Source organism: Nonlabens dokdonensis (assembly GCF_002162835.1).
Classification (GTDB): domain Bacteria; phylum Bacteroidota; class Bacteroidia; order Flavobacteriales; family Flavobacteriaceae; genus Nonlabens; species Nonlabens dokdonensis_B.
Genome location: NZ_MAAX01000177.1, coordinates 1 through 55,102 on the forward strand (window position 1 = coordinate 1; position 55,102 = coordinate 55,102).

Sequence of the window (55,102 nt, forward strand, 5' to 3'; positions counted from 1 at the left end):
CGAGCAAGTAAATGCTTAAAATAAATTTTCCTGCAACCATAAGTTTTGAAACTTACCATCGCCGTCATAGCGATTTGCTTGAGATTTTATATTAAAAGTTCTATTTCTAGGATCATTTCCTACGCCGCTGTTATACATCCAGTTTCCGTAGTTAGAATGCACGTCATAATCTATAAGAATATGTTCAAAATAAGCGGCACCTATTCTCCAGTCTTGTTCCTTGTGCATAGACCAATAACTAGCTACATTTTGTCGACCTCGATTACTCATAAATCCTGTTGCTGCGAGCTCTTTCATGTTTGCGTTTACAAATCTCTCATGCGTTTCTCCTTGAATCCATTTGCTTAATTCTCTTTCACTAGATTTCCATTCATAATCTTTCTTTAAAATGCCGCCTAATTGAAATATATTGCTTTCATGTTTTAAAGAAACGTATTTGAAGAAATCTCTCCAGATCAACTCAAATATCAACCAATAGGTATCCTGATTTTTTTTAATCTCTTTTTCAAAGTGCTTTACTTCCCAATAAATTTCCCTTGCGCTAATAGCACCTATCGCTAGCCAAGCACTGAACTTGCTACTGTAATCTGTACCTACTAATCCATTTCTGGTTTTTTTATAGTATTGAAGCTTTTTAGTTTCCCAGAAATAGTGATCGAGTCGCTCCCATGCTGCAGTTGCGCCACCTTTCCAAGGAAATGCGCTACGATGATCTTTTTCAAATCTTTCAAGACCTAAATCGTTCAAAGTAGGTAGTTCTGTTTGCTCTACTTCTGGTAATTCTTGTTTATAATCATCAATATTAACTAAATCTCTAACCTCAGACTGCTTTTCACACTTCTTACGGAATTCAGTAAAAACTTTAGGTATTTGATTAAAGTTCTCAAAAGGAACATCATCAGGATGAAATAAAAACTGATCGTAAACTCTGTGTCCTTTTACCTGATCTTTTAAACCTGCTTCTTCTAAAGCCTCGCCTAGCTTTTCTTCTTGCTGTACTTCATCTCGTGTCCATTCTTTTTGCAAAAAAATATGTTGAACCCCAAGTTCCTTAATCAATTCTGGAAATTCTTGAGCTGGTGACTTATGAAAAACTAGTAATGGAATCCCATGATTTTGAAGTTGTTTCTTTAAATCTTCTAGCGCTTCAATTATAAATTGTGCTCTGTATTTTCCAGTTTTGGTGAATGGTAATTCAAAGTCTAAATCAAATCCAAAATCACTTTCTTGATAAAAAGCTGGATCAAAACAATAAACTCCTATGACATCGCCTTCCCTATCACAAGCAGCTTTTAGACTGTGGTTATCAGTTACTCTCAAATCATTTCTAAACCAGACTAGGTTACTCATACTCTATAAATTAAGTTTTTCTAAATGGCAGAATGAATTCTACCTCTTTTCAATTAAGCTGCTGCCTTATAGCGGTCTTTTTAAGTCGAACAAATTCGGCTTACTTATTATAACTGCATTTTTTACTACAGTACTTTACCGTTTCCCAATTCTTTTCCCATTTCTTGCGATATGTGAACTCTCGTTCACAAACTGGACATACCTTAGTAGGTAGATGGTGTTGATTGCGTGCTTTTTGTTTCATGATCATTTTCCAGTTTCCATGGAAATTTCTTCCAGCTCTTTATCAATTTGTGCATAGCTTAATCGTTTTTCCACTTTTGTAGTAGCATAGCCGTCCAGACCATTTATCGTTACCGTACCAGCTTTTGCTATGTCCACCCAACCGTCATTTGCGAGGTGATTTTCATGTAAAAAGATATCTGTAATTTTACAAATCACAAGAATACATCGGTTCTCTTTTAGATAATACTCATTCACATACTCTGCAGCGAGCTGCACCGGAGACGCCTTTACAAAAGGAGCAATAAACCCTTCTCTATCTATCTTTTCTATATCCAGTTGCTCAAACTCTGATATGGATGCATCATACTTAGCACTCGATTGATGCGCACGATCTACTAACGACTCAGGCAAATGATTCAATGTAATCTTACCTGTTTCTTTTAGGTTGTAATAAGTATGACCTACGCCATGTCCCAACGGTCTTTGCACAAAACTGAATAAAGCCGGATTGCTCCCTAGATGTGTCACACTACTAAAAATAGCCACGTTATCAACACCATCTTTAGACCTAGTGGCAAGAAGATTGGCACTTTTAAATCCAGTGATACTATTTACAAGATTACCTCGATAAAAACGGTCATAATCCTGTAATTCTTTAAGGCTGATATGTTTCATTTGTTTAACTTATTAGCTCAAATATAAAACAAACTACAAGTTTGGCATTCATTTTAAATGTTTAAACTTTATTAAATTGCCGTATGGATTTACAAAAGGCATTTGAGCTTAATAGGCAAACTTGGAACACAAAGACAGCTGTTCATTATGAAAGTGATTTCTATGATAAGCACGCTTTCGCGAAAGCGAAAAACTCATTAAACTCCTACGAGATCAACGCTCTAGGAGATGTTACAGGAAAGAAAATGTTGCATTTGCAATGCCACTTTGGTCAAGATTCTTTGAGTTGGTCAAATAAAGGAGCGCAAGTAACAGCTGTAGATATCTCTGATAAAGCCATTGAATTAGGGAAGAAACTAAGTGAAGAACTAGAATTGCCAGTGGATTTTGTATGCTGCAATGTTCTAGAAACCTCACAACATATAAACGATCAATTTGATATTGTTTTTACCAGTTATGGCACCATAGGCTGGCTACCGGATTTAAAACCTTGGGCACAGATGATTGCAGAGCGTTTACTACCTGGAGGTATTTTTTACATAGTAGAGTTTCATCCTATCATATGGATGTATGATTATAACGAAGAGCAACCATCTCTTAAGTATCATTATGCACAAAATGAAGCTATTTATGACGAGTATCAAGGTACTTATGCAAATCCAGATTCTAGTATGATTTCTAAAGAATACGGCTGGAATCATTCTTTGAGTGACGTGATACAATCTTTAGTTGATGCTGGATTAAACATAGAACTTTTTGCAGAACATGACGGCAGTCCTTACGATGTCTTCCCAGATATGGAATTGCGTGAAGATGGACTTTATTATTTAAAAGATCAATTGTTTCCTACTTTGTTTGAATTGAAGGTTAGGAAATGAACTGGAACTTGAAAACTAAAAAAGTAGCTTGGTAGGTGTTTAATGCAAAGTTTCAGATCCATTATGGTTGGGGAACGAAAACTTGATAATGATGGTTTAAATCAATATAATAATAGAAGTCTAGACAAATTAAAAAATCCCTTTTCATTAACTTGAAAAGGGATTTTTAAATCTCGTAGGGTTAGAGCTTATGACTCTACAACCTCAGCATCTGGTGCATTTTTCATAACACTTTTAATACCGTTATCACACGCAGCATCTGAGTTGTACATCTCGCTTTTACCTATAACTTGACCATTTGTAGCTGTTAGGTTAAAATACGGTTGATCTGACTTGCTCATTCCTTTTTTGAAACGTTTTTCATCTTGAGAGTTCTTGCGTACAGACTCGATTCCATTATCTCTAGCAGCTTTTGTAGTGTAACCTTCACTTGCTAGAATACTTTGCCCGTTAGATGCTTTTAATCTAAATCGGAACTCACCTGATTTATTAGTATAGATTTCAAATTTTCCCATAACTTATTTTAATTGAAGTCTAAAGATAAAACACTTTGATAACTCAATATTAGAATCTAGCGATTAATCCTGCATTAATCCCAAAAGGATGACCAGGACGAAGTCCGGCAGGTTGTCTAGAAACTGCGTACTCATTGTCAAGTACATTTATCATATTTAAGGTACCAGTTAAATTTTTATTGAAATGATATCTCCCTGAAAGATCTATGAGAAAGTTGCTGTCTACTCTTTCTGATGCAGCAATACTACCAGTTCCTGCTTGAGTTCTCATTTCTCCCACAAATCTTGCATTTGCGTTTATATCAAATTTAGCATGAGAAATTCCTGCTAGAAAGTTCCACTGGTTCTCTGCAATATATGGTATTTCATCACCTACAGCTACTTCTCCATAAATATCGCTATCAAAGGCGTTTTGAAATTCTGTTTGAGTGTGCGTATAGTTTAAAGTAAGTGGCACCGACCACTTTTGATTGTTTTGCAATAAATCATATGTAAAGCTTACTTCTATTCCTGCAACATTTACTTCACCAGCATTAAACATATCAGTTGTTCCACCGCCGCCACCAGCTGCAAGGTCACTACCTAATAAATTACTGTAATCGTTAAAGAATATGGTTGATTCTCCTCTTAATCCACCTATTAAAAATCGAGAACCTAATTCATAGTTAACACTTTCCTCAGCATCTACGTCTGGTGCGCTTCCTGGTGGTGAAAAGCCTTTGTGTACACCTCCAAAAACAGACCATAAATTACTAATACGGTAATTTGCTCCTACTCCAGGAATAAACACATTTACACTGTTTTCTCTAGAGCTTAAGTCCACTCCAGTACGACCAGGATCATTGCTACCATAATTATCTCTAGTAAGTGTAATGTCTTCATATCGCAATCCTGGAGTTAAAGTAAGTTTTCCAAAATTCATTTTATATAAGGCATGAAGCGCTAACGCCTGAGCATCAGACACACGATTTGCATCAGTTCCTCTTGTTGCTGGTGAAGTAAGAGCTAACTGCCCATTTTCTACACCGTAAAGATCTACCCATTGAAATCTATCTTCTTGATCTTCATGATAACGTACACCTAATTCAAGATCACTTAATACATCAGTACCAAATTTGAAGTTCACCTTTGATTGAATGCCACGAGAATAATAAACTCTGTTATTTGCCTTTACTCCAAAAACATCCTCTGCAGTATCCTGACCACTTTCTACAGCATTGTATTCGTCTGAAAATGTTACTGGATCTGTAAGAAGGTTGTTGATCCCTACATTACCATTACCAGTATTTACATAATCTAGTTTATACCAGTTTCTTTTAAAATTGTTAGAGTAAGCTGTAGTTTGAATTACAATGTTTTGAGCTGGTTTTATTAAATGGGTTAATTGTATTTGATCATGCTCTGTTGTAATATTATCTGCTGCGCTAGCAAGATATCTTCTGTAAGGATTTTCATTAAAATCATCGTCAGTTAAACCTAAATAAGTTTCATTATCAAGTCCTTCACTGTATTGCAGTTTTAAAGTAAGGGACTGCTGCACTTTTGCAGAGGCTTTAGAACGGTAAGTAAACTTTGCGCTATAATCATTGCGGTCAAAACCGGTATTACCACCGTTATCTAAACTTTTAAAACCATCACTGCTAAAATTCAAAAAGTCAACCATATAACCCCATTGCTCACCGCTGTCACCTACGCGCAACTCTGTTTGCCTAGAATTGTAATTACCTAAATTCACTCTTGCATATCCCTTCAATTCATTAGGTATAGAACTGGAAACAAAATTAATGGCACCACCAGTGGTAAAAGGTCCATACTGCACCTGACTGCTACCTTTAAGTACCTCTATAGCTTCCATACGTCCTACATTAGGAAAATAATAAGCTGCAGGAGCAGAGTATGGCGCTGGAGCGATAAGAACTCCATCCTCCATTAAGGTAATCTTTGAAGAACGCTCAGCTTGAGTACCACGCAAGGAAATGTTAGGTCGCAGTCCAAAACCGTCTTCTTCAGTAACATTTACACCTGGAATGGATAAGAGAGCACGATTTACGTCAGTATAATTAAACTTAGTTAAATCACGCTGTGACATGTAATAGGAGGATCCTGTTCTATTGCGAGCTTCAAACTTGCTACCTATTAAGGAATTAGGCTTTAAATGAATGACTTTTAGATTCTCAACAGAATCAGTTGCTTGTGAATTTTGTGCGGTTGCGATTTGAAAGATGCAACTTAATGCAAGACAACAAAATAACTTTCTCATTTATTTAGATTAAATATAAATAATTTCTAATTGCGGTTGCAAAAATAATATGCTTATTTAGATTAAATAAATATAAGTTAGCTTTTTAACAATTGTTATTTCTTATAACTATGCTTAAGGCTATAGGAAAATTGTATAGAATTATTCTAAATAAGATGTAAGGATAATAAAATGACTTATGATGTATTGTTATTTCGCTTTCGCGAAAGCGGAAAAATACAAACCTCCTTAATGAAGATGAGCCTCAAAAAGCTCTGTAAAATATTTTTTGATCTTTTCCTTGATTTCGTTAAGATCAACTTCTCTTTTGAGTTCGGCAGCCAGAGAGGTAACTGCTTTATCATCGATACCACATGGAATGATATGATCAAAATAGCCTAAATTAGTATTTACATTAAATGCAAATCCATGCATGGTCACCCAGCGACTCGCTCTCACGCCCATTGCGCAAATCTTGCGGGCAAATGGCGTGCCCACATCTAGCCATACACCAGTCTCACCATCGCTGCGTTCTCCTTTAAGGTCATAGTCAGCGAGTATTTTAATGAATACCTCTTCAAGAAAGCGCAGGTACTTATGGATATCTGTAAAGAAGTTTTCTAAATCTAGAATAGGATAACCAGTAATCTGGCCAGGACCGTGATAGGTGATATCGCCACCACGATTAATTTTATAAAAAGTCGCACCTATATTGTCAAGTAGCTTTTCATTTGCTAGAAGATTATCGATATCGCCACTTTTACCTAAAGTATATACATGGTCATGTTCCACAAACAGTAAGTGGTTTTGAGTTTCTAGACCTGCATCTTCTCTCCTATTTTTGATTTTGGTATCAATAATAGACTTAAACAGTTGTTCTTGATAATCCCAAGTCTCCTTATAATCTCTACGACCTAAATCCTGAAAATTGACGGTTTTATTCATATTACAAAGGTAGTTATTCTAAGATTTAGTATGATTACAACCATTAATAGATTACTAAGAATCTAATTTTATAATTTGTTCTGAGAGCAGCTCATTTAGTTCGTTTATCTTTTTGTAAAGTGTAATCAACTCGTATTGATAAGCATCGTAGAAGATCAACTCTAAATATGCGACTCGATTTCTGAAATCGTTACTTTCATTATGGTATTCAAGGCAATCATCATCACATTCTCCTTTAGATAAAAAAGCCGCAAACCATTTTGTATTTGATTTTAAGTATTCTAAATTTTCTGTAACTACACCTGTCCCTAATTCATCATAGGTCTCTTTTACTTCAAGAAAAGCGGTGTAATCAAGTGCTAACCTATCTGTAATTACACTTATACTATCTGCTACAGTAGGCAATTTATCAATTTGTAAAATAACCTTTTCATTAATATAAGGAAATGAAAGTCCATAAAGAACGTCTTTACACGACTCGCAGTTTTTTATGGGTTCGTCAGATTTTGTCTCGTAAAGAATTTTTATAATTAAACTGTCATTCTCTTTCCATGACTCAATAACGCGTTTGATTTCTTTTTTATCAGCTTCAATGGATGCACTTATACTGTTCAATGTTTTGAGTCGTTCACTATTTAGATCTTGCTCTCTATAATAATTATTAACCCATATAGCTATTAGAATCCCTATAGTAACAAGAAGTATTTCCCCTATAGCATAACCTATATATTTTTTAATGGAAGATGACGTAAGTGAATTAAATCTAGATTTTCTAAAAAATTTCATTTGAATACTGATTGATCAGTGAAATATACACCAATATAATTTTTTTGTCAGAAAACAATTAGAATCAGTAAAACTTAGGAATATAAAATTTGATACCCTATAAAACTTATCGTTCAGGATTATTAAGAATAATCAATGCTGCAATAACGCCAGGAATCCATCCTAGTAGAGTTAATAGAAATACTATAATGATAGAGCCACAGCCTTTGCCTATAACTGCAAGTGGTGGAAAAATGATGGCAAGAATGACACGCCAGATACTCATACTTAATTTTTAAATCGTTAAAATGAAAAGTCATACAAGGCTTCATTTAACAACTATAAACTTGAAATAACAGCACTTGAAATACACAAATAGGACGACTCAAAAACATATTTGTTACAGCGTTAAAACTTAGTCATCGTTTTAGACTTATATTTTGATTTTGACTTTGATTTTATTTTACCTTTGCAAGCTTAATTCAAACAAATATTATGCAACTTTCTGAACAAGAAATCGTACGCCGTGAGAAACTAGGCAAGCTGCGTGAAATGGGAATAGACCCTTATCCAGCAGCACTTTATCCAGTAGATATTACTTCTAAAAAGATTAAAGCCGATTTCAAAGAAGGTAAACAAGTGGTAATTGCCGGCCGTTTAATGCGTAAAAAAATTCAGGGAAAAGCTTCCTTTGGTGAAATTCAAGACGCTGAAGGTCGCATACAAGTATACTTTAATCGTGATGAAATTTGTCCTGGTGAGGATAAATCTATGTACAATGATGTATTTAAAAAGCTTCTGGACCTAGGCGATTTTATAGGCATTAAAGGAGAACTTTTTAAGACACAAGTAGGAGAAATCACAGTAAACATTAAGGAGTTTACTATTCTCAGTAAAGCATTGAGACCACTTCCACTTCCCAAAACTGATGCTGATGGGAACACCTACGACGAGTTTAATGATCCAGAGACTCGTTACAGACAGCGATATGCAGACCTCGCTGTTAATCCACATGTGAAGGAAGTTTTTGTAAAAAGAACTAAGCTTTTTAATGCGATGCGATCGTTTTTTAATGAGCGAGAATATTTTGAAGTAGAGACGCCTATCTTACAACCTATTCCTGGTGGAGCAGCTGCTCGACCATTTATGACACACCATAACTCGCTGGACATACCGCTTTATATGCGTATTGCAAATGAGTTGTACTTGAAGAGATTGATTGTAGGTGGTTTTGATGGCGTGTATGAGTTCAGTAAAAACTTCCGTAATGAAGGAATGGATCGCACACACAATCCAGAGTTTACCGCGATGGAAATCTATGTAGCCTACAAGGATTACAACTGGATGATGGACTTCACTGAGGAACTACTTGAGAATTGTGCAGTAGCGGTAAATGGAGCTACTACTAGTCAGTTTGGAGAGCACACAATTGAATGGAAAGCACCTTACCCTAGAGTAACCATGCGTCAATCTATCATTGATTTCACAGGGTTTGATATTGATGGAAAAAGTGAGGAAGAGTTATACGCTTTCGCGAAAGCGAAAGGAATAGACGTAGATGAAACAATGGGTAAAGGAAAGCTTATTGATGAGATCTTTGGAGAAAAATGTGAAGGCAACTACATCCAGCCTACGTTTATCACAGACTATCCTAAAGAAATGTCTCCTTTGTGTAAACAACACAGAGATAACCCAGAACTTACAGAGCGTTTTGAGCTTATGGTATGCGGTAAAGAAATTGCAAATGCCTACTCAGAATTAAACGATCCTATAGACCAGAGAGAGCGTTTTGAGGCGCAATTAAAACTAGCTGATAGAGGTGATGACGAGGCGATGTTTATAGATCAAGATTTCTTAAGAGCACTTGAATATGGAATGCCACCTACATCAGGTTTAGGAATAGGTATGGATCGATTAATAATGTATCTTACTAACAATCCGTCGATTCAAGAAGTTCTGTTTTTCCCACAAATGAAACCAGAAAACACGGTATCAGTAGAGCTTAATGATGAAGAGCAACTGGTTTATGACCTGCTTAAAAAAGCGGAGAAAATAGAGCTTAACACATTAAAAGAACAAGCTGGGCTAAGTAATAAAAAATGGGATAAATCTATTAAAGGTCTTACTGGTAAGAAAGTAGCAAAAGTCTCTAAAACTGAAGAAGGACTCTTTGTAGAAACACTATAACTAGAGACTTTAATTGAAATTAAAAATCAAAATTAAAACAATCATAAATGAAAAAATTAATGAGCGTATTAGCCTTAGTACTAATACTTACATCTTGTCAAGAATCACAAAAAATAGCATTTGTAGATAATGTCAAAGTATTTGATGAATATCAAAAGAAAATAGATCTTGAGGCAAATATAAAAACCCAGCAAGAAGCATTTAAAGTGAAGACTGATAGTCTTAATCAGGCTTATCAAATGGAGGCTGCACCATTACAAGCAAAATTTAGTAATCTATCTCCTCAACAACAACAAAGTAATTCTGAAATACTTGCCTTCAGTCAAAAATGGAATCGTGTAAATACTGAAGTAAAAGCGCAAGAACAAAAAATGCAAGAGCAATTTGAAAAAGACTTAAAAGAACTTGATGAAATGGTTGAAGAGTCTGTTGCTGATTATGCAAAGAAAAATAACATTTCTTTTGTTGTAGGTAAAAACGCATCAGGTAATTTAGTTTATGGTACTGAAACAGCTGACATTACTGAGACCATCATCAAAGAATTAAATGATGCCTACAGTTCTAAAGACGATTCTCAAACTAACTCTGAGGATTCAACTGAAGATACTACTAAATAAATAAGAGACTTTAATTTAAGTAGAAATTGCATCTTAAAACTATGGAAGCCAGATATAATATCTGGCTTTTTTTGTACCTCTAATTAAACTTATGCAAATATCTCAGGTCATAGATGTATAACATAAAAAAGAAAAAGATGAAAAAGTTAATGATTTTAGTAGCGATACTAACGGTAGGATTTGCAAATGCACAACGCGGAATGAGAGATTCCTCTCCAGAACAGATTGCATCTATCAAATCCAAAAAAATGACCTTGGCATTAGACCTAAACACGCAACAACAATCTCAAGTTGAGTCTATTTTATTAAAAGAGGCAAAAGAACGCGCTGCAAATAGGTTAACCAAGGAAGAAAGAGCAGAACTCACTAAAGAGCAAAAAGTAGCCAAAATGGAAAAAATGCTTGAAAAAAGAATTGAAACTAAACGTCAAATGAAATCAATTCTTAATGCTGATCAATATGCTAAGTTTGAAAAAATGATGGCAAAAGATGCTCAAAGAAAAATGAAAGATGCAAAGAAAAGAAGAGGTAAAAGAGACTAGTACGTAGGACACTCAACTACATGGTTAGATAGATTTTAAGGTTAAATTTAATTCTTACCATTCTGAAACTGGATTTTCAATAAAATCCAGTTTTTTTTGTTTTTAAAATTAATCGTAATAGTCTTATGCATGAAATGATAAAACCACTTGACTTTGCCATTACTTTTTAAATCATTACTTTTAAAAACTTTAATAAATTAAACAAAATGAAAAAATTACTTTTTATAGCTGCTCTTTTAACAGGAACATTTTCTTTTGCACAGCAAGAGATTACAAAGGCACAGCAAGAGTTAACCGCAAAAAAAACAGAAAAAGTTAATACGTTTAAAGCTGATCTTGACCGACAGGTTTCTTCTATTATTGCGATTACAAAGCTGGATAAAAAGAATCATTCAGAGTTAAGAGAAATTGTAGGTTTTAAGGAATCATCACTTCTTAAATTAGAAAGAGAAGGTGAAGCTGCGGTAGACTATAATGGTAGACGCAATGATATCTTAGAAGATTACAATAAAAAAATGGAGCAACTCCTAGGTAAAGAAAAATTTAGCTTACTACAAAGCAAAGCAAATCCTAGATAATAGAAGTTATAAAATTTTAAAAGCCATTTCTTATTAGAAATGGCTTTTTTATTTAGTTCAATGAAATATCTAGGATAATCAAAATAAGATGACGTTTTATTTAAAGATTGTTTTCGCCTTGAGCGAGAAAAAAACGCCTTACCAGTTTGCAACCACTTCTCTACTCGCTTCTATGGTTTTATCTAGATCTTCATAAGTTAATGCATCATTCAAGAAATAGGATTCAAATGCACTCGGTGGCAAGTAGATACCACGCTCTAAAAGTCCATGAAAGAATTTTTTAAACCACTCGTTGTTACCTGTTGCAGCACTAGAAAAGTCTACCACATCTTGGTCTGTAAAATGTACGGACATCATAGAACCATAACGGTTGATTTTATAATCGATTCCTTTGTCAGAAAGAACGCTGTCGATTCCTTTGTGTAGGTATTCCGTTTTCTCAGCTAGGCTATCATAAATATCAGGATGATTATTTAAATGAGTAAGCATAGCCATTCCAGCACTCATCGCCAGCGGATTACCACTTAAGGTTCCTGCTTGATAAACAGGCCCTAGTGGAGCAAGATGATTCATGATCTCTTGACGAGCTGCAAAGGCTCCTACTGGTAAACCACCACCTATAACTTTTCCATAAGTAACAATGTCTGCCTTTACACCTGTTGTTTCTTGTGCTCCACCACGAGCTAGCCTAAAGCCCGTCATTACCTCATCAAAAATAAATAAAGCACCATGCTCATCACACAAAGATCTTATTCCTTCTAGAAAACCATTTTCTGGAACTATACAACCCATATTTCCCGCAATAGGCTCAATGATGACACAAGCAATTTCTCCTTCATTTTTTTTGAAGATCTCCTCAACTTGATCAAGGTTATTGTACTGTGCAAGTAAGGTATCTTTTGCTGTTCCTTGAGTTACACCAGGACTGTTAGGACTACCGAAGGTTACAGCTCCACTACCAGCCTGAATCAAAAATGAATCACTATGACCGTGATAACAACCAGCAAACTTGATGATTTTATCTCTTCCTGTAAATCCACGTGCAAGACGCACAGCACTCATGCAAGCTTCTGTACCAGAATTCACCATACGTATTTGGTCTACGTTAGGCGCCATGGAAACGGCAAGTTTTGCTATTTCAGTTTCTAGCGCAGTAGGCATCCCATAAGACGTTCCTTTTTCGGTCGCTTTTACAACCGCTTCTACTACCGGTTCAAACGCATGACCTAAAATCATAGGTCCCCAAGAGGCGATATAATCTATGATCTGGTTGCCATCTTCTGTTTGCAGGTATGCGCCTTTTGCTCTTTCTACAAAAACAGGATCGCCGCCTACGGCATTAAAAGCTCTAACTGGAGAATTTACTCCACCAGGTATATATTTTTTTGCTTCTTGAAATAGCGCACTACTTCTTTGGTAACTAAATGCCATGAAAATTTTAATTATTTTACGATAAGTACTTGACCTATACTCAAATCGTTTGATTTTAAATTATTGAGTTTTTTTAATTGCTCAACAGTTGTATTGTATTTAATTGAAAGTCGGTATAAACTGTCTCCTTTTACAACTACGTGTTGTTTTACAAAACCTGAATTTTGGGTCTCTTTCACTTCTTCTATTACTCGAGGCTTCTCGTCTACATCCTTGCCTAAAGCTATGTTGTCATATCGATACAATTCATAACGCTCAATGAGACTAATTAATTTTTGCGGATATCTTCTATCAGTAGCATAGCCTGCCTTTCTCAAGCCTCTCGCCCAGCCTTTATAATCGTCAATGTCTAATTGAAATAAGCCAGCATAACGCTTACGATCCTTGAGAAATAAAGAGTGATCTCTATAAGAATAACTGGCATCATTATAAGTTCTAAAACATTCTTGATCTTCATCGTCATCATGATAAATACGTCCACCAGTCCACCCTTTGTGGCATTTAATCCCAAAATGATTATTTGCCTCTACAGCAAGTCTACCACTTCCAGAACCGCTTTCTAAAATACCTTGTGCAAGTGTAATACTTGCAGGGATTTTATAGAGTTTCATCTCTTCCATCGCAACCTCTTTAAAGTCGTCTATATAGTTCTGTACCTTATCTCCACTTCTAGGTTTGATGGTAGTGGTCACTTTATCATCATCTTTCTCTTCTGAAGTAGGTGTTTCATTTTTAGAAGGAGCAGTCGTAGTGGCTACAGGTTTAGTAGGTTTTCTAGTAACTACGCGTTTTTTAGAGCCACATGAAGCGAGTAACATTCCTAGTACTATAACAGTAAATATATATCTAAACGTAATTTTCATAACTTATCTTAAGACGTCCCTTTTTTTCTAGCATTTTATTATATCCAGCAATCGATTGTAAACCGCCGGTATGAATGGCTAAAATACGAGTTTTCCCTTTGATAACGCCAGTTTTCACCATATGTTCTATTCCATACATCATTTTACCTGTGTAGATGGGTTCTAAAGATATTCCGCTTTCGCGAAAGCGAGAATTCATATAACTTATTAATCCATCATCTGACTTTGCATAACCTCCAAAAGCATCTTCATTAACCACCTCAAAATCTTTTCTAATGGTATACTTCTCAATTTCAGCTTTCATAAAATCACCTTTTAAAGCGGAGAAAACCATAACTTTTTGATGCTCAGAAGCAGTATTTATTATTCCTGCGGCGGTGCCACCTGTTCCAGCTGCCACGCAAATAAGGTCATAGTTTATTTTATCAAACTCGGTGAGTATTTCTTCTGTTCCTTGTACCGCAAGAGCATTTGTTCCTCCTTCAGGTATGTTATAAAACGAATTAAATACAGCCTTCATTTTATTTAAAAAATCTTTAGACTCTTTCTGCCGATATGCTTCTCGAGAAACGAAATGAAATTGCATACCATTATCATGAGCTAATTTTAAAGTTGAATTACCAGACAACGTTTTTTCCAGATCTTGTCCTAATTCTTCTCCTCGTATGACTCCTATAGTTTGTAATCTTAAGATTTTTCCAGCTGCAGCTGTCGCAGCAATATGATTTGAAAAAGCACCTCCATAAGTGAGAATCGTGTCATGACCTTGCTTTTGAGCTTCGATCATGTTGTATTTAAGCTTGCGCAGCTTGTTGCCAGATACTTCTTTGTGGAGCACATCTTCTCTTTTAATATCAATAGTTACACCAAGGTCTTCAAATTTTTTGAAGGTTTGGTTAACAGCTTTTTGCGGTAAGAACAATTCATTCATACCGGTATTTTTTACTGTAAAACTTTAGAAAAGAAAATAGCTTTCTACTCTTTAAATACTCAGGATCGGTTTCCATTTCATAGGCTTCTCTTTCAAAAACGATATTTCTATAGGCAAGGTTATGATTTCTATGTTTTATGAGCTTTATAAAGTAATCTGCCGCATACCAAATATGAAAAACTATAATGAGCAACTCTTTTTGCTGTACAGCATGAATGTTTTCATGATTCATAAAAACTTGATCGCCCAACTTAGATTTGTGCCTAATCAGTAAAAAAGGCCACAGCGTCATGCCTGTATAGTTATTTAGATATTTAGTTTTTAATGGAATCATGATTGCAAAGTTATTGAATAACTTATATGCATTTCTTAAAATATGACAACATACTTTGATTAAAACATCTACTAGACCATTCTCTATTCTATGGATACTGTTGTATTTTTATAAAATGAAAAAGATTATTCCCGTAGAGGAAGGCGATTATTATGTAACGCCTCAAGGATACCGCTGTTTTACAGAGCAATACCACCTCAAAAGAGGTTATTGTTGTGAGAGCGGTTGCCGTCATTGTCCTTATGGTTATGATAAAAATACAAACAGCCAAAACTAGATGTTATGAGTGTAGATAGTTCTTTAGCACGCTTTCGCGAAAGCATACAAATAGGAATTCCTGATACATTGCCTCCAGCTCATCAATACGATCCAGCAATTAATCATGCTCCTAAGCGTAAAAAGATTCTCAGCCCTGAAGAGGAAAAGTTAGCTTTGCGTAATGCGCTGCGATACTTTGATGCCAAACATCATGAAGTTTTATTACCAGAATTTAAAGAAGAACTAGATACTTACGGTCGTATTTACATGTATCGTTTCATGCCAGATTATGAAATCAAAGCAAGAAATATAAGCGATTATCCTGCAAAATCAACTCAGGCCGCTGGCATCATGTTAATGATTCAAAACAATCTGGATCATGCTGTAGCTCAACATCCTCATGAACTAATTACCTACGGTGGTAATGGTGGTGTATTTTCTAATTGGGCGCAGTATTTACTCACCATGAAATATTTAAGCGAGATGACAGAAGAGCAAACACTCGTCATGTATTCTGGACATCCCATGGGATTGTTCCCTTCTCACGAAGGCGCTCCTCGTTGTGTGGTGACAAATGGGATGATGATCCCCAACTATTCTCAACCAGACGACTGGGAAAAGTACAATGCGCTAGGAGTTACTCAATATGGCCAGATGACTGCTGGATCTTATATGTACATAGGGCCGCAAGGAATAGTTCATGGAACTACTATTACTGTTTTGAATGCCTTTAGGAAAATTGAAAAATCGCCGACTGGAAACATTTTTGTAACCTCAGGTCTGGGCGGTATGAGCGGTGCACAACCCAAAGCAGGGAATATCGCCGGTTGTATCACAATTTGTGCTGAGATGAATCCGAAAGCGGTGCAAACCAGACATTCTCAAGGATGGGTAGATATAGTGATAAAAAACACCCACGATCTCATAGCACGAGTTCATAAAGCACAAAAGAACAAAGAAACTGTCTCCATCGCCTACGAAGGAAATATTGTTCACGTATGGGAAGCGCTATTCCATGCCAAAATACATGTTGCTATAGGTAGTGATCAAACTAGTTTACATAATCCTTGGGCAGGTGGCTATTACCCTGTAGACCTCACATTTGATGAAGCAAATGAGATGATGAGTAATGATCCTGAGCGATTCAAAAAAGAAGTTCAGCATTCCTTGAGACGCCATGTAGAAGCTATTAATAAGCATACAGAAAAAGGAACCTATTTCTTTGATTATGGTAACGCCTTTTTACTAGAATCCAGCCGTGCAAATGCTGATATTGCTGGAGTGGATAAAGAATTCCGTTATCCGTCTTATGTTCAAGATATAATGGGACCTATGTGTTTTGATTATGGTTTTGGACCTTTTAGATGGGTTTGCGCATCAAATGATCCAGAAGATCTTAAGAAAACAGACCGTATTGCGACTAAGGTTCTAGAAGAGTTATCGCAAAAAGCTCCAGAGCGCATCCAGCAACAAATGCAGGACAATATAAAATGGATCAAAGGAGCGCAGGAAAATAAACTCGTTGTAGGATCACAAGCGAGAATTTTATACGCCGATGCAGTAGGAAGAATAGAAATTGCACGAGAATTTAACAATGCGATTGCAGCTGGAGAAATAGGACCAGTTGTTCTAGGTCGTGACCATCATGATGTTTCTGGAACAGACAGTCCTTATCGAGAAACTTCTAACATTTATGACGGCTCTCGCTTCACTGCAGACATGGCTATACAAAACGTTATAGGAGATAGCTTTAGAGGAGCTACTTGGGTTTCTATTCACAATGGTGGTGGCGTAGGCTGGGGAGAAGTGATTAATGGAGGTTTTGGAATGGTAATTGATGGTAGTAAGGAGTCAGAAAACAAGTTGGAATCCATGCTGTTTTGGGATGTAAATAACGGTATTGCTCGTAGAAACTGGGCTAGAAATGAAAACGCCGTTTTTGCTATAGAAAGAGCCATGGAACTCAATCCTTCTTTAAAAGTCACGATACCCAATGAGGTAAGTGATGATTTGATTAAAAATATATAATCCGTTTTTAAGAGAGTGGTTTTGGATTCCGCTTTCGCGAAAGCAAACTAAAAATAAAAGCAATGAAAAAATTAGTAACTCTTTTGGTGGTATTTACTCTATTAGTGAGCTGCCAAACCGTGCGTGTTTCTCAAGACTATGCGCTTGAAGCCAATTTTACCAATTATAAAACCTATGCTTATTTCAAAGCAGGAATCGATGACGCAAATATTTCAGAGCTAGATAAAAAGCGAATTCTTAGAGCGATTGACACTGAAATGGCTGCAAAAGGCTTTGTAAAATCGGACGATCCAGACATGATGGTAAGCATATTTACAGATTCTAAAGAACGTGTAGATGTGTTTAACAATTGGGGTTGGGGCTTTGGCGGTGGCTGGGGCTGGGGCTTCGGTGGTGGCTGGGGTAATAACGTGAGCCGTGTTACGGAAGGTGTTTTATATATAGATTTGATAGACGCCCGTAAAAAAGAATTAATATGGCAAGGTGTAGGAACAGCACCCCTCAAATCAACTCCAGAAGAAAAAGTAGAACGCACTAACAAAATTGTGAAAGAAATATTGAAACAATATCCACCTATGCCGCAAAGTTAAGTGAGATTTAAGAATTTAGAAAAAGCTTTATCCTATAAATTGGGATAAGGCTTTTTTTATAACACTATTTCCCAAGTTATTTCCACACACTTATCAAAACTCTTTGAAACTGAGCAATATTTTTCAAAACTCAAATCGGCTGCTTTTTGAGCTTTATCAGGATTGATATCGCCTTCTAGTAACACAGTCACATGCATAGATTTAAATGGCTTAGAATCATCTAACTCATAACGCTCTCCTGTGACCTCTACTTTATAACTAGTAATGTCTTGGCGTTGCTTTTTAAGAATAGCGATAATATCTATCGCACTACAAGAGCCAACACCCATGAGAAGTAATTCCATAGGACTCACGCCTTGAACGGTTTCCATACCGCTATGATCTATCATTACGGTGTTTCCAGAAACACCTTTTGCTTCTAGTAGATATCCTGTATTCTTTCTTTCTAGGGTTATTTTCATCCTTTCTAGCTATAATTTTAATTGAAAAACTTATTTAACTCTAACTTTAGGTCGGTAATAAGAAATCGTTTCAGAGTTTCCCCATTTGATTTTTAATTCTTTTTGAGTATGAAATACAAGTTTACCTGAATAGACTTTCCCATTACTGAAATAGAAAATACTATCATTTTTCAAGAGATATTTTTGATTCTCATTTTTAGTGAAGTTATTTTCCTTGTTTAGCTCATATCCATCTTTATAAATAAGGTACTTCTTGTCTCTTGGATAATTAGTGAGCCATTTACCCTGAATCGCATCTTTATTAAATGTGAATAAAGTGTCCGTTGGTCGCAATTCGTAACCAGATGCTTGGACGTAAGTAAAGTTCTTTGTTCCACAAGAAATGATAACAAAAAATAGTGCTACAATAATCAAACTTCTTTTCATATTTAATAATTAAGAATTTCCTTAATCTTAGTTTTTACTTTCTCTGTACTAGGAATCATCGTTTCCTCAAGAACAGAATTTAATGGTATCGCTGGCATATTTTCAGATCCTATGACCATTACCGGAGCGTCGATGTATTTGAAACACTCTTCTTGTATGCGACCTTGTAAGGCACGTGAGAAACTATTCTCACTAGGTTCTTCAGTAACTACCAGGCATTTACCACATTTCTTCACACTCGCAAAAACCGTTTCATAATCTAGTGGATGCAGCGTTCTTAAATCCACTACTTCTACTCTGTCCTGTAAACCAAGTTCTTCTGTAGCATTCATTGCCCAGTGCACGCCCATTCCGTAAGTAATAATACTCAAGGTTTCTTCTTCCTCTTTTTTCCAGATTTCTTGTAGTACCCATGCTTTTCCAAACGGCAACACATAATCATCACTAGGTTCTACACTTGTAGCGCCTTTAGTTCCTTTTACTTTAGACCAATACAATCCTTTATGCTCAAAAATCACCACCGGATTAGGATCATAATAAGCAGCTTTCATCAGTCCTTTTAAATCGGCGCCATTTGATGGATAGGCAATCTTTAAACCTCTTATATTTGAAACCACGCTTTCCATAGAACTAGAATGGTAAGGCCCACCAGAACCGTAAGCTCCTATCGGCACTCTCAAGACCATAGAAACCGGCCATTTTCCATTACTTAAGTAATTAGATCGAGAAACCTCTGTAAACAGCTGATTCAATCCAGGCCAGATATAATCTGCAAATTGCACCTCTACTATAGGTTTTAAACCTGCAGCACTCATTCCTACCGTACTTCCTACTATAAATGCTTCTTGAATAGGCGTGTTGAAAACTCTATTATCGCCAAATTTTTGCGCTAGCGTTGCCGCTTCTCTAAAAACACCACCTAATCGTCCTCCTACGTCTTGCCCATATAACAAGCATTCTGGATGTTTTCTCATTAATTCTTCAATGGCGAATAGTGCGCAATCTACCATCACCACTTTATCAGCACCTTCTGGAGATCGCTCTCCTTTTTCTTCTGTTATCGGTGTTGGTGCAAAATCGTGTGTGTATAAATCTGATGGCTCAGGATCGGGCATTTTCATTGCTTGCTCTAGAGCTTTTATAGATTCCGCTTTCGCGAAAGCGTCATAACCATCCACATCTTGCTTACTAAATCCATTATCGAGCAATAACTGCCTCATACGCGGATATGGATCACGGCTTCTCGCCTCTTCCAAATCATCGCGATAAAACTCCATTCTTACACCACTAGTATGGTGATTTAACAATGGCACTTTAGCGTGAACCAAAAACGGTCTGCGCTCAGTTCTTATTTTTCCAATCACCTCGTTTAAGGTGTTGTAACTTTCTTCAAAATCTGTCCCATCGATAGAAATAGCTTCTATACCGTGGAATCCTGCAGCATATTCGGCAGCATTTTGTGCACGAGTTTCTGCAGCATTTGCGCTGATATCCCAACCGTTATCTTGCACTAGATATAAAATAGGCAATTGCTTTAAAGCTACCATTTGAAAAGCTTCAGCAATTTCTCCTTCTGTGACTGATGCGTCACCTAGAGAACAAACTACAATGGAATCAGAACTTGAACTTGAACTCGAACTTGAATCAATAGCAGCTCTTTGTTCTTCTGTTAAACTCTCACGATAATGAAATCCTAACGCTACACCAGTAGCAGGAATAGCCTGCATTCCTGTAGCACTAGATTGATGTGGTATTTTAGGTTTATCGATATCATTCAACGATGGATGTGAGTAGTAGGTACGTCCACCAGAGAAAGGATCATCTTTTTTAGCCAGCAATTGCAACATTAGATCATAAGGTTTCATACCTATGGATAGCAACATCGCGTCATCGCGGTAATATGGAAAAGCATAATCTTGTGGTAACAACTGCATTCCTAGCGCAGTCTGAATCACCTCATGACCACGACTTGTGGCGTGTACATACTTAGAAACTGTTTTAAAGTTCTCTTCGTAGAGTTCTGCCATGGCTTTGGCAGTGGTAAGGTTTTTATATCCGAATTCTAAAATTTCTTTACTTATTTTCATAATATCTTGAATTTCCGCACTCGATGCGGAATCTGATTATACTTACTCAATACTAATTAATAATTCTCATCATCCCACCAAGCCTCTGCAAGATCTAGCCATTCTGGATTATCCTTTTCAATAAGGTCTATTTTCCATTGCCGCTTCCACTTCTTCAGCTTCTTCTCTCTTGCTTGTGCCTCTTGAACCCATTGAAATTCTTCAAAATAGACCAGTTTTTTAGTCTGGTATCGTTTTGAGAACGCTTTCTTATACCTTTCTTCTTTATGTTGTCCAGTTCTATGCTTCACATCATCTGTCATTCCAAGGTACAAAACACCATCTTTCTTATTAGAAAGTAAATAGACGTAATATTTGTGCTCATATCCAGCCATGAAGTAAAACTAGCAGTTTCCGCATCGAGTGCGGAAAATCAATTTCATTAATAACCTTTATCAGGAGCAGCTTCCAGATTCAAAGCCACTTGCTTTAAAAAACTACCTCCTAAAAATCCATCTACTACTCTATGATCAAATGATAATGATAACATCATCATACTTCTTATCTCAATACTGTCCACGCCATCTTTGGTCATGACCTCAGCACGTTTTTTAATGATTCCTGTGGCTAGAATAGCTACCTCTGGCTGATTGATAATCGGTGTACCCATTAATGAACCAAAAGTTCCCACATTTGATATCGTAAATGTTCCTCCTTTAATATCGTCTCCACCTAATTTGTTCTCACGTGCTAGGTTTGCCATGCGGTTCACATCTGCAGCGATTTCTTGTAGAGATTTCTGGTCAGCATTTTTAACTACAGGTACAATTAAATTTCCTGAAGGTAATGCGGTCGCCATACCTACGTTGATATTTTCTTTAACAATGATATTGGAACCATCAACACTAGCGTTGATATTAGGATATTCCTTAATCGCTCTCGCTACCGCATCTACAAAAAGTGGTGTAAACGTTAATCGCTCATCGTATTTTTCTTGAAAAGGTCCTTTGTTTTTATTACGCCAGTTCACTAAATCTGTCAGATCTGCCTCTACATAAGCAGTCACGTGCGGACTGGTATGTTTAGAATACACCATATGATCTGCAATCATAGAGCGCATGCGGTCCATTTTAATAATGGTACCTGTTCCTTTATCTAGTTTAAGTTGAGGTATACGATATGCGGTAGGATCTGGTTCATTATTTACTGCTTGTGCAAATTGAAAAGGCCTACCATCATTGATATAATTAACCACATCACTCTTGCGTAATCTACCTTCATGACCAGTAGCTGGTATGCGAGCTAGTTCTTCATAAGACATATGATGTTTGCGCGCCATACTATCAATTAGCGGACTCACAAAAAGATCCTGATTAACATAAGAGTTAGAAACAGAAGTGGTTTTTGAAGTTGCCTTTACTGGTTTAGGCTGCTCACTTACAAGCACATCTTTCCTTGTAGCTTTATTAGACTCAGCAGGTTTTGGAGAGGCAACCGTCTTTACAGACCCATCTGACTCTTCAAATTGAGCAATCACGCTACCTATTTCTACCACATCACCGTTAGCGCATAAATGCTTAGACATGATCCCTGCGGCTGGTGCTGGCACTTCATTATCTACCTTATCTGTACCTACTTCAACAAGGATATCACCTTCTTCAAAAGCTTCTCCTTCTTGAACCAGCCAGTTAAGTATCGTTCCTTCTGTTATCGATTCTCCCATTTTTGGGAGTATAAAATCCATAGTCTTTGCCATGGCATAAAAATAAGAAAACTAACGCTTGTTAGTAGTGAAAAGTTTGTTGTAATTCTGCTTTCGCGAAAGCGGAATACTTAAAATCAAAAAATCATTACTTATTTTCACGTTGGTAAAGAAGAAAGAATGCAAATTCAATATAAAGAAAAAGCGCTGCTGGCTAATAAATATAAAATTGAAAGAGCAGAACGCAGCAAGAACTGGATAGGGCGTAATTGGATAAACGTATTATTATTTGGTGTTTTCATCAGTTTTGTGGGACCTGCTTATACAAGTGAAGCTGATGGTATTTATAGAAGAGAGAGTGTTTCAGCTTTAGAGCTTAGCGATTTTGGCTATTTCGGAACTGTATTATGTATCGCAATATGGTACGCTGCATGCATGACCATCGCATATTTTACATGGAAATATCAAGACAATCGAAAAATTAAAAATCTTAAAAAACAACGAACTGAATTATTAAGAGAATTAGATCTTTTGAAGAAACAAATCTGAACTATTTCCCTTTTATTTCCTGAAGTGTCTTATAAAAATCTTCTTGAACAGGTCTATTTTCAGGGATTTCTCTAAGTGGCTCTACCTCTTTCATCGTCTCGTGACAGTCTGCAGGAAGTTGTTGATATAGTTTGGTTCCAGCAGTTTTCCACTCGATCATTTGATCAGAAACCTCTTTGATTTTTGTAGCTGGATTACCTACTATAAGACTGCGAGGTTCAAAAATAGCCTCGGCTTTTACAAACGCCATGGCGCCTACTATGCATTCATCACCTATAGTTGCATCGTCCATAATGACACTATTCATACCTATCAGACAATTGCGACCTAGGTTGGCTCCATGAATAATTGCTCCATGACCTACATGGGCACTTTCTTTAAGCGTGATGCTTTTCCCAGGAAACATATGTATTGTACAATTCTCTTGCACATTAACACCATCTTCTAGAATAATCTCGCCCCAATCACCACGAATTACAGCTGATGGTCCTACGTAACAATTCTTACCAATAATTACATTACCGATAACGGTCGCTTGTGGATGAACGAAACTGGACTCGTGAATTACTGGGATGTGGGATTTGAAAGAGTAGATCATAGAGCTATGAGTTTTGAGCTATGTGGTATGTGGTATGTGGTATGTGGTATGTGGTATGTGGTATGTGGTATGTGGTATGTGGTAAATTATTATTTCTTCAATCGCTGACGTATTATAGATCGCAAACTTGTCAGCATTTTCTGTATTATGGTGATTTGTTTACGAATCTCTTCTCTTTGTTCATAGGAGATATATTCACGCTTTAAAGCTTTCTCATTTGCTGACACACATTCGTTTGAACTATGCAATGCGTGATTAATATGCTTCACAAATTGTGCATCACTTCCTGGATAACCTTCTGCAATGTTAAGTGCAATAGAGTCAGCTGCTCTTCTAAATTGAGAACTTAAAGCATATAATTCTCTTTGCGGAAAATTAATTACCAGTTGGTCTACTTCCTCACCAAAACTCATCGCTTTTTGATAGACCAACAAATCTTCAAATTTAAAATGATAATCACTTTTCATAATTCTCTATTTAGAAAGCCTCATCCCGCATCCCACATACCTAACTCCTAGCGAAAGCGCTTCAGCGTTTCCTTAGTGAACTCACTCAAAACAAGTCTCCCTGAAATCTTTGCTCTCTCAAAAAGTAATTGATCCCAGTTTTCACAACCAGTCCAGAACATCTTTTTCATTTCTGCCATAGCATCTGGATTATAAGTACAAAGATTTTCGGCAAATGCTTTTATTCCTGCGTCCATTTCTTCTGTAGATTCATACACTTCAGCAAAAAGACCATTATTTTTTGCCCATTGTGGTGAGTAGAATTCGTTTGCGTTGATGGCAATTTGGCTCATTCCTGTTAAACCTAATTTGCGTTCCACCGCTGGACCTACCACAAATGGTCCGATTCCTATGTTGAGTTCGCTTAATTTAATACTGGCAAATTTAGTCGCAAAGCAATAGTCCGTTGCACTTGCTATACCAACTCCACCACCAACGGTTTTACCTTGTACACGACCTAATATAAATTTAGGACATTTGCGCATGGCATTGATCACATTTGCAAAACCAGAGAAGAATACCTCTCCTGTTTTTGCATCGTTTACCGCAATTAATTCTTTAAAGCTAGCTCCTGCACAAAAAGTGCGTTCTCCACCAGATTTTAAGATGATCACCTTAGTAGCGTCATCGTTACCAGCATCTGTAATAGCTTGTGCTAGTTGTGCTAGAATATCACCTGGCAACGAGTTGTGTGCTGGGTGGAAGAATTCTATGGTTTGTATTTGATTTTCTGTTGTTGTTTTTACGTATTCTTTAGTCAAAATATATGTCTTAATGTCAAGCCGCTGCAGAGCGGCTTCGGTTATAATTTATCTCTAGAGCTTTTAAATTTCAAGCCTTATTTAATTTATCTTAATGTTTATTCAAATTTCTCTTTACTCGTTATATATCCAGTAAAATCCCATTCTTCTGCCAAATCCTTCCATTCAGGATTTATACTTTCCACCAAATTAATCTTATACTCTCGTTTCCAATTTTTTATTAGCTTTTCCCTACGGAATGCTATAGCTGGTTTATCATGCTTTTCAAACCAAACTAACTGCTTAATATTAAATTTACCAACATGAGTTTCAAAAGTAGCATTCTTATGGTCAAAGACTCGTTGTTTAATATTGTTTGTCACACCTACATAGAATAGCTTATTTTTAACATGAGCCATGATGTAGGTGTACATTGTTTTCATAATCTTCTCGTTTAATATTGAGCGAAGCCGTCCTGCGACGGCTTGACATTCTAAACGTCAATCCGATCAATAATGGCTAAGATTAGTCAATCAGCCCAAACTGACTTAGATGGTGATATACATGCTTACGTTCCAACAAGGTCCATTCATACTTACTCAACGGTCCAAAAACAGCATTCTTAGTAGTTGCTTTTGGATTCTTTTTATAGAAATCTAGATATTTATTTCTAGCTTCTAACATTTTAGTTTTTGCCGTTTCTAAATCTCCATGTTTTAAGTCTTCAAGTGTTCCATCTTGTTTCATAAGTGGCATTTTATGATTCTGTGGCATTTTATCGTAATTCCACAAAGTCGCTGCTACTTTTTCTAGATATTCATCTGGTGTAGCCACTTCAAAATCTTGAATCTCTCCACTAGCAATTCTATAGCTCATCTCGAGATGTTCTACCATGTGCTGTGGTGTCATTGTACCCCATTGAGGTTTAGCGTTTGCATCTAATTTCGCTAAAGCTGATTTGATATAACCTTCCGTGATTTCTGGAAAAACCGTTTGTTTTTTCTCTACCATGGTAAGAATAGTCGCTACCGCTACAAGTGCTGTTGCTTCTTCATCAGTCTTACCATTTTCATAATCTACTGGCTCTGCATCAAAAACTTCAACATACCATTTTACAATTCCAGATGGGTGCTCACGACCAGCAACGTCTCTTTCTCGTTTTTCTTTACAAGTTAAACGTACATAAATCGTGTCATTATGATATAATGGTCTCAAAAATCTAATATCTTCCAGACCATAATTGGCGCTTACCGGACCTTTATTAGGATAAACAAACAATCCTGCTGCTGCACTGATTATAAAGTATCCGTGCGCTGTACGTTTCTTAAAAATACTACCATCTAAACTGGTAATATCTGTATGTGCATAGAAATGATCCCAAGTTAAGTTTGCAAAATTCTGGATATCATTATCAGTCAATGTTCTTTTATGAGTTTCTAGGCTCATTCCTGGTTTAATATCTTCATAATGGTATGAGAATGGATGATTCTCTGCTTTTTTATAAGCTCCATTAGGCTGGTAGATTCCTGTGATTTCGGTAAGTGATGTTGGACTTCCTTGAACGGCACATCGCTGCATATAATGTTTGATACCTCGCAGTCCACCCATTTCCTCGCCACCACCAGCACGTCCTGGTCCGCCATGTACTAACAGTGGTAATGGCGATCCGTGACCTGTGGATTGTGGTGCACTATCTCTATTTAAAGTCAATATTCTACCATGTGACGATGCTGCGTTTATGGTGTACGCTTTCGCGAAAGCGTCATCACCAGTAACCACACTGCTTACTAACGAGCCTTTACCCATATGAGCCAGTTCAATCGCCTCATCTAGATTTTTATAAGGCATCAACGTACTCACGGGACCAAAACATTCTACTTCATGAGCTGCGGTATTTTTAAACGGTTGATCTTCTCGCATTAAAATAGGTGACATAAATGCCCCTTTTTGAGCGCGATCTCCTAAAATCTCCACTTCATCTAGGTTACCATAAACCATTTGAGCAGTCTGGGCAATTTTTGAGATTTGAGATTTAGTAGTTTCTCTTTGATCGTTATTAATAAGAGCACCCATGCGAGTTTCTCTTAATAATGGATCACCTATCACAGTTTTAGAAAGTTGTTTCCCTAATGCGATTTGCACGTCTTCCATTAAGTTTTCTGGGACAAGAATTCTTCTAATCGCTGTACATTTTTGTCCAGCTTTAGAGGTCATCTCTTTACGTACTTCTTTTACAAATATGTCAAATTCTGGAGTTCCAGGAACAGCATCTGGTCCTAAGACAGAAGAATTCAATGAGTCTGCCTCCATCGTGAATGGAACTGATTCTTCTAATAATCGTGGATGTGCTTTTAATTTTCTACCTGTATGCGCACTACCTGTAAAGGTTACCACGTCTTGCGAGTTTACCGTATCAAGAATACTTGTGGTAAGACCACTTAAGAGTTGTAAAGAACCTTCTGGAAGGATTCCTGAATTTATGATTTCACGCACTACAGCTTCCGTTAAAAACGCTGTTTGCGGCGCTGGCAAAACTACTGCTGGCATACCAGCCATCCAGTTTACAGCACATTTTTCTAACATTCCCCAAACTGGAAAATTAAATGCATTGATATGCACGGCGACACCTTTGCGAGGTACTAGAATGTGATGTGCCATAAAACGACCACCACGCGATAAATCAATAGGATCACCTTCTACGGCATAACTCTGATCTGGAAAGAGTTTTCTCAAACTAGCATTTGCAAATAGATTTCCAAAACCACCTTCTATATCTACCCAACTATCTGCACGTGTAGCACCAGTTTTGTAACTAATGTCGTAAAACGCTTTTTTTCTTTTATTGAGATAAAGTGCTAATTTCTTAATCATATTACCACGTTGCTGAAAGGTCATATCCCTCAACACCTTACCATGATCGCGACCATATTGTAACGCACTAGCAATATCTAAACCTTCAGTACTTGTAAGACCTATGATGTCACCAGTAATGGCGTCATACATATTACGTGTAGATTTCTCTTCACCAGCTTGCCACTGGCCATTGATGTAACTTTCTAAGATCATATTCTTTTTAATACATGGTTGTGATCTCGCTTTCGCGAAAGCGTAACACAAATTTCTGATCACGAAAATACAAAAAGTGATCATTAAAGACTAACGATTGTTAGTTTCTACAAATAGCAAATTTTAAAACGTTAATTAACTGTTAACCAAACACTTTTAGGTTAGTCAACGGTTAATTATACCTCTTGTAGAAAAAATAAATTTTTACTGTGAAATCTAATTTTAGATGCTCAGGTATACATTAGTTTTGCACTTTTTAACCAAAGGTAAATTACATTTTGAAACTTAAATTGCTTCTAATATCATTCCTGTTTTTATCGCAACTAGCTTTTTCTCAGGTAGGTATAGGGACTACAAATCCAGCGGTAGGAACTATTCTTCATATAGAGGATGGTAGTGGTACTAAAGGTGTAAAACTTCCTAACGCAGATATAGAAGATCTAAACACAATAGAGCCGTTACCTGCGGGAACCGAAGAAGGAATTATGGTTTACAATACAAACGCTTTTACCGGTAAGGGACATTTCTATTGGAATGGTTTTGTATGGGCACCTATTCAATTATTTGCAGACAGATCTGCAAAATTTAATCATGCAGGACCTATAGAAACAGTAGCTGCGGTAAACCTAAATAAAACCGGTGCAGGAGTGGACGCTGAGCTCATGGACCAAACAGTTTTTGACGAGGCATCAACACTTTATACACCGATTGCAGATGCAAATGGACGTTTTACGAGTTTAGAAGTTTCAGATGATGGAAGGTATAGAATCACTGTGTTTATAGGTTTAGAAAAAGATGCTGTATCTGGCGGTGCTTCCATACAAGGAAGACTAAAGATTACAGATAATGATATAATACCGGTCACGAGGTATGAAGGCAGTTTTCATAGAAGTTCTGAAATGGATCGGACAGGAGATCCTGGAGGTGGAATTGATGATGATGGCACCCTATATTTTACTGAAATTATAGAATTAAATGCGGGAGATAAGGTTGCTGTAAACTGCACAAGAGCAGAAGGAACAACAGCAGTTTATCAACGTGACCCAAATCGTTCGGCTTTTATCATTGAAAAATTGAGATAGCTGTTTAAATTAAAATTATCTGAAACTAACTTACCATGAAGATATCTCTTATAACATTCTTATTAATTTTAGGAAACTTGTTTTTTGTAAATGGACAAGTAGCTATAGGAACTGACACACCTGCTACCGGAGCTGCTTTAACCATTGAAGATCCTACAGGAACTTCTGGAGTATTATTTCCTAAAGTAAATATTGTTGATCTATCTACTGTTGCGCCTTTACCGACTGGAACGCAAGAAGGAACTATAGTATATAATACTAATATTACTACTGGAACAGGTTATTATTTTTTCAAAAATAATCGCTGGGAACCCATTTTTGGGGTTGTGGGAGGAATGGCTAAGTTCAGAAATACTGTTTTTGGTAGTACCTCAAATAACTTTAATATAAATACTGTAGGAAGAGATGCTCAGATATTTGGGAATGTATATTTTAATGATAACGCAACTGTATACCATGTGGCAAATAATACTACTTTAGAGGTAAGAGAAACTGGTAGGTATAAAATTGTGATTAATTTATCTTTTGAGGCAGCCTCAACTAATACGGTTGCTCGATTGCTTGCAGTAGAAGGCCGACTACAAATCAATGGAACTAACGAAGGAGGGATTTATAGAAGTCAAGAGATGAGCTCTGCAAATAGCACTAGTCCAGATTATGGTAGTATAACCATAACTGAAATTGTTAATCTGAACGCTTTTGATGACCTAACAGTGCGCGTGAGTCAAACTCAGGATGCTGGACGCGTGAACCTTAGAAGTATTAACACATCTTCTTTTTTTATTGAGAGATTAGACTAGTAATTAAGAACAGGATATTAATCTAAATTCAGGTCGATTACTTCATGAATTAATTGGCCATTACTAGTAACTCCTTCGATTATGAGTTTGAAGGCTTGCGACCCATTGTACCTACAAGAGAAGTTCACATTATTTGAATTACTAATAGACAATTCTTCTTTCCAATCATAAACAGCATAGTAGTTATAAAAATCTGAATTGATCAAACTATACTTAGGTTTATAAAATTCTTTATTAGAACTATAATGTATAGGAAAACTAAATTCTGATATTCTATCTAATGAGATTTTTCTTCTCAATTTAGGATTAGTTGTAATTTTAATAACATCACCTTGATTAGGTCGCTTATATTGAGGTGCTCCCGTACCATTTCTGAAAATTTCAATATAATCAACTTGATCAAATGTAAAATTTATTAAAACAGAAGTATCTCTGTATATAGCTCCATCAATAACGATTATAGGAGGACCATTTGAACTACGCCTGGGATCCTCTAATATAAATTGCCCATTATAGTTACTTGTTCTGTAACCTCTATTAGATAAATAAGTGACAAGTTGAGTACTGTTCCTTTTAAAATCATTAAAGTAATCTACCGTACCTCTACTAGTATTTTTTAAATTTCGCTCTCTTATTTTATCTGCATTAATAACTATGGTTTCCAGTTCTTCTGCATCTTCAAAAAATGGTTCTGAATCAACTTTTATAGTCGGTAAAATAGCAAACCCCAGATCTGAACTTTTGTTAAATGATGGAATAGAAGACGGTGAAAAGTATGCATTTAGACTAGTCCTCTTTATCTTCCCTGAACTATTAATATAACTTAGTAATAATTGCTCCTTTTCCTTCGGAAACAATCCATTTATTTTAAAGGATTCTTCGTTTTTAGGTATTTCTATTACATCTAAATTAGTATGCTGCAATTTGTGAATCATAAATTTTCTATGATTCCTTTTTTTTATTTCAAGTCGAGCTGTGATACCTGTTTCAAAAACATACTTTATTTGTTGATCTTTTTTAAAAATTGAATCCCAGCTATAAGAACTCCAACCTTGGGTCAATAATAGCAAATCAAGCTCGTATTTCTTTTTCCTATTTATCTTATTAAAATAATATGGTGCTTTTTCTATTTCTCCTTTTACATAGGGTTTTAAGTATATTTGTGAGTAGATATCGCTATTCTCTTCATAAGCTAATGTTTCTTGTGGTAAAATAGAAACACTTAACTTACTATAACCAGTTGAATCGTTAATAATATTTGCAAATTCAAGATTAAAAAATACACTATCTGTTTTACTTTTACTAACAGTAGCTTTACTTATGTAGGCTCTATTCTTTTCTTTATGGATAAATAGTAAGCGCTCCAAAATAGGAACATTTTTTTCATTAAAAACTGTGATTATTTGAATGCCTTCGTCTAACTGGTCTTTGTCAATAATCAATATCGTTTTATAATCTTCTAACTGAGTATCTATAACAAAAGATTTACTTCCATTATGAACCATAACCTTATAAGTATTTCCCTTTATGCTTTCTAGAGTACTTTCGTTAGTATTAAGTTGTATTATTATTTGATCTTCACTGTTAACAGCAAGACTAACACCTCTTTCTCTTACAATTGGAAAATCAAATTCTACATTGTGGTTTGTTAATTTCAAAACTGCTTTGTAGTTGACTCCTAACTTAGGTTTCATAGTTAGAATCCCTATACCTAAGTGGTTGGTATAAAATTCAGTTATTTTCTTGTCATTTTCTAAAATATAACCGGACGCATTTTTAAATGCCCGACCATTTTCTTTTTTAACAACAACACCTACTGTATTGATGACACCTTCTAATAAATGTCCACCTTCTGGGAGAAACTGAGCATCGATGTTCTCTACTTCATTATATTCATAATTGTTGTTCAGTTCTTCTCGATCAACTACTGTAAAATTTGCCTCAAAATGATTGTTCTCTGGGAAATTTCGTAACCAATTTGTGTAGGCTTTAAATGTATAGGTTCCTGGTTTATATTCTTCTGAAATATCAAATTGATTAGATACTGTTCCATTTACAACTTTTAACATTTTTACACCTACTCTATTTTGATCATTATCTAAAATCTCACAATATAAAGTGGTAGTTGATTCTGATAACTGTTTTGTTTGTTTTTCAAAAACATAAGCATTGAAAGCCAGCGCTTCTCCCTTAACGTATAAACCTTTGTTTAAATGAACAAAAATTACTTCTCGTGGTATATTTATGTATTCTGAATATGTCTTCTCAAGTTCATCACTTGTAGAAGATTTATCTTGTGCCCAACCTATAAAGCAAAGCAATAAAGTAAAAACAGTTAATTTATTTTTCATAAGCAGGGAATATTCATTTAATGACAAATATTCTCAACTAAATTTATGAGATAGCTTTTTCCTATTTCTTAATATTTTCTTAATAACGAAAATGGGTTACGTGAATCTGTTGGTTTAGAAAACTAATAAACTTGATCTTATGAACTAATAAATCTCTTCTTGCTATGACTGAATAAGACAAAAAAGTTATCATATTACCTACAATGATAAATAGCTTTGGAGAACAACTAAATTTTTACTTTAAAGAAAATATTAAATTATTCTTTCACAAATCGCAATACCTTAGTCTTATCTAAAATATGAATTTGAATAATATACATTCCAGACTTAAATGTATATATGTCTATGAATTCATCGTATAAATTTGTGTTCAATAATTTTTTACCACTGAGATCGAATATCGTAATATCTGTAATGTAATCTATATCAAAACCTTTAAGAATTAATCTATCTCTAACAGGATTAGCGGCAAGTAATACATCGATTTCACTTGTAACCTCATCGATGGATAATGGCACACTTCTATATTGGACATAATCACCATTTGGGTTTGTAATAGTTAAAGTGGTAGTATTAGTAATACCTAGCGTGGCGATATCATAGTCAAAATCAAGGGATGTTCCGGTTGCAAAAAATTGCATGTACATACCACTATAACCTGCTAAATCTATACAATCTTGATCAGGGTTTTGGATACCATTGGGGTTAGGGTCGCAACAAAGTGCTAGCGTTTGTGCTACAAACTGAAGTGTCATGGTATTTGTAGTCGCGTTAGGATAAGCAAAAGTACCAGCTATGTCAGCCGCTCCAGGACACACAGATGTTTCAAATTGATAATTTGTGCCAGTATCTGTAAAGCTCAATTCCACATTATAAGTAATGTAATTGATGTCAGATGGTAAATTAGAATTACCGTTTACGTATAGATTTTCTAAGAACCAGTCGTTTGCAGTTAGGACTGGATTTTGGGCCTGAATAAAACCACTGAATAATATAAAAACTATTAAATACGTGTATAATTTTTTCATGTGGTTTTATTTAAATGACTCACTTCAAGTTAATTAAAATTTTAAACATTCTCAATCACCATAGCATAGCCTTGTCCTACTCCTACACACATAGTTATTAAGGCATATTTCTTATTAGTTAATTGAAGTTCTAGAGCCGCACTATAAGCTAGTCGAGTTCCTGTAACACCTAGTGGATGACCTATCGCAATAGAACCACCGTTAGGATTTAAACGTGGATCGTCATCTGCAAGTCCCCAAGCTCTTGTGCAAGCAAGTGCTTGTGATGCAAATGCTTCATTCAGTTCAATCACGTCCATATCTGCTAGAGTCAGGCCTGCTTTTTCTAAAGCTTTGTTACTAGCTGTAACTGGACCTATTCCCATAATGCGTGGCTCTACTCCAACTACCGCACTACTTACCACTCTTGCTATCGGTTTTAGGTCATACTTTTTTACAGCATCTTCACTAGCAATAATCGTTGCTGCAGCACCATCATTCAAACCGCTGGAATTCCCTGCAGTTACAGATCCACCTTCTTTTTTAAAAGCTGGACGTAGTTTTGCAAGAACTTCTTTTGTAGTAGTTGGTTTAATGAACTCATCATCTTTAAAGATGATTGGGTCTTTTTTACGTTGGGGAATCTCCACGGCTACTATTTCCTTAGCAAGTCTTCCAGATTGTTGTGCTGCTGTGGCTTTATGTTGGGACCATGCTGCAAATGCATCTTGATCTTCTCGAGAGATCGTATATTTCTCTACGAGGTTTTCAGCCGTGTTTCCCATACCATCTACACCGTACATTTCGGCCATTTTGTGGTTGACAAATCGCCATCCAAAACTAGAATCGTACATCTTTGAGTCGGTACCAAAAGCGCTACTAGGTTTTGCAATTACTAATGGTCCACGAGTCATGTTCTCTACTCCACCAGAAATAAAAACATCTCCATCGCCAGTTTGTATCGCTCTATGAGCATGTACAATGGCACTCAATCCAGAACTACATAATCTGTTCACCGTTTCTCCAGGAACAGTCACTGGCAAGCCAGCCAATAATCCTGCCATGCGAGCGACATTACGATTATCTTCTCCTGCCTGGTTGGCACAACCCATGATCACGTCTGCATAAGCATCTGTTGGTATGTTAGGGTTTCTTTCTACTACCGTTTTTATTACATGAGCTGCAAGATCATCTGGTCTTATAGTAGATAATGTTCCCTTGTAATTTCCTATCGGTGTACGTATACCGTCTATTATATATGTGTTTTTCATTCGTTTTTTTTTAGTCCGCTTTCGCGAAATCGGAAACTCTTCCATCTATTTTACCCAAAAATACATAAAGAAATTTTCATACCATCTAGTGTTCCTATTGATATAAATCAATTTTGATCTTATTAATTAAGGTTCTACTAAACCACTTTACATCTAAAATCTACGACATCATTTTAAAAGATTTGAATTTAATTTGCTTCATAAGTTGTATTTTTACTTTACTTTACTTTAGGTCGTATTAACTCAAACTTTATTTTATGAAAATTTTATTTTTAAGTTTTGCTGCTATGGCCATGCTATCTTTTAGTAGTGTTTCAGAAGCGATCGAGGAAGATTTTGGGGATTGCCCTGCTAATTCTACTGAGATAAGAGCAACATGTACAAAAGGTTGTTATTCTGTAATCGTAGGTGGTACTGCACAACCGCTTAGTTCAAGTCAAACAGACGAAGCTGAAAGGAGATTACAAAATTACTGTAATAATCGTCCAATAGTTGAAATCATAGCTCCACCGCCACCATTTCTTTAGATGAATACAATGACAACTGTTTTAAAAATATTCATAGCAGCATTTATGTTGCTAGGAATTTACTTCTCAGGTCTAAAAGATCAAAAAAAAGATTTTCAGGTAAAATCTCACGCATTTCTGTACAAATTTGACTTTAAACACTATACCAATCGCCCAGATTTAATTCTCACCGATTATGTTTTAGTTAATAAAAGGGGTGATACGACGTTCACATCATTTTACAATCAAATGAAACGTGATTCTATTAGTTCCCTTAGAAAAATGTCTAGTCAGGAGCGATTTGATAATAGAGTTAATTCATTGCCATATTATATTAAGACAATAAAAACTAAGTCAACTTTTACGTCAAAAGTTGCAGATCAAAATTTTAAATATGTGGAACAACTCAAATTCAAATGGAATATCACTGATTCTATAAGGAAGATCAATTCTTATACTTGTCAACTTGCTACTACAAAGTATGCAGGCAGAAGTTGGAATGTTTGGTTCACAAAAGATATCCCAATGGATGTAGGTCCATATAAATTCAAAGGTTTACCAGGTTGTATTGTTGAAATGGAAGATTCTGATAATATTTTTAAATATTCACTTGTTGCATTTAAAGAAAAGAAAGTTGTTCGATTAGAGCATTTCCCCAGTTTTACTAAAAAGTCTTTGAAAGTAACAACTCGTAAGGATTTTAATACGCATCAGCAAGCATATCAAGCCCTAAGTTTTGATGAACGTATGGCTTATTTAAGTCGAGGACAAGCAGGGTTAATTCAAGGAGAGTTTAAATCTGAAGATGGTGAAGTAGACTTTAACAGTAAATCCCTTGATGAAATGGATGATTATCAATTTATAGAAATAGATCATATTGAATAATTCTCATATCTCCAATACCATTTATGTAGTGGCGCTCTTTTTATGGGTGCCATTTTTTTGTAACGCTCAAAATATAATTAAAGGTACGGTTATCGATTCTGTAAAACAGCCTTTATCGTATTCGATCGTTACGGCTTACAAAGATTCAAATTATGCATCTATTGTTGGTTTTAAAACAACTGATGATCTTGGAAAATTTTCCATAGAAATCTCAGAAAATATAGACACACTATTTCTTGAAGCGAGACATATCACCTATAAATCAGAGCAATTCATCATTACTGATTTTAATAGAGAGCATGATTTAGCACTTTACAGGCCCAACAATGATTTAAAAGAAGTTCTCATTAAAGCCAAACGCAACATAACGATAAAAGGTGATACGGTACGCTATGATGTAGAAGCACTTAAAGAAAAAAAAGATTATACCATAGAAGAAGTTATTGATCGCATCCCTGGAGTTACTATTGCAGAGAATGGACAGATTTCCTACAACGATAGACCCATAAGTCATCTTTATATCAATGGAGTAGACTTGTTAGAAGGTCGTTACAATATTGCAACTCGTGGCATACCAGCTGGCGCTGTAGAAGATATAGAATTATTAAGACGACATAATCACGCACGTATTGAAATAGGTAAAACCCTAAGTAGTGAAGTTGCTCTCAATTTGAGAATTAAAAAAGATCAAAGTCTGGTTTTTGGCTCTTCAAAGGCAGATGTAGGAACTCCTATCGTCACTGCTCGTGGCGAGGTTACTCCTATCTATTTACAAGATAAATTACAGAATCTAGCAAGTTTACGAGCTAACAATTTTGGTAAATCTTTACAAGACTTTGGCACATCGCTAACCAGAGGAAATCGAGATATTTATCAATTAAAAATAAACAACACCTCAGTTATAACACAACCAGAAGTTAATGGCAATACTATTTCTAACAGATACTGGTTAGACAACAATTCCATATCTGCAACAAATGATATTCTAACCACTTTACCCAAAGACCTAATCGTTAAAGGATCTATGGATTATAATTATGAAGATAGTGAGATAGAAAAAAATAACAGAAGTGTGTTTTTTACTAGAAGTGATAGTTTACAAGTTGATCGCAGTTCAAGAAATAAGTTATTGCAACGACGTTATCAGTTAGGGAATACCATAGAGTTAAATAGAGATGATTTATACATCAACAATAAACTTTCTGGTAAATTTTTAAATCAAAATGGTAGTTCTTCAAATCTTTTGAATGGTAATACTACACAAACAGGTTTTAACAACACCGAAAAAGCCATTACTAATATTTTAGAGCTCAAAAATAGCATCAATAATCAAATAGTAGATAGTGGTTTTTTATTTGAATATAGATCAACAGACGAACAATTAGCAACAAATCCAGCTGTATTTACCGATGTGATACCAAGTGTAAATCCTATCCTGACTACACAAGATGTGTCGATAGAGAAATTAAACTTAGGCGCATATACAGGTTATACATTTCAATTTCTAGATATAGAATGGAAAGCAAAACAACGTGCACGATGGTCTAGAGAGCAACTTGAAAGCTCCCTCAAAAACCAGAATAATAATGACGCGACATCGCCATTTGCTACTGATTTTAGTCTTGATACTTTTGAATCACAAACACAACTATCATCTGCGTTTAATTGGAAAAGGTTTCGATTCAATCTCAACCCAGAACTTTCTTACTTTAATATAAATCGTTTAGAAAACTTAACTGATTTAGATGAAAAGGACAATTATCTTTTTATGAATATGTATGTGCAGGTATCCTGTAATTTTAATAGGAAATGGGATCTAGGTATAAGCGGTTCTGTAAAAAATTCTATTTCAAGATTTGAAGAATTATATCCTGGAATTATTTTAAGACAGTTTGATAATTTGAATATAAATCCACAAGATATAAATGTTACACGCACAAATGACGTTTCTATTTTCTTCGGTTATAGCGATGTTCTAACTGGGATTCTTTTAAAAAACAACACTTCTTATAATAAGGCTACTTCTCAATTCATTTTTAATAGATCACTGAATGATAATGGATTGATACAAATAAATGCGATAAGACGCGATAATGAATTCAGCACACTAAGAAATACATTGACTCTAACTAAGCGATTCTTCAAACATTTATCTACTCAAACAAGTTACAATTTTGACCTTTCAAAAATAGAACAGATATTTAATGGAACGGCACAAGACAACACCATTATTAATCATACATTAAGTACAGAATTGAGTTGGAGTACTGGTGGTTCTTACGCTTTGAATTATAGTGGCACAATCAACTTTGGTTTATCACTAATAGGCAACTCGCGAGCAACTAATAATTTTCAATTACACGAATTAGGTTTAGATTTATATTTATCAGATAAAGCGCGATGGAATTTTAATACAGAAACCGCAGTCAATTTCTTTTCTAGCAGTGACAATACTAATATCAATTCTTTATTCAACACCAGTTTTTATTATAAACCTCATAAAAAGCTCATTCTACGAGCAGAATTATACAATATTTTCAATGAGCGTTTTTTCACGACTGCAACGAGCAGTTCTAACTTCATAAGCCAGTATCAGTTCTCCTTACGCCCATTACAATTTACTCTCGGATTAAATTATACGTTGTAACTAATTGACTATACCACATGCCTAATTTCCCCAATCCTTATTAGTCCTATAAACCACACCTTTAAAAAGAGCCACCAACTCATCGCCTTTTTTTACCTCAACGATGTTGAAACCTACTTTAGTTTTGGTTTTGTCTAGAGTACATTCTGCTGTGATGTAGTCGCCTTCTTCTAGTGCTTCTATGTGGTTGATGCTGGTCTCTATAGAAACGGCAAATTTACCATGCGTGTTTGATGAAAAACCAAAAGCAGTATCTGCCAGCGAGTATGTGATGCCACCATGAGCTTTTCCCATACTATTGAGCATTTCTGGTCTTATGGTCATTCCTAACTTTACACAACCTATTTCAACCGACAGGATTTCAATACCTAACCAAGTTGAATATGGATCAAGTGAAAGCATTTTTGCTGGAATCTTTTTTCCTTTTAGTTTTTGAGTCATTGAGTTGGTGAGTTGGTGAGTTGGTGAGTTGGTGAGTTGGTGAGTTGGTGAGTAAAAGTCTTATTTGTTCTTGAGACTTCTTCTTAATGCTGAAATCATTTTTCCTATTTCAGTTAAGTCTTTTCTGTTTTCTTCAAAAATTTCATAAGTGATATACTTTCTTAAGAAAGCTTTAGAGTTCCAAGTTACACATTCATGACTGCTATCCCATGCCATTTTGAGATATCTATTAAAATTAGTATCAGTGCTTCCATAACCTTCTGAAATATTTGCAGCAATAGAATCAGCAGCACGAGAATACTGCGAGGATAATCGATACATTTCTTTTTTAGGAAATTGTTCCGTTATTTCATTAATTTTTTCACCGAAAGTCATTGCCTTTTGATAAACAATTAAATCTTCAAACTTAAAATGATATTCACTTTCAAACATCTTGTTAGATTTTAAACTCAAAGACTCAAAGACTCAAAGACTAAATTCTCGGCTTTCATCTTACGCAATATCGGCGAGCATCTGTAGCGATCTTCTCTATATAAATCATACATCGCGTCCAGTGTGTTTACACACCAGTCGATTCCTTTTTCATTTGCCCAAGCGAGCAATCCTTTTGGATAGTTCACACCTTTAGTCATCGCGCTATCTATTCCTTGCGCGGTTGCGATGTTTAAAAATAAAGCATCCGCTGCTTCATTGATGAGCATTACGAGTACTCGATCTTGGATTTCTTTTATGAGTTCAGGAGATTTTACTGGTTCCGCTTTCGCGAAAGCGTGCTCACTATCCACATTTACATAATCATAAAAACCACGTCCAGATTTGCGCCCTAACCAGCCGGCTTCCATCAATCGTTTCTGAGTTAACGACGGCTTGTAACGTGGATCAAAGTAGAAAGCTGCAAAAACAGTTTCGGTCACCACATAATTCACATCGTGACCTATATAATCCATCAATTCAAAAGGTCCCATTTTAAAACCAAGTCCTTTTAAAGCGTAATCTATAGTGGCAAAACTTGCTATTCCTTCTTCATAAATACGCAAGGATTCACTGTAAAATGGACGCGCAACACGATTGACTATAAAACCAGGAGTATCCTTTGCTACGGCAACTACTTTTTTCCAATTCTCGATAGTAGCCACACAAATATCTGTAACGTTTTGGTCTGTTTGTACAGCAGGAATTACCTCAACAAGTTTCATTAATGGCGCTGGATTAAAGAAATGAATTCCTATACAGCGCTCTGGTTTATCGAGTGATGCTGCAATACTGGCAATGCTTAGACTAGAAGTGTTAGAAGCAATAACGCAGTCGTCAGACACGTGAGATTCCAATTCTTGAAATACCTTTTTCTTAATATCTAGGTTTTCAATAATCGCCTCGATAGTTAGATCAGAGTCCGCTAGATCCTTTACCGTACTTACATAAGAGATATTAGATTGAATGCGAGTTTTCTCAGCAACATCTATTCTACCTTTCTCAATAAGTCGGTTCATTATCTTTTCAAGAGCTTCTTGCGCTTTATCCAGTTGCGCCTGATTTACATCAAACAATTTCACTTGACAACCAGCTGTGGCAGCTACTTGAGCAATTCCACTTCCCATTGTCCCTGCTCCTATGACTCCTACTTTATTAATTTTCAAAATTATTTCTATTTATAAAATTATTGAATTGTATTACCATGCAATTTTGGCAAGGAATACGATACCTCATCCATCTCTCACAAAGATATGGATTTTGATTTCGGTGGTTTTAAGTTTCCTTTTTTAAAATCTAAACTTTCAACAATTATATTTGACTAAAGAAAACCAACACCATGACCAGAAAATTACTCACACCATTCCAGAAGTTTGTTCAACTAGAATCTTTTAGTGGTATTTTACTTGCCATTGCTACCGTAATCGCACTTATCTGGGCAAACAGCTCTTTTTATGATAGTTATGCTGCTTTTCTAAATTTTGAAATAGGTTTCAGTTCTGACTTTTTCAGCCTTAAAAAACCATTGATATTATGGATTAATGATGGTTTTATGGCTATATTCTTTTTCCTTATAGGATTAGAAATCAAAAGAGAAGTTTTAGTAGGCGAACTCAACTCTACCAAAAAAGCATTATTTCCTTTTTTTGGTGCCTTAGGTGGAATGAGTGTTCCTGTTTTATTATTTTTCATTCTCAATAATAATCCAGAAACACAAAGCGGTTGGGGAATTCCTATGGCTACTGATATTGCTTTCTCACTAGCCATTCTCAAAGCACTAGGGAAACGTGTACCGCTGGCTTTAAAAGTATTTTTAACAGCATTTGCTATTGTAGATGATATAGGTGCTGTGCTGGTTATCGCTATATTTTACTCTACTTCTTTACAACTGGATTTGCTCCTATATGCGCTTCTAATTATAGGATCTGTAACCCTATTTTCTCTTAAGGTGCGCTACTCAAAATACATCAACATTTTTGCTGGAATTATAGCTTGGGTATTATTTCTTAAGGCAGGAATTCACCCTACACTAGCTGGAATTTTAATGGCATTTGCCGTTCCCATGCATCGTAAGATCAAAGGAACTGGCTTTATAGAACAACTTAAGAACCTGACTGATAAGATCTATTCTAACTCAAATCCACAAGCTGTGTTGCTGACTAATGACCAAATAAAAAATATAGATCAGTTAGAGGACCTAACAGAAAAGTATCAATCTCCTTTGCAAAGCCTTGAGAACCGACTACATGATTGGGTGGCTTATTTTATCATTCCTGTTTTTGCTCTTGCCAATGCCGGCGTAGCGCTGTCTAGCGATGTACCTCTAGAATGGACTCTCATTATGAACCTTTCTATTTGTCTGGTTTTAGGAAATAGTATAGGTATAAGTAGCATAGTATTACTTGCTCAAAAATTAAAACTGGTTCAAATTCCTCACGGAATTACAAAACGACATATCATAGGCGCCTCGTTTATTGCTGGAGTAGGTTTTACCATGTCTATTTTCATAGCCACTCTTGCTTTTTATGAAACACCACAATATGTGGATAGTGCCAAAATAGGCATACTCATAGGTAGTTTAGTAAGTGGTGCCATAGGAGCCACGATACTATATATCTCTGGATCTAAAAAAGATGATCAAAAAGCAGAGGTTGCTTAAAATTACTTTCCTTTAAATACAGGCTTACGTTTCTCCATAAAACTCGCCACGCCTTCGGCATAGTCTTCTGTAGAAGCGCTTTCTATTTGCAGTTTACTTTCTAACGCAAGTTGTTCTTCTACGGTATTGTTATACGATTGATTAAGCGCTTTCTTTGTATTAGCCAGTGCTACTGTAGGCAAAGCAGCTAGTTTTTGTGATGTCGCTTTCGTGAAATCGAGAAAATCTTCATCCTTTACCACCTTATAAATCATTCCCATTTGGTCAGCTTCTTGTGCTGTAATTTTATCGGCAAGCATCATGGCAGCACTTGCTTTACCAAAACCTATTAATCTAGGCAAAAAGAATGTCCCAGCACTATCTGGAATCAGTCCTATTTTTGAAAACGCCTGTATAAACGCGGCACTTTCTGTGGCAATCACAACGTCACAGCATAAGGCTATATTTGCTCCTGCACCAGCGGCAACCCCATTTACAGCGGCAACTACAGGTTTTTCAAGGTTTCTTATTTTAAGAACTATAGGATTATAATGATCATCCAGAATGGCTTTGAAACCTGGATTTAGTTCTGGATCTGTTATTTCCTGAATATCTTGTCCAGCACAAAATGCCTTGCCGTCACCTATAATCATTACCGCTCTCACTTCATCGTTTGACACACATTGATCCAGCGCATCTTGCATCGCAAATGCCATCTCACGATTAAAAGAATTGAATACTTGTGGTCTGTTTAAAGTTATAGTTGCAACGCCATTCTCGACGTGCATAAGGATAGAATTTGACATTAAATGATGTATATTAAATATCGTCTTCGACAAACTCAGACTGACATTTTAGTTTTAAAAATTTATTATAAAGATAGTGGTTGTTACGCTTTCGCGAAAGCGAGATAAAAACTATTAATTCTATTTAAAATTACAATTAACAAGCACAAAATTGCTTCCTGTAAACAAATTAGTATTTTTATAAAAAATAACCAACATGAAACTTTCTCACTTACTGCTATTTACCTTGTTTACTATGATTACTACAGCTCAAAATGAACTTGATTTTGATATGGATGTAACAAATGCATGGTTAGGAGGCTACAGTAATATTACTTATGTAATCACCAATAATTCTTCAAGCGATATAACTAACATCACAATAAATCATCCTGATGCGTTAGTAAGTAGTTTTGTATTAAACCCTTCTACTCTAGCTCCTGGTGTAACTGCGACTGCGACTGGAAGAGTGGCCATCGCAGGTAACCGAGTAAATGGAAGAATACCATTTTTAGGAAGTACTCAGGCAACGGCAACTGGTTTTTTTAATGGAGCAACCATTACAGAATTGTCAGACGGAAACGATACACAAGGAAACAGAGTCGATGATGGTTTTTCTCATTATTTTATTTCAGAACCTCAAAATTATGGACTTATTTTCATAGATGACAATTTAAACGGTCTTTATGATATAGGAATAGATACTGTTTTTCCTGGAGCAATTATAAACGCTGCTGACGATCTCGGTAATCAAGCTGTACTTCAAACTAATGAAACTGGCTGGTGGTATTTACCTGACGGATTACTATTTTCAAATAATAACCTTGCTGTAATAGATAGAACTTCCTTTCCTTCAGCATTTGCTAATTATGAGCCGCTTAATGGCGACATTCCATTTAGATTACAACTTACTCTTGCGTCTCAGTTTAGGTATGAAAATGGTTACGTGGCAAACAGTAATATAGGAACTATGGAAGCAAAAGCTTTTTTAGACACAAATCTTAACGGTATGCGAGATGCAAATGAAATTAATGTTCCTAATATTAATTTTGAATTTATAGCAAATAATGATCCTGCAACAAGTACAATTATTAATAACGGAAGCGGGAATCCTATTTATAGACTTGATTTCTCTCCAGGTGTTCAACTTAACGACGTTATTGCCACTACAATTAATTCTAGTTTTTTCACCGTGACTACTCCATTTTTTGATGATGTATTAACGACTAGTGGTTCTACTACTTCGTTTGATTTTGCAATTAGCGAAGTTTCTTCTTCAAATAGAGATGCTGCTGTATACCTCACAAATTTGAACTCGCCTAATCCTGGTTTTGAAAGTGCAACAGCAATAGTTATAGATAATCTTATTAATGGAACAGCAACTGGTACATTACAGTTTAACAACGATTCAAGAGCTACCATAACTTCAGTTATCGATCAAAATGACACTGACCTTCTCGCTAACGGTAGTGCGACACTCAATACTAGCGGCTTTAGTCTATCCTATTCTATTACAGATTTTGAACAGCAATATGTTTATGTGATCATGTCCACTCCAGTAACAGGCGTGCAAATAGGAGATACTTTTACTCACACGGCATCCATCAACTCTACTTCTATAGATAACGATGCAACAAATAATAGCGCATCACTTGATGTGGTTGTAATTGCGTCGTTTGACCCTAACGATGTTACAGAAAGACGTGGAGAGACCATTCCTATAAATACATTTTCTAATACCGATTACTTAGAATACACTATCAGATTCCAAAATTTAGGAACCGCAAGTGCACAGTTTGTAAGAGTACTTTCTGATTTGAACTTTAGACTCGATTCTTCTACTTTTGAAATGATCTCTACTAGTCATAATTATACGTATCAAAAAGATGGAAATTCCTTAGATTTTTTCTTTGATAACATTCAATTACTACCAGAAGTCGTAGATACTGAAGGTAGCAATGGTTTCATAAGATATCGTATCAAACCACTGCCAGGATATGCAGCAGGAGATGTCATCGCTGCAAGTGCAAGCATCTTTTTTGATTATAACGCACCTGTAATTACAGAAACTTGGTTCACCACGTTTGATGTTCCTGCTTCTCTAAATGATATTAATAAAATCGCTGCTTATCCTATTCCCATGACAGGCAACACACTTTATTTAAATAATTTTGAAACTGGTGAAGCACAACTTTACTCCTTAGACGGTAAAGAAATATGGAATGGAAATGTAGAAAATGGAATTATAAAATTCAATGCAATTAATACTGGGCTTTATATTTTGAAAATCGTGGCAGGTCAGAAGGTTGTGACAATCAAATTATCTAAAAAATAATTGATTAAGGATTCCACTTTCGCGAAAGCGAGATTATTTCAAACACTTAAAATAATCAAACGGCTCTAGACAATCTTCACATTGGAACATCGCCTTGCATGCGGTAGATCCAAACTGGCTGACCAGCTTCGTATTTTGTGAACCGCAATTAGTACACTTTACCTGTTTCTTATCGTTGAGCAACACATCTTTATCGGCTGTTTCTTCTAGTGGAGCGGCGATACCGTATTCCTCAAGCGCTTTACGACCACGCTCCGTAATCCAGTCAGTCGTCCATGGTGGACTCATTATTAATTGAATTGTTGTAGAATAACCATGAGCTGCAAATGCTCGTTCTAGATCATCGCCTATAACATCCATCGCCGGACAACCGCTGTAAGTAGGCGTCAATTTAATAGTAATCTCTTTTCCTTCTACTATAACTTCTCTAATAACTCCTAAGTCTACTACGTTAAGTACTGGTATTTCAGGATCCTTAACAGATTCTAAAATATTTTGAAGGTCTTGAGATATGTTATAGTCTTGGATCATAAGAATAGCGAATATCGATTAAAGATTAACGAATACTGAAATTTTTGAATTAGGAATTTTTAGCTTTTGAAGTTTTAATACTCGCAACAAGTATTGAAATCAACTGATTCTTCTCATCAATCAGTTTTTCTACTTCAGTTTTATTCTTAATAAGTGAAGCTCCTTTTTGAATTTTAAGGTTCACCATCGACTCTCTTAATTCTTTTAATGCGATTTTCATTTTATGAAGAAAGTCTTTGTGTGACTCCGCACTTTGTGCTTCGCCATAATTTAATGCTGCGGCCGTGGAACTTCTTATCAATTGCTTACACAAATGATTTGACGAATAACTATTATTCATTGAATGGTCTGCTACTTTTATAATATCAACCGAGAATTGAATCAAACGACTTTCTAAATCAAATTTCATAAATTCTCATTTTTAAATTTCGATATTCAATATTCATTATTCGATATTCGATATTGGATATTTCTCTAAATAATTCGAGGTCAAATTCAAATTTGAGTTCAACTTGTTACCATTTCGAGTCAGGATAAGCACGCTGCATATACTGCATATCGGCAAGAATATATCCCATGTGTTCACTGTGTAAACCTTCTTTTCCGCCTTTTTGGAAATATTCTACTTCTGGAATTTCTAGTGTTGCTGTAGAAAGCAACTCACCTACTTTATCATAGTAGTATTCTTTTAACTGTAACATATCTGGTGCTACACCAGAAGCAATCATTGCATCATCTGCATTGGTGGTGTGAAACAACTCATCTGTATAAATCCAAAGATCATTTACCGCTTGTTGTACACGTGTTTTACTTTCTTCAGTTCCATCACCTAAACGTTTTAACCAATCTCCAGAAAAACGCTCGTGATAACTTGCTTCTTTGATTCCTTTAAAGGCCAATGCTCTTAAAGTCTCGTCTGCACTTTGTTGTAAAGCATTTAAAAATAACCTATTGTAAACATCAAAGAAAAACTGACGTACAATTACATAACCAAAATCTGTATTAGGCTGTTCTACCAATAACACATTTTTATACTCACGTTCTTTTCTTAAAAAGGCAATATCATCTTCAGTAGTTTTATCACCTTTCAATTGTGCGATATACTGATAAAAACTACGTACTTGACCTAGCATATCTAATGAGATATTAGTCAATGCGATATCTGGCTCTAAATTAGGTCCGTGACCACAAAGTTCTCCTAGACGTTGTCCTAAGATCAAATAGTTATCTGCCACACCTAAAAGATAGTCGATCAGGTGTTGTTTATTTTCCTTGGACTCTAGGAATTGTGGATTTAGTTCTTTTATTGGTTTCATATAAAAGTTTAAGTTGAAGTTTAAGATAAAGCTTAACTCAGCCTTATTTAACTCTATGACTTAGATTTGATTATTGCTCGTAAAATTTTAATTAATTCTAAAGACTCTTGTGATAATTTCTCAAGCTCAGTTTTATCATTTAATTCTGCTCCTATCTGAATTAAAAGATTATTTCGACATTCTTTTATCTCTTTATGAGCAATGCTGAGTTTATTTAATTTATCTTTTTGACTACTTGCGCCTAAGAATTCACCAAAGTTTAATGCTACAGATCCTGAAGAACGAATGATTTGTTGTTGATAATAACGGGAAGCATAATCAGTCCAGTCCGCTTGACGGGAAACTTTCACCATATCTACGGCAAACTTGATTAATCTATCCTCTAAATCATATTTCTTTCCATCCATATTTAAACTTGACCTTAGACTTAAGTTTATGCTTATAGAATTACATGTGTTTTAGTTCTTCAGGCAACTCATAAAAAGTAGGATGTCTGTACACTTTATCGCTAGCTGGTTCAAAAAGCTCACCACTGTCGTCTGGACTACTGGCTGTTATATTTTTAGATTCTACTACCCAAATGCTCACACCTTCATTTCTACGTGTGTAAACGTCGCGAGCGTTATTCATTGCCATTTCAGCATCTTCGGCATGTAAGCTACCGCAATGTCTGTGTTCTAATCCGTTTTTAGATCTTATAAAAACTTCCCAAAGTGGAATTTCTTGACTCATATGATTTTAAATTTAAGTTTAAACTTAAGTTTAAGTTTAAAAAATTGCTCGTATGCTGATTAAATAGCTTGAGCGGTTTGTGTTTTTTGTTTTGCCGCATAAGCCGTTGCTGCTTCACGTACCCAAGCTCCGTTTTCCCAAGCATTGCGACGGTCGTCGAGACGTTTCTTGTTCATCGGTCCGTGGCCTTTTACCACTTGCCAAAATTCGTCCCAATCGATTTCACCAAAATCATAACTTCCCTTTTCATCATTCCATTTTAAATCTGGATCCGGAATAGTAAGTCCTAAAAGTTCTGCTTGTGGTACTGTTTGATCTATAAATTGCTGGCGTAATTCATCGTTGGTCTTACGCTTCAACTTCCATTTCATGGATTGCTCTGTATGCGTACTTGCCGCATCTGTAGGACCTAACATCATCAATGACGGCCACCACCAGCGATTCAATGCATCTTGTGCCATTTCTTTTTGCTCTTCACTACCGTTACATAGGGATAACATAATTTCATATCCTTGGCGCTGGTGAAAACTTTCTTCTTTACAAACACGCACCATCGCACGAGCATAAGGTCCAAAAGAAGTACTACACAATGGTACCTGATTAATAATCGCAGCACCATCAACTAGCCAGCCTATCGCTCCCATGTCTGCCCAAGTCATCGTTGGGTAATTGAATATCGAAGAATACTTTGCTTTACCAGAATGTAAATCTTCATAAAGTTGCTCACGAGTAACACCTAAAGTCTCACAAGCACTGTATAAGTAGAGTCCATGACCAGCCTCATCCTGCACCTTTGCCAGTAGCGCTACTTTGCGTCGCAATGACGGTGCACGAGTAATCCAGTTACCTTCTGGTAACATTCCTACAATTTCAGAATGGGCATGCTGGGATATTTGTCTGATGTGCGTCTTGCGATACTTCTCAGGCATCCAGTCCTTAGGCTCAATCTTTTCATCTCTCGCAATTTTAGCATCAAATTGCGCTTCTAAACTTTTGATTTCTGCTTCACTCATGGTTTATATGTTATTGACGCATCGCATGCGTCTGTGATACTTCGTTGTGGACGCATCGCATGCGTTTGTGATGTTCGCATGCGATGCGAACTTACTTTTCTTTCTATATACTTGTTGCGGTTCCGCTTTCGCGAAAGCGATATAACAACATACTTTTTTTATACTCTAGACATCGTAGTCTACAACAAGTTTCTTACTCGTTGGAACACTTACACAACTAAGCACAAATCCTTTCTCAACTTCTTCATCAGTCAGTGCATAGTTCACCTTCATGGCTACGCTGCCTTCTACCACTTTACATTTACAGGTACTGCACACACCACCTTTACAGGCATATGGCAAATCTGCTCCAGCACCTATGGCACCATCTAGGACGTTATCATAATCATCATCTAGTACAAAATGGAATTCTTTACTACCGTCTATAATGGTCACATCTACACCATCGACCTTTTTCTCTAGTGCTGCCGCTGCTCTAGCTTTATCTTCTTCACTTAATCCACTAACAAAAAGTTCAAAATGAACATTTTCTTTCTTCATTCCTGCAGCGACTAATTCATCTCTTATTAAGAAAATCATCTCTTCTGGACCACAGATAAAAGCATGATCTGTATGTGGTGCGTTTATTAACGTCTGTGTGAGCGTTTGTAATTTTTCTTGGTCAAAACGCCCATTAAACAATGGAATATCTCTATGCTCACGACTCAAGAAATAAAAGACCTCAAAACGACTTAAATACTTGTTTTTAAGCGCCTCTATCTCTTCCTTAAATATAATCGATTTTACGGTTCTATTAAGGTAGAATAGCTTGAATTTTGCATTAGGTTCTTGAGCTAGATGTGTCTTTATAATACTCAGCATAGGAGTAATTCCACTTCCTGCGGCAAATGCGATATAGTTTTTAGCCTCATTTTCTCCGTATGGTTCAATTCCAAAATCGCCGCTAGGTGCTGCCACTTGCAACTCATCGCCAGTTTTTAACTCGCGATTTACATAAGTAGAAAATTTACCTTCAAAAATTTCTTTGACCGCAACCTTCCACTCATTATCCAGCGGACTGCTGCATAAAGAATAACTGCGTCGCACATCTTCACCATTAATCATAGCGCGCAAGGTCAAAAACTGACCTGGACGATAGTTAAATTCTTCTTTAAGTTCTTGCGGAACGTCAAAGGCAATTACCGTAGTATCGTCAGTCTCTTTATAGACTTGAGATAATGTTATGTTATGAAAGTTGCTCACAGATATTAGGTCGTTAAGTTTACACAAAACTAACACTTGTTAGTTTGGAAAGCAAGCGCCTTTTTTAAGGATGCATTTTACAGTATCGTTAATTAACCTTTAACGCTATTTTCACGACATCAAATCATTACCTCTCGTATATTGCTATATATGCAATACCCAAATATTACAGCTCCAGATTCCATCTTAAAAGAAGCAGAAAAAGCGATGTCTTTTTATCCTGCTTTACAGAATACTGAAATTGAATTTAAGTTCAATGATATGGTGCGCAAGAATTTCATGCAAGCGCAACCAACTTATAAAAGTATTTTTAAATCACGCCATAATCGCAGTTACATCATTTTAATAAGCAAAGAATTCAAAGTAGAAAATGAAATTTTTACTATTAAGGAAATCCCTAGCGATGTATTAACTGGATGGTTGGGTCATGAATTAGGTCACGTAATGGATTATCGATCACGTTCTACCATAGACATGATTTTCTTTGGACTTAAATATCTTTATTCTCATGCACATATTCAAGAGGTAGAACGTGCCGCAGACGACTATGCCGTGCGCCACGGTATGGGAGAATATATTTTAAAAACTAAAAATTTTATTCTTAATCATACCAGCCTGTCTGAAAAATATAAAAAACACATGCGTAAATTCTACCTGTCTCCTGAAGAGATTTTAGAATTGATTAACCGTTATGGAGAAACTGGAGAAAAGCCTAGTCAAGATGAACTAGCGCCTAATTAGTCGGTGAGTTGGTGAGTTGGTGAGTTGGTGAGTTGGTGAGTTTTTCTTTGCTGCGCAAAAAAAAATCAATTGGCACGGAATTATAATTTTCTCAATCACTCAAAAACAAAGACTCAGAGACTCAGAGTTAACAAACTCAAAGCCTACTCACAAACTCTTCCCAGGCTTTAAACTTCTCTTCATCCATTACCTTTTCCATTTTAACCTGACCACCTTTTTTCTTATTGTGATCGTTCCATTTGGCAAACGTTTCTGGTTGTACTTTATGAACTTGCACACCTTTTAGTGCCTTAGTTCTGGCTACTTTATAATTTTTATTAGCTTCTTGTAGCGATTGATCAAGAGCATCTGCAAGTTCATTTTCTGAGGTTTCTGTTTCAGTTCCTAGATACCATACATGCTGAAATTCTCCATTAATTTTCTTGGCAGAAACGGTAAACTCCTTAATGCTGGTATTGAATTTTTCTTGCAGTTCTGTAATTGCGGTTTCCATCTTAAGAACTGATAACTGACTACCTACTACGTTTAAGAAAAACTTAGTTCTACCGGTAATTTTAATTTCTGCTTTTTCTACATCTGTAAATTTTATTGTATCACCTATTAAGTAACGCCATGCACCAGATACTGTCGATATGATTAAAGCATAATCGACCTCTGGTTCTACCTCAGCCATGGTTAGAACTGGCGCATCATCAGTAATGCTACCATCTTGTTCTACATAGTCTGGTTGAAAAGGCACAAATTCAAAATAGATACCTCCATCTGTGATTAATTGCATAGCATCAGTTTCTGGTCTTTGCTGGCAGGCGATAAATCCTTCACTAGCAAGATAAGTATCAACTATCTGAACTGGCTTTGAAAACAGTTTTTCAAAACTCGAGCGATAAGGTTCAAAGGCTACACCACCAGAAGTATAAACCGACAGATTAGGCCATATTTCATGAATGGAATCAACATTATGATGATCCATTACTTTTCTGAGCATCATTTCTAACCATGATGGGATACCACTCAACATTCCTATATCCCAGTTTTTAGCCTCTTCGGCTATTTTTTGAACGCGTTCATCCCAATCGTCTATGGACGATATTTCTTTTCCTGGTCTGTAAAAAGAGTCTAAAAACTCTGGAATATTACTGGCAGATATTCCACTAATTTCTCCTATCGTAAAACCATTTTCTTCACTCAAATCTGTAGAGCTTCCTAGAGCCAGCACTTCGCTTTCAAAAACATCAGTAGGCAAGTCAAAATTAGTCAATGCGCTTACCTGTCTGGTTCCAGCAGATTTTATAGCTGCAATCATTTCATCTGTAACAGGAATAGTTTTAGATTTTTTTCCTGTCGTACCACTTGACCTAGCAAGAAATTTTGGTACGCCTGGCCATGTGATATTAGGTTTTCCTTCTTTCATGCGAGACCACCATTGCTCGTCCATTTTATGATAGTCGTAAAACGGTACCGCTTTCGCGAAAGCGTGCTCCATATCATCATCATCTAAAACAGCATTAAAATCATAATAAAGACCGAAAGAGGTGTTTTTTGCAGTTTTCAATAAATTTTTTAAAACCTTGTTTTGTGCTTCTACGTGATTTGTAGTAGAACTCACAGATTCATGTAGGTTTAAAGCTGTTTTAATTATAGGTCCTATTAACGCCATGGTAAGTTGTAATTTACTCAAAAATACATCTAAGCCTTTTTATAAAGGGTTAAGAATGTGGTAAGGTTTATAAAATTTTGTGTGACAGATGGAGGTAATCTTTGCGAGCCTTATACCTCATATTAAATAAGAATAAAAGCATTAATGTATTTAAAATGCGATTGTTATTAATGATACTTCGTAAAAATCTTAGTCGCTTCATTATAACTGCTTTCAAACGGCATAGCATTTACATTTGAATCTACTTTTGCAGCGCCAAAATAACTTACCATTTTCTCTGTAGGCATGTTTCCTGTAAGTTCGTCTTTTGCCATCGGGCAACCACCGAATCCTTGAATTGCTCCATCAAACCTGCGGCAACCTGCTTTGTAGGCGGCGTCTACTTTTTCATGCCATTTTGTAGGTGTGGTATGTAGATGAGCACCAAATTCTATATCAGGATATTTAGGTATCAAGTTAGAAAATAAATAGGTAATCGTTTCTGGATCAGAGGTTCCAACAGTGTCAGAAAGGGACAGAATTTTCACACCCATTTTATATAACTTCTCGGTCCACTCACCTACAATCTCAACATTCCAAGGATCTCCATAAGGATTACCAAAGCCCATAGAGATATAAACTACAAGCTCTTTATTATTCTTATTTGCGAGATCAATAATTTCCTGCAACAACTCCACACTTTGCGCTATAGTTTTGTGCGTGTTACGCATTTGAAAATTCTCAGATATAGAAAATGGATAACCTAAATATTGAATTTCCGAATGTTCGCAAGCAGCTTGTGCGCCACGTAAGTTGGCTACAATAGCGAGTAGTTTAGAATCGGTTTTTGAGAGGTCTAGTTTAGAAAGAACCTCAGCGGTATCCACCATTTGCGGTATCGCCTTAGGAGAAACAAAACTTCCAAAATCAATAGTATCAAAGCCGCATCGTAACAAAGACTGAATGTATTGCACTTTCAAGTCTGTAGGGATAAATTCTTTTATTCCTTGCATCGCGTCACGTGGACATTCTATGATTTTTACTTTTTCCATTGAGCTGCAAATATAAGCTTACGCAAAGGTTTGCGAAAATGATTTGACGACTTGATTAAGGAATCAAAATCGCTACCGCAATTCCTATAAAAACAACAATCTGCGTCCATTTCATAGATGGCGCAAACCATTTGGATGATTTGATAAAACTTGCTGCTTTGCCAGCTAAAAGTGCTATCGTATAAAAAGTAAGTAAAGAAACTAACATAAAAACACCACCAAGCATATAGATTTGAATCCAGTCTGAATAGGAATTCTCTATAACAAACTGTGGTAATAAAGCTAGAAAGAATAAGGTTACTTTAGGATTCAACAAATTCATGGTGATTCCTACTTTGTAGAGTTTCCATAGACTTTGAGAAGAAGCATTTGAATCGCCAAATTCTATAGACGCGTCTGACTTGAAAATTTTATAAGCGAGATAGAGCAAGTAAATGGCTCCAGCAATTTTTATAGAATACAACAACCATTCATTATCTCGAATTATAACCGCAAAACCTAATGCAACTATAGAAGTGTGAACGATACAGCCTGTAATTAAACCACTAGCGATAGCGATACCGTATTTAGAACCTCTTGCTACAGATTGTGTGAGTACAAAAATATTATCTGGTCCTGGGCTTAATGCGAGAAGTAAGGTTGCCAGCGCAAAGGATATTAGAGTTTCTAGCATAAAGTGAAATAAATTTCAAACTTACGTAAAACAAAAAAACTGCCTGAATCAACAGACAGTTCTTGTAAATTTAAGTAAATAAAATTACTTATCTTCAGGTAGACGTTCCTGTATAACTTTATAAACAATATTATTTTTAATATAATACGCTTCACCGACTCTAGTCGATGAATAGCCATCAGTATTTCTAAACGCTCTGCTATAAACATAAATCTCCACTTCTTCTTCTTGTCGAATAGCGAGAGGTTCTCCTTTTTTCTTTACTAATTCACTTTTAGTTTTTCCTTTCCATTTTTTAGTTGCATAGTCTTCTACAGTAGCGCAACTGAATATAAAAAATGCAAAAAGGACTGGTAATAAAAATTTAATGTTTTTCATATTTCTTAAAGTTTTATCAAAAAAACAAAAAAACTAGCGAGCTTTCCTAATTATTTCTTCGTTAATCTTCTTAATCAACGCTGGACCTTCATAAACAAAACCTGTGTACAACTGCACCAGACTGGCGCCAGCATTAAGTTTATCTATAGCATCTTGTGCGGTCATGATTCCGCCGACTCCAATGATAGGGAAAGCACCGTTGCTTTTATCGTACAAAAATGAAATGACTTCTGTAGCGCGATTTGTTAGTGGTGCACCGCTTAAACCACCGGCTTGATTTATGAGAGATTCCTTAGACTGCAAACCTTCTCTAGAGATGGTTGTGTTAGAAGCGATTACTCCGTCAATTTGAGTATCTTCTACAATTCCTATAATATCTAGCAACTGATCGTTAGTCAAGTCTGGAGCGATTTTAAGAAGTATCGGTTTTCTTTGAGGCTTTTTATTATTTAAGTCTTGAAGTGTTTGAAGTATATGCGTTAAGGGTTTTCTGTCTTGTAACTC

At 35.9% G+C, this 55,102-nt stretch carries 57 protein-coding genes and 1 pseudogene; 17 read left to right on the forward strand and 41 right to left on the reverse strand.

Going from position 1 to position 55,102, the window contains the following annotated elements; translation table 11 throughout:
• Window positions 1-15 precede the first annotated feature (15 nt).
• The 3 genes from A9Q93_RS11345 to A9Q93_RS11355 all read right to left on the reverse strand — a co-directional run bounded on the left by A9Q93_RS11345 (window position 16) and on the right by A9Q93_RS11355 (window position 2,250).
• Window positions 16-1,350 carry a DASH family cryptochrome gene (locus A9Q93_RS11345; protein WP_303687522.1) on the reverse strand — a complete coding sequence of 445 codons (1,335 nt, stop codon included), beginning with the start codon at window positions 1,348-1,350 and terminating at the stop codon, window positions 16-18.
• A gap of 100 nt (window positions 1,351-1,450) precedes the next feature.
• The gene (locus A9Q93_RS11350) at window positions 1,451-1,594 is read right to left on the reverse strand and encodes a DUF2256 domain-containing protein (protein ID WP_303687523.1); all 144 of its coding nucleotides are present in this window, start codon (window positions 1,592-1,594) and stop codon (window positions 1,451-1,453) included.
• A gap of 2 nt (window positions 1,595-1,596) precedes the next feature.
• Window positions 1,597-2,250, reverse strand: coding sequence for a flavin reductase family protein (locus tag A9Q93_RS11355; RefSeq protein ID WP_303687524.1), 654 nt, complete (start codon window positions 2,248-2,250; stop codon window positions 1,597-1,599).
• Window positions 2,251-2,333: 83 nt separating this feature from the next.
• On the opposite strand from A9Q93_RS11355, the gene A9Q93_RS11360 reads away from it, so the two are divergent.
• Window positions 2,334-3,128 carry a bifunctional 2-polyprenyl-6-hydroxyphenol methylase/3-demethylubiquinol 3-O-methyltransferase UbiG gene (locus A9Q93_RS11360; RefSeq protein WP_303687525.1) on the forward strand — a complete coding sequence of 265 codons (795 nt, stop codon included), beginning with the start codon at window positions 2,334-2,336 and terminating at the stop codon, window positions 3,126-3,128.
• Between the two features lie 188 nt (window positions 3,129-3,316).
• Here the strand turns inward: A9Q93_RS11360 and A9Q93_RS11365 are convergent, their stop codons facing one another.
• The 5 genes from A9Q93_RS11365 to A9Q93_RS11385 all read right to left on the reverse strand — a co-directional run bounded on the left by A9Q93_RS11365 (window position 3,317) and on the right by A9Q93_RS11385 (window position 7,878).
• A complete protein-coding gene (locus A9Q93_RS11365) occupies window positions 3,317-3,643 on the reverse strand; it encodes a YegP family protein (protein ID WP_303687526.1) in 327 nt (108 codons plus the stop codon).
• A gap of 49 nt (window positions 3,644-3,692) precedes the next feature.
• Window positions 3,693-5,903: a TonB-dependent receptor gene (locus A9Q93_RS11370; protein WP_303687527.1), complete on the reverse strand. Its 2,211-nt coding sequence runs from the start codon at window positions 5,901-5,903 to the stop codon at window positions 3,693-3,695.
• Between the two features lie 228 nt (window positions 5,904-6,131).
• Complete coding sequence (gene lipB, locus A9Q93_RS11375; protein WP_303687528.1) at window positions 6,132-6,827, reverse strand: lipoyl(octanoyl) transferase LipB; 696 nt, start codon at window positions 6,825-6,827, stop codon at window positions 6,132-6,134.
• Window positions 6,828-6,881: 54 nt separating this feature from the next.
• Complete coding sequence (locus tag A9Q93_RS11380; RefSeq protein WP_303687529.1) at window positions 6,882-7,613, reverse strand: hypothetical protein; 732 nt, start codon at window positions 7,611-7,613, stop codon at window positions 6,882-6,884.
• Window positions 7,614-7,719: 106 nt separating this feature from the next.
• Window positions 7,720-7,878, reverse strand: coding sequence for a YqaE/Pmp3 family membrane protein (locus A9Q93_RS11385; RefSeq protein ID WP_303687530.1), 159 nt, complete (start codon window positions 7,876-7,878; stop codon window positions 7,720-7,722).
• Between the two features lie 209 nt (window positions 7,879-8,087).
• Here A9Q93_RS11385 and lysS point away from each other — a divergent pair, with 209 nt between their 5' ends.
• The 4 genes from lysS to A9Q93_RS11405 all read left to right on the forward strand — a co-directional run bounded on the left by lysS (window position 8,088) and on the right by A9Q93_RS11405 (window position 11,516).
• The gene (lysS, locus tag A9Q93_RS11390) at window positions 8,088-9,779 is read left to right on the forward strand and encodes a lysine--tRNA ligase (protein ID WP_303687531.1); all 1,692 of its coding nucleotides are present in this window, start codon (window positions 8,088-8,090) and stop codon (window positions 9,777-9,779) included.
• Between the two features lie 47 nt (window positions 9,780-9,826).
• A complete protein-coding gene (locus tag A9Q93_RS11395; RefSeq protein ID WP_303687532.1) occupies window positions 9,827-10,396 on the forward strand; it encodes an OmpH family outer membrane protein in 570 nt (189 codons plus the stop codon).
• A 137-nt stretch (window positions 10,397-10,533) separates the two neighbouring features.
• On the forward strand, window positions 10,534-10,938 hold the full coding sequence (locus tag A9Q93_RS11400) for a hypothetical protein (RefSeq protein WP_303687533.1): 405 nt from the start codon (window positions 10,534-10,536) through the stop codon (window positions 10,936-10,938).
• A gap of 206 nt (window positions 10,939-11,144) precedes the next feature.
• Window positions 11,145-11,516: a hypothetical protein gene (locus A9Q93_RS11405; RefSeq protein WP_303687534.1), complete on the forward strand. Its 372-nt coding sequence runs from the start codon at window positions 11,145-11,147 to the stop codon at window positions 11,514-11,516.
• 138 nt (window positions 11,517-11,654) lie between these two features.
• Here the strand turns inward: A9Q93_RS11405 and hemL are convergent, their stop codons facing one another.
• Genes hemL through A9Q93_RS11425 form a run of 4 tightly spaced genes read right to left on the reverse strand, consistent with a single transcriptional unit; the run spans window position 11,655 to window position 15,075 of the window.
• Window positions 11,655-12,947 carry a glutamate-1-semialdehyde 2,1-aminomutase gene (hemL, locus tag A9Q93_RS11410; protein ID WP_303687535.1) on the reverse strand — a complete coding sequence of 431 codons (1,293 nt, stop codon included), beginning with the start codon at window positions 12,945-12,947 and terminating at the stop codon, window positions 11,655-11,657.
• Window positions 12,948-12,958: 11 nt separating this feature from the next.
• A complete protein-coding gene (locus tag A9Q93_RS11415; protein WP_303687536.1) occupies window positions 12,959-13,810 on the reverse strand; it encodes a glucosaminidase domain-containing protein in 852 nt (283 codons plus the stop codon).
• On the reverse strand, window positions 13,794-14,741 hold the full coding sequence (locus tag A9Q93_RS11420) for a 1-aminocyclopropane-1-carboxylate deaminase/D-cysteine desulfhydrase (protein WP_303687537.1): 948 nt from the start codon (window positions 14,739-14,741) through the stop codon (window positions 13,794-13,796). The genes A9Q93_RS11415 and A9Q93_RS11420 overlap by 17 nt, the downstream gene beginning before the upstream one ends.
• Window positions 14,734-15,075, reverse strand: coding sequence for a hypothetical protein (locus A9Q93_RS11425; RefSeq protein WP_303687538.1), 342 nt, complete (start codon window positions 15,073-15,075; stop codon window positions 14,734-14,736). The genes A9Q93_RS11420 and A9Q93_RS11425 overlap by 8 nt, the downstream gene beginning before the upstream one ends.
• Window positions 15,076-15,190: 115 nt before the next feature.
• On the opposite strand from A9Q93_RS11425, the gene A9Q93_RS11430 reads away from it, so the two are divergent.
• The 3 genes from A9Q93_RS11430 (at window position 15,191) to A9Q93_RS11440 (ending at window position 17,951) form a co-directional block, all read left to right on the forward strand.
• A complete protein-coding gene (locus A9Q93_RS11430; RefSeq protein WP_303687539.1) occupies window positions 15,191-15,352 on the forward strand; it encodes a DUF5522 domain-containing protein in 162 nt (53 codons plus the stop codon).
• 5 nt (window positions 15,353-15,357) lie between these two features.
• Window positions 15,358-17,361 carry a urocanate hydratase gene (locus A9Q93_RS11435; RefSeq protein ID WP_303687540.1) on the forward strand — a complete coding sequence of 668 codons (2,004 nt, stop codon included), beginning with the start codon at window positions 15,358-15,360 and terminating at the stop codon, window positions 17,359-17,361.
• 62 nt (window positions 17,362-17,423) lie between these two features.
• A complete protein-coding gene (locus A9Q93_RS11440; protein WP_303687541.1) occupies window positions 17,424-17,951 on the forward strand; it encodes a DUF4136 domain-containing protein in 528 nt (175 codons plus the stop codon).
• Window positions 17,952-18,007: 56 nt separating this feature from the next.
• On the opposite strand, the gene A9Q93_RS11445 is transcribed toward A9Q93_RS11440, so the two are convergent.
• Genes A9Q93_RS11445 through A9Q93_RS11465 form a run of 5 tightly spaced genes read right to left on the reverse strand, consistent with a single transcriptional unit; the run spans window position 18,008 to window position 22,660 of the window.
• Window positions 18,008-18,412 carry an OsmC family protein gene (locus tag A9Q93_RS11445; protein WP_303687542.1) on the reverse strand — a complete coding sequence of 135 codons (405 nt, stop codon included), beginning with the start codon at window positions 18,410-18,412 and terminating at the stop codon, window positions 18,008-18,010.
• A 30-nt stretch (window positions 18,413-18,442) separates the two neighbouring features.
• Window positions 18,443-18,838, reverse strand: a complete 396-nt coding sequence (locus A9Q93_RS11450; protein ID WP_303687543.1) for a hypothetical protein — start codon at window positions 18,836-18,838, stop codon at window positions 18,443-18,445.
• 2 nt (window positions 18,839-18,840) lie between these two features.
• Complete coding sequence (locus A9Q93_RS11455) at window positions 18,841-20,925, reverse strand: thiamine pyrophosphate-dependent enzyme (protein WP_303687544.1); 2,085 nt, start codon at window positions 20,923-20,925, stop codon at window positions 18,841-18,843.
• A 56-nt stretch (window positions 20,926-20,981) separates the two neighbouring features.
• Window positions 20,982-21,299, reverse strand: coding sequence for a GIY-YIG nuclease family protein (locus tag A9Q93_RS11460; RefSeq protein WP_042271818.1), 318 nt, complete (start codon window positions 21,297-21,299; stop codon window positions 20,982-20,984).
• A 47-nt stretch (window positions 21,300-21,346) separates the two neighbouring features.
• Entirely contained in the window at window positions 21,347-22,660 is a 1,314-nt protein-coding gene (locus A9Q93_RS11465) for a dihydrolipoamide acetyltransferase family protein (RefSeq protein ID WP_303687545.1), read from the reverse strand.
• 126 nt (window positions 22,661-22,786) lie between these two features.
• Here A9Q93_RS11465 and A9Q93_RS11470 point away from each other — a divergent pair, with 126 nt between their 5' ends.
• Complete coding sequence (locus tag A9Q93_RS11470) at window positions 22,787-23,155, forward strand: hypothetical protein (protein ID WP_303687546.1); 369 nt, start codon at window positions 22,787-22,789, stop codon at window positions 23,153-23,155.
• A gap of 1 nt (window position 23,156) precedes the next feature.
• Here A9Q93_RS11470 and A9Q93_RS11475 read toward each other — a convergent pair whose 3' ends face one another.
• From A9Q93_RS11475 to paaZ, 5 genes are all read right to left on the reverse strand, one after another.
• Complete coding sequence (locus tag A9Q93_RS11475; RefSeq protein WP_303687547.1) at window positions 23,157-23,753, reverse strand: transferase hexapeptide repeat family protein; 597 nt, start codon at window positions 23,751-23,753, stop codon at window positions 23,157-23,159.
• A gap of 89 nt (window positions 23,754-23,842) precedes the next feature.
• The gene (locus A9Q93_RS11480) at window positions 23,843-24,220 is read right to left on the reverse strand and encodes a four helix bundle protein (RefSeq protein ID WP_303687548.1); all 378 of its coding nucleotides are present in this window, start codon (window positions 24,218-24,220) and stop codon (window positions 23,843-23,845) included.
• Between the two features lie 47 nt (window positions 24,221-24,267).
• Window positions 24,268-25,020, reverse strand: a complete 753-nt coding sequence (locus A9Q93_RS11485; protein ID WP_303687549.1) for an enoyl-CoA hydratase/isomerase family protein — start codon at window positions 25,018-25,020, stop codon at window positions 24,268-24,270.
• Between the two features lie 98 nt (window positions 25,021-25,118).
• The gene (locus A9Q93_RS11490) at window positions 25,119-25,442 is read right to left on the reverse strand and encodes a GIY-YIG nuclease family protein (protein ID WP_303687550.1); all 324 of its coding nucleotides are present in this window, start codon (window positions 25,440-25,442) and stop codon (window positions 25,119-25,121) included.
• A gap of 82 nt (window positions 25,443-25,524) precedes the next feature.
• Window positions 25,525-28,065: a phenylacetic acid degradation bifunctional protein PaaZ gene (gene paaZ, locus A9Q93_RS11495; protein WP_303687576.1), complete on the reverse strand. Its 2,541-nt coding sequence runs from the start codon at window positions 28,063-28,065 to the stop codon at window positions 25,525-25,527.
• Window positions 28,066-28,343: 278 nt separating this feature from the next.
• Between paaZ and A9Q93_RS11500 the strand changes: the two genes are divergently transcribed.
• Both A9Q93_RS11500 and A9Q93_RS11505 read left to right on the forward strand, forming a co-directional pair.
• Window positions 28,344-29,147, forward strand: a complete 804-nt coding sequence (locus A9Q93_RS11500) for a hypothetical protein (RefSeq protein ID WP_303687551.1) — start codon at window positions 28,344-28,346, stop codon at window positions 29,145-29,147.
• 35 nt (window positions 29,148-29,182) lie between these two features.
• Window positions 29,183-29,947, forward strand: coding sequence for a hypothetical protein (locus A9Q93_RS11505; RefSeq protein WP_303687552.1), 765 nt, complete (start codon window positions 29,183-29,185; stop codon window positions 29,945-29,947).
• A 17-nt stretch (window positions 29,948-29,964) separates the two neighbouring features.
• On the opposite strand, the gene A9Q93_RS11510 is transcribed toward A9Q93_RS11505, so the two are convergent.
• From A9Q93_RS11510 to A9Q93_RS11520, 3 genes are all read right to left on the reverse strand, one after another.
• Window positions 29,965-32,298, reverse strand: coding sequence for a hypothetical protein (locus tag A9Q93_RS11510; protein ID WP_303687553.1), 2,334 nt, complete (start codon window positions 32,296-32,298; stop codon window positions 29,965-29,967).
• Window positions 32,299-32,555: 257 nt separating this feature from the next.
• Window positions 32,556-33,326 carry a T9SS type A sorting domain-containing protein gene (locus tag A9Q93_RS11515; RefSeq protein WP_303687555.1) on the reverse strand — a complete coding sequence of 257 codons (771 nt, stop codon included), beginning with the start codon at window positions 33,324-33,326 and terminating at the stop codon, window positions 32,556-32,558.
• Window positions 33,327-33,367: 41 nt separating this feature from the next.
• Window positions 33,368-34,576, reverse strand: coding sequence for an acetyl-CoA C-acyltransferase (locus A9Q93_RS11520; RefSeq protein ID WP_303687556.1), 1,209 nt, complete (start codon window positions 34,574-34,576; stop codon window positions 33,368-33,370).
• A gap of 287 nt (window positions 34,577-34,863) precedes the next feature.
• Here A9Q93_RS11520 and A9Q93_RS11525 point away from each other — a divergent pair, with 287 nt between their 5' ends.
• The 3 genes from A9Q93_RS11525 to A9Q93_RS11535 are packed head-to-tail and all read left to right on the forward strand — an operon-like array spanning window position 34,864 to window position 38,614.
• Window positions 34,864-35,103, forward strand: a complete 240-nt coding sequence (locus A9Q93_RS11525; RefSeq protein ID WP_303687557.1) for a hypothetical protein — start codon at window positions 34,864-34,866, stop codon at window positions 35,101-35,103.
• Window positions 35,104-35,112: 9 nt separating this feature from the next.
• Complete coding sequence (locus tag A9Q93_RS11530; protein ID WP_303687558.1) at window positions 35,113-35,967, forward strand: GLPGLI family protein; 855 nt, start codon at window positions 35,113-35,115, stop codon at window positions 35,965-35,967.
• The gene (locus tag A9Q93_RS11535; RefSeq protein ID WP_303687559.1) at window positions 35,960-38,614 is read left to right on the forward strand and encodes a hypothetical protein; all 2,655 of its coding nucleotides are present in this window, start codon (window positions 35,960-35,962) and stop codon (window positions 38,612-38,614) included. Before A9Q93_RS11530 ends, A9Q93_RS11535 begins: the two co-directional genes overlap by 8 nt.
• A gap of 21 nt (window positions 38,615-38,635) precedes the next feature.
• Here the strand turns inward: A9Q93_RS11535 and A9Q93_RS11540 are convergent, their stop codons facing one another.
• From A9Q93_RS11540 to A9Q93_RS11550, 3 genes are read right to left on the reverse strand one after another with little or no spacing between them, the layout of a single operon-like run.
• Window positions 38,636-39,055, reverse strand: coding sequence for a PaaI family thioesterase (locus A9Q93_RS11540; RefSeq protein WP_303687560.1), 420 nt, complete (start codon window positions 39,053-39,055; stop codon window positions 38,636-38,638).
• Between the two features lie 60 nt (window positions 39,056-39,115).
• Window positions 39,116-39,487, reverse strand: a complete 372-nt coding sequence (locus tag A9Q93_RS11545) for a four helix bundle protein (protein ID WP_303687561.1) — start codon at window positions 39,485-39,487, stop codon at window positions 39,116-39,118.
• Between the two features lie 17 nt (window positions 39,488-39,504).
• The gene (locus tag A9Q93_RS11550; RefSeq protein ID WP_303687562.1) at window positions 39,505-40,692 is read right to left on the reverse strand and encodes a 3-hydroxyacyl-CoA dehydrogenase NAD-binding domain-containing protein; all 1,188 of its coding nucleotides are present in this window, start codon (window positions 40,690-40,692) and stop codon (window positions 39,505-39,507) included.
• Window positions 40,693-40,865: 173 nt separating this feature from the next.
• Here A9Q93_RS11550 and nhaA point away from each other — a divergent pair, with 173 nt between their 5' ends.
• The gene (gene nhaA / locus A9Q93_RS11555) at window positions 40,866-42,185 is read left to right on the forward strand and encodes a Na+/H+ antiporter NhaA (protein ID WP_303687563.1); all 1,320 of its coding nucleotides are present in this window, start codon (window positions 40,866-40,868) and stop codon (window positions 42,183-42,185) included.
• A 2-nt stretch (window positions 42,186-42,187) separates the two neighbouring features.
• Here nhaA and A9Q93_RS11560 read toward each other — a convergent pair whose 3' ends face one another.
• On the reverse strand, window positions 42,188-42,970 hold the full coding sequence (locus A9Q93_RS11560; protein WP_303687564.1) for an enoyl-CoA hydratase-related protein: 783 nt from the start codon (window positions 42,968-42,970) through the stop codon (window positions 42,188-42,190).
• Between the two features lie 196 nt (window positions 42,971-43,166).
• Here A9Q93_RS11560 and A9Q93_RS11565 point away from each other — a divergent pair, with 196 nt between their 5' ends.
• Entirely contained in the window at window positions 43,167-45,284 is a 2,118-nt protein-coding gene (locus A9Q93_RS11565) for a T9SS type A sorting domain-containing protein (protein WP_303687565.1), read from the forward strand.
• 33 nt (window positions 45,285-45,317) lie between these two features.
• Here the strand turns inward: A9Q93_RS11565 and paaD are convergent, their stop codons facing one another.
• The 7 genes from paaD to paaE all read right to left on the reverse strand — a co-directional run bounded on the left by paaD (window position 45,318) and on the right by paaE (window position 50,118).
• Window positions 45,318-45,815 carry a 1,2-phenylacetyl-CoA epoxidase subunit PaaD gene (paaD, locus tag A9Q93_RS11570; RefSeq protein ID WP_303687566.1) on the reverse strand — a complete coding sequence of 166 codons (498 nt, stop codon included), beginning with the start codon at window positions 45,813-45,815 and terminating at the stop codon, window positions 45,318-45,320.
• 49 nt (window positions 45,816-45,864) lie between these two features.
• Window positions 45,865-46,224, reverse strand: a complete 360-nt coding sequence (locus A9Q93_RS11575; RefSeq protein ID WP_303687567.1) for a four helix bundle protein — start codon at window positions 46,222-46,224, stop codon at window positions 45,865-45,867.
• A gap of 106 nt (window positions 46,225-46,330) precedes the next feature.
• Window positions 46,331-47,131: a 1,2-phenylacetyl-CoA epoxidase subunit PaaC gene (paaC, locus tag A9Q93_RS11580; RefSeq protein ID WP_303687568.1), complete on the reverse strand. Its 801-nt coding sequence runs from the start codon at window positions 47,129-47,131 to the stop codon at window positions 46,331-46,333.
• 53 nt (window positions 47,132-47,184) lie between these two features.
• The gene (locus A9Q93_RS11585; RefSeq protein ID WP_303687569.1) at window positions 47,185-47,538 is read right to left on the reverse strand and encodes a four helix bundle protein; all 354 of its coding nucleotides are present in this window, start codon (window positions 47,536-47,538) and stop codon (window positions 47,185-47,187) included.
• A 40-nt stretch (window positions 47,539-47,578) separates the two neighbouring features.
• The gene (paaB, locus tag A9Q93_RS11590; RefSeq protein ID WP_303687570.1) at window positions 47,579-47,863 is read right to left on the reverse strand and encodes a 1,2-phenylacetyl-CoA epoxidase subunit PaaB; all 285 of its coding nucleotides are present in this window, start codon (window positions 47,861-47,863) and stop codon (window positions 47,579-47,581) included.
• Between the two features lie 59 nt (window positions 47,864-47,922).
• Window positions 47,923-48,876 carry a 1,2-phenylacetyl-CoA epoxidase subunit PaaA gene (gene paaA / locus A9Q93_RS11595; RefSeq protein ID WP_303687571.1) on the reverse strand — a complete coding sequence of 318 codons (954 nt, stop codon included), beginning with the start codon at window positions 48,874-48,876 and terminating at the stop codon, window positions 47,923-47,925.
• A gap of 165 nt (window positions 48,877-49,041) precedes the next feature.
• On the reverse strand, window positions 49,042-50,118 hold the full coding sequence (gene paaE / locus A9Q93_RS11600) for a 1,2-phenylacetyl-CoA epoxidase subunit PaaE (protein ID WP_303687578.1): 1,077 nt from the start codon (window positions 50,116-50,118) through the stop codon (window positions 49,042-49,044).
• A 150-nt stretch (window positions 50,119-50,268) separates the two neighbouring features.
• On the opposite strand from paaE, the gene A9Q93_RS11605 reads away from it, so the two are divergent.
• Entirely contained in the window at window positions 50,269-50,859 is a 591-nt protein-coding gene (locus A9Q93_RS11605; RefSeq protein ID WP_303687572.1) for a hypothetical protein, read from the forward strand.
• A gap of 136 nt (window positions 50,860-50,995) precedes the next feature.
• Here A9Q93_RS11605 and A9Q93_RS11610 read toward each other — a convergent pair whose 3' ends face one another.
• The 5 genes and pseudogenes from A9Q93_RS11610 to A9Q93_RS11630 form a co-directional block, all read right to left on the reverse strand.
• Window positions 50,996-52,516 carry a GH3 auxin-responsive promoter family protein gene (locus A9Q93_RS11610; RefSeq protein ID WP_303687579.1) on the reverse strand — a complete coding sequence of 507 codons (1,521 nt, stop codon included), beginning with the start codon at window positions 52,514-52,516 and terminating at the stop codon, window positions 50,996-50,998.
• 167 nt (window positions 52,517-52,683) lie between these two features.
• Window positions 52,684-53,547 carry a hydroxymethylglutaryl-CoA lyase gene (locus A9Q93_RS11615; protein WP_303687573.1) on the reverse strand — a complete coding sequence of 288 codons (864 nt, stop codon included), beginning with the start codon at window positions 53,545-53,547 and terminating at the stop codon, window positions 52,684-52,686.
• A 55-nt stretch (window positions 53,548-53,602) separates the two neighbouring features.
• A complete protein-coding gene (locus tag A9Q93_RS11620; RefSeq protein ID WP_303687574.1) occupies window positions 53,603-54,220 on the reverse strand; it encodes a LysE family translocator in 618 nt (205 codons plus the stop codon).
• A gap of 84 nt (window positions 54,221-54,304) precedes the next feature.
• Window positions 54,305-54,598, reverse strand: coding sequence for a hypothetical protein (locus A9Q93_RS11625; RefSeq protein WP_303687575.1), 294 nt, complete (start codon window positions 54,596-54,598; stop codon window positions 54,305-54,307).
• 33 nt (window positions 54,599-54,631) lie between these two features.
• Window positions 54,632-55,102 (reverse strand): annotated as a pseudogene (locus tag A9Q93_RS11630) (dihydroorotate dehydrogenase (quinone)); the annotation flags it as partial.

What these genes read in the sequence shown, in the direction of transcription:
- paaA (WP_303687571.1), bottom strand. Translation starts at nt 48,876, where the DNA reads ATGAGTGAAGCAGAAATCAAAAGTTTAGAAGCGCAATTTGATGCTAAA.
- A9Q93_RS11615 (WP_303687573.1), bottom strand. Translation starts at nt 53,547, where the DNA reads ATGGAAAAAGTAAAAATCATAGAATGTCCACGTGACGCGATGCAAGGA.
- A9Q93_RS11490 (WP_303687550.1), bottom strand. Translation starts at nt 25,442, where the DNA reads ATGAAAACAATGTACACCTACATCATGGCTCATGTTAAAAATAAGCTA.
- A9Q93_RS11450 (WP_303687543.1), bottom strand. Translation starts at nt 18,838, where the DNA reads ATGAAAAGAAGTTTGATTATTGTAGCACTATTTTTTGTTATCATTTCT.
- A9Q93_RS11420 (WP_303687537.1), bottom strand. Translation starts at nt 14,741, where the DNA reads ATGAATGAATTGTTCTTACCGCAAAAAGCTGTTAACCAAACCTTCAAA.
- A9Q93_RS11510 (WP_303687553.1), bottom strand. Translation starts at nt 32,298, where the DNA reads ATGAAAAATAAATTAACTGTTTTTACTTTATTGCTTTGCTTTATAGGT.
- paaC (WP_303687568.1), bottom strand. Translation starts at nt 47,131, where the DNA reads ATGAAACCAATAAAAGAACTAAATCCACAATTCCTAGAGTCCAAGGAA.
- A9Q93_RS11365 (WP_303687526.1), bottom strand. Translation starts at nt 3,643, where the DNA reads ATGGGAAAATTTGAAATCTATACTAATAAATCAGGTGAGTTCCGATTT.
- A9Q93_RS11565 (WP_303687565.1), top strand. Translation starts at nt 43,167, where the DNA reads ATGAAACTTTCTCACTTACTGCTATTTACCTTGTTTACTATGATTACT.
- A9Q93_RS11370 (WP_303687527.1), bottom strand. Translation starts at nt 5,903, where the DNA reads ATGAGAAAGTTATTTTGTTGTCTTGCATTAAGTTGCATCTTTCAAATC.
- A9Q93_RS11545 (WP_303687561.1), bottom strand. Translation starts at nt 39,487, where the DNA reads ATGTTTGAAAGTGAATATCATTTTAAGTTTGAAGATTTAATTGTTTAT.
- A9Q93_RS11610 (WP_303687579.1), bottom strand. Translation starts at nt 52,516, where the DNA reads ATGGCGTTAATAGGACCTATAATTAAAACAGCTTTAAACCTACATGAA.
- nhaA (WP_303687563.1), top strand. Translation starts at nt 40,866, where the DNA reads ATGACCAGAAAATTACTCACACCATTCCAGAAGTTTGTTCAACTAGAA.
- A9Q93_RS11355 (WP_303687524.1), bottom strand. Translation starts at nt 2,250, where the DNA reads ATGAAACATATCAGCCTTAAAGAATTACAGGATTATGACCGTTTTTAT.
- A9Q93_RS11350 (WP_303687523.1), bottom strand. Translation starts at nt 1,594, where the DNA reads ATGAAACAAAAAGCACGCAATCAACACCATCTACCTACTAAGGTATGT.
- A9Q93_RS11405 (WP_303687534.1), top strand. Translation starts at nt 11,145, where the DNA reads ATGAAAAAATTACTTTTTATAGCTGCTCTTTTAACAGGAACATTTTCT.
- A9Q93_RS11385 (WP_303687530.1), bottom strand. Translation starts at nt 7,878, where the DNA reads ATGAGTATCTGGCGTGTCATTCTTGCCATCATTTTTCCACCACTTGCA.
- A9Q93_RS11515 (WP_303687555.1), bottom strand. Translation starts at nt 33,326, where the DNA reads ATGAAAAAATTATACACGTATTTAATAGTTTTTATATTATTCAGTGGT.
- A9Q93_RS11455 (WP_303687544.1), bottom strand. Translation starts at nt 20,925, where the DNA reads ATGAAAATAAGTAAAGAAATTTTAGAATTCGGATATAAAAACCTTACC.
- A9Q93_RS11360 (WP_303687525.1), top strand. Translation starts at nt 2,334, where the DNA reads ATGGATTTACAAAAGGCATTTGAGCTTAATAGGCAAACTTGGAACACA.
- lipB (WP_303687528.1), bottom strand. Translation starts at nt 6,827, where the DNA reads ATGAATAAAACCGTCAATTTTCAGGATTTAGGTCGTAGAGATTATAAG.
- A9Q93_RS11425 (WP_303687538.1), bottom strand. Translation starts at nt 15,075, where the DNA reads ATGATTCCATTAAAAACTAAATATCTAAATAACTATACAGGCATGACG.
- A9Q93_RS11585 (WP_303687569.1), bottom strand. Translation starts at nt 47,538, where the DNA reads ATGGATGGAAAGAAATATGATTTAGAGGATAGATTAATCAAGTTTGCC.
- A9Q93_RS11480 (WP_303687548.1), bottom strand. Translation starts at nt 24,220, where the DNA reads ATGAAAAGTGATTATCATTTTAAATTTGAAGATTTGTTGGTCTATCAA.
- A9Q93_RS11525 (WP_303687557.1), top strand. Translation starts at nt 34,864, where the DNA reads ATGGCCATGCTATCTTTTAGTAGTGTTTCAGAAGCGATCGAGGAAGAT.
- A9Q93_RS11460 (WP_042271818.1), bottom strand. Translation starts at nt 21,299, where the DNA reads ATGGCTGGATATGAGCACAAATATTACGTCTATTTACTTTCTAATAAG.
- A9Q93_RS11620 (WP_303687574.1), bottom strand. Translation starts at nt 54,220, where the DNA reads ATGCTAGAAACTCTAATATCCTTTGCGCTGGCAACCTTACTTCTCGCA.
- hemL (WP_303687535.1), bottom strand. Translation starts at nt 12,947, where the DNA reads ATGGCATTTAGTTACCAAAGAAGTAGTGCGCTATTTCAAGAAGCAAAA.
- A9Q93_RS11445 (WP_303687542.1), bottom strand. Translation starts at nt 18,412, where the DNA reads ATGAAAATAACCCTAGAAAGAAAGAATACAGGATATCTACTAGAAGCA.
- A9Q93_RS11575 (WP_303687567.1), bottom strand. Translation starts at nt 46,224, where the DNA reads ATGAAATTTGATTTAGAAAGTCGTTTGATTCAATTCTCGGTTGATATT.
- paaB (WP_303687570.1), bottom strand. Translation starts at nt 47,863, where the DNA reads ATGAGTCAAGAAATTCCACTTTGGGAAGTTTTTATAAGATCTAAAAAC.
- A9Q93_RS11520 (WP_303687556.1), bottom strand. Translation starts at nt 34,576, where the DNA reads ATGAAAAACACATATATAATAGACGGTATACGTACACCGATAGGAAAT.
- paaZ (WP_303687576.1), bottom strand. Translation starts at nt 28,065, where the DNA reads ATGATCTTAGAAAGTTACATCAATGGCCAGTGGCAAGCTGGTGAAGAG.
- A9Q93_RS11625 (WP_303687575.1), bottom strand. Translation starts at nt 54,598, where the DNA reads ATGAAAAACATTAAATTTTTATTACCAGTCCTTTTTGCATTTTTTATA.
- paaD (WP_303687566.1), bottom strand. Translation starts at nt 45,815, where the DNA reads ATGATCCAAGACTATAACATATCTCAAGACCTTCAAAATATTTTAGAA.
- lysS (WP_303687531.1), top strand. Translation starts at nt 8,088, where the DNA reads ATGCAACTTTCTGAACAAGAAATCGTACGCCGTGAGAAACTAGGCAAG.
- A9Q93_RS11560 (WP_303687564.1), bottom strand. Translation starts at nt 42,970, where the DNA reads ATGTCAAATTCTATCCTTATGCACGTCGAGAATGGCGTTGCAACTATA.
- A9Q93_RS11605 (WP_303687572.1), top strand. Translation starts at nt 50,269, where the DNA reads ATGCAATACCCAAATATTACAGCTCCAGATTCCATCTTAAAAGAAGCA.
- A9Q93_RS11540 (WP_303687560.1), bottom strand. Translation starts at nt 39,055, where the DNA reads ATGACTCAAAAACTAAAAGGAAAAAAGATTCCAGCAAAAATGCTTTCA.
- A9Q93_RS11415 (WP_303687536.1), bottom strand. Translation starts at nt 13,810, where the DNA reads ATGAAAATTACGTTTAGATATATATTTACTGTTATAGTACTAGGAATG.
- A9Q93_RS11440 (WP_303687541.1), top strand. Translation starts at nt 17,424, where the DNA reads ATGAAAAAATTAGTAACTCTTTTGGTGGTATTTACTCTATTAGTGAGC.
- A9Q93_RS11380 (WP_303687529.1), bottom strand. Translation starts at nt 7,613, where the DNA reads ATGAAATTTTTTAGAAAATCTAGATTTAATTCACTTACGTCATCTTCC.
- A9Q93_RS11505 (WP_303687552.1), top strand. Translation starts at nt 29,183, where the DNA reads ATGAAGATATCTCTTATAACATTCTTATTAATTTTAGGAAACTTGTTT.
- A9Q93_RS11470 (WP_303687546.1), top strand. Translation starts at nt 22,787, where the DNA reads ATGCAAATTCAATATAAAGAAAAAGCGCTGCTGGCTAATAAATATAAA.
- A9Q93_RS11430 (WP_303687539.1), top strand. Translation starts at nt 15,191, where the DNA reads ATGAAAAAGATTATTCCCGTAGAGGAAGGCGATTATTATGTAACGCCT.
- A9Q93_RS11395 (WP_303687532.1), top strand. Translation starts at nt 9,827, where the DNA reads ATGAAAAAATTAATGAGCGTATTAGCCTTAGTACTAATACTTACATCT.
- A9Q93_RS11400 (WP_303687533.1), top strand. Translation starts at nt 10,534, where the DNA reads ATGAAAAAGTTAATGATTTTAGTAGCGATACTAACGGTAGGATTTGCA.
- A9Q93_RS11435 (WP_303687540.1), top strand. Translation starts at nt 15,358, where the DNA reads ATGAGTGTAGATAGTTCTTTAGCACGCTTTCGCGAAAGCATACAAATA.
- A9Q93_RS11530 (WP_303687558.1), top strand. Translation starts at nt 35,113, where the DNA reads ATGACAACTGTTTTAAAAATATTCATAGCAGCATTTATGTTGCTAGGA.
- A9Q93_RS11345 (WP_303687522.1), bottom strand. Translation starts at nt 1,350, where the DNA reads ATGAGTAACCTAGTCTGGTTTAGAAATGATTTGAGAGTAACTGATAAC.
- A9Q93_RS11465 (WP_303687545.1), bottom strand. Translation starts at nt 22,660, where the DNA reads ATGGCAAAGACTATGGATTTTATACTCCCAAAAATGGGAGAATCGATA.
- A9Q93_RS11475 (WP_303687547.1), bottom strand. Translation starts at nt 23,753, where the DNA reads ATGATCTACTCTTTCAAATCCCACATCCCAGTAATTCACGAGTCCAGT.